Source organism: Escherichia sp. MOD1-EC6842 (genome assembly GCF_002965705.1).
Classification (GTDB): domain Bacteria; phylum Pseudomonadota; class Gammaproteobacteria; order Enterobacterales; family Enterobacteriaceae; genus Escherichia; species Escherichia ruysiae.
Genome location: NZ_PTRF01000005.1, coordinates 172,604 through 229,861, shown reverse-complemented (window position 1 = coordinate 229,861; position 57,258 = coordinate 172,604). Strand labels below are relative to the sequence as shown.

General features: G+C 51.4%; 53 protein-coding genes and 2 pseudogenes (2 of these 55 only partly in view). 26 read left to right on the top strand and 29 right to left on the bottom strand.

Annotation, left to right across the window (positions count from 1 at the left end; all coding sequences use genetic code 11):
• On the top strand, window positions 1–93 hold the end of the coding sequence (rplI, locus tag A7Z29_RS08490) for a 50S ribosomal protein L9 (RefSeq protein ID WP_001196062.1). 357 nt of this gene lie to the left of the window's left edge; the window shows 93 of its 450 coding nt (coding positions 358–450); its start codon lies off the left edge, out of view; the stop codon is at window positions 91–93.
• Between the two features lie 101 nt (window positions 94–194).
• Here rplI and A7Z29_RS08485 read toward each other — a convergent pair whose 3' ends face one another.
• The 6 genes from A7Z29_RS08485 to A7Z29_RS08460 form a co-directional block, all read right to left on the bottom strand.
• Window positions 195–1,472: an MFS transporter gene (locus A7Z29_RS08485; protein ID WP_105286348.1), complete on the bottom strand. Its 1,278-nt coding sequence runs from the start codon at window positions 1,470–1,472 to the stop codon at window positions 195–197.
• Window positions 1,473–1,567: 95 nt separating this feature from the next.
• Window positions 1,568–3,637 (bottom strand): FAD-dependent oxidoreductase, encoded by a 2,070-nt coding sequence (locus A7Z29_RS08480; RefSeq protein ID WP_105290094.1) that lies wholly within the window; start codon window positions 3,635–3,637, stop codon window positions 1,568–1,570.
• Window positions 3,634–5,175 (bottom strand): acyl CoA:acetate/3-ketoacid CoA transferase, encoded by a 1,542-nt coding sequence (locus A7Z29_RS08475; protein ID WP_105290093.1) that lies wholly within the window; start codon window positions 5,173–5,175, stop codon window positions 3,634–3,636. Before A7Z29_RS08475 ends, A7Z29_RS08480 begins: the two co-directional genes overlap by 4 nt.
• Before the next feature lie 9 nt (window positions 5,176–5,184).
• A complete protein-coding gene (locus A7Z29_RS08470; RefSeq protein ID WP_105290092.1) occupies window positions 5,185–5,961 on the bottom strand; it encodes an enoyl-CoA hydratase/isomerase family protein in 777 nt (258 codons plus the stop codon).
• 9 nt (window positions 5,962–5,970) lie between these two features.
• Window positions 5,971–6,813, bottom strand: a complete 843-nt coding sequence (locus tag A7Z29_RS08465; RefSeq protein WP_105290091.1) for a sugar phosphate isomerase/epimerase family protein — start codon at window positions 6,811–6,813, stop codon at window positions 5,971–5,973.
• 9 nt (window positions 6,814–6,822) lie between these two features.
• Entirely contained in the window at window positions 6,823–7,614 is a 792-nt protein-coding gene (locus A7Z29_RS08460; protein ID WP_065228101.1) for a 3-ketoacyl-ACP reductase, read from the bottom strand.
• Between the two features lie 212 nt (window positions 7,615–7,826).
• On the opposite strand from A7Z29_RS08460, the gene A7Z29_RS08455 reads away from it, so the two are divergent.
• Window positions 7,827–8,474, top strand: a complete 648-nt coding sequence (locus A7Z29_RS08455) for a TetR/AcrR family transcriptional regulator (RefSeq protein WP_105290090.1) — start codon at window positions 7,827–7,829, stop codon at window positions 8,472–8,474.
• On the opposite strand, the gene ytfB is transcribed toward A7Z29_RS08455, so the two are convergent.
• Window positions 8,458–9,096 (bottom strand): cell division protein YtfB, encoded by a 639-nt coding sequence (gene ytfB / locus A7Z29_RS08450; RefSeq protein ID WP_065228103.1) that lies wholly within the window; start codon window positions 9,094–9,096, stop codon window positions 8,458–8,460. The two genes, A7Z29_RS08455 and ytfB, sit on opposite strands and share 17 nt — an antisense overlap.
• Before the next feature lie 217 nt (window positions 9,097–9,313).
• Between ytfB and fklB the strand changes: the two genes are divergently transcribed.
• Complete coding sequence (gene fklB / locus A7Z29_RS08445; RefSeq protein WP_000211225.1) at window positions 9,314–9,934, top strand: FKBP-type peptidyl-prolyl cis-trans isomerase; 621 nt, start codon at window positions 9,314–9,316, stop codon at window positions 9,932–9,934.
• A 307-nt stretch (window positions 9,935–10,241) separates the two neighbouring features.
• A complete protein-coding gene (gene cycA / locus A7Z29_RS08440; protein WP_000228346.1) occupies window positions 10,242–11,654 on the top strand; it encodes a D-serine/D-alanine/glycine transporter in 1,413 nt (470 codons plus the stop codon).
• A 44-nt stretch (window positions 11,655–11,698) separates the two neighbouring features.
• Here the strand turns inward: cycA and ytfE are convergent, their stop codons facing one another.
• The 3 genes from ytfE to qorB all read right to left on the bottom strand — a co-directional run bounded on the left by ytfE (window position 11,699) and on the right by qorB (window position 14,403).
• On the bottom strand, window positions 11,699–12,361 hold the full coding sequence (ytfE, locus tag A7Z29_RS08435; RefSeq protein WP_105290089.1) for an iron-sulfur cluster repair protein YtfE: 663 nt from the start codon (window positions 12,359–12,361) through the stop codon (window positions 11,699–11,701).
• A gap of 107 nt (window positions 12,362–12,468) precedes the next feature.
• Window positions 12,469–13,434, bottom strand: a complete 966-nt coding sequence (locus A7Z29_RS08430; RefSeq protein ID WP_105290088.1) for a DMT family transporter — start codon at window positions 13,432–13,434, stop codon at window positions 12,469–12,471.
• Between the two features lie 108 nt (window positions 13,435–13,542).
• Window positions 13,543–14,403, bottom strand: coding sequence for an NAD(P)H:quinone oxidoreductase (gene qorB / locus A7Z29_RS08425; protein ID WP_105290087.1), 861 nt, complete (start codon window positions 14,401–14,403; stop codon window positions 13,543–13,545).
• Window positions 14,404–14,491: 88 nt separating this feature from the next.
• On the opposite strand from qorB, the gene A7Z29_RS08420 reads away from it, so the two are divergent.
• Window positions 14,492–14,872, top strand: coding sequence for a winged helix-turn-helix transcriptional regulator (locus A7Z29_RS08420; RefSeq protein WP_105290086.1), 381 nt, complete (start codon window positions 14,492–14,494; stop codon window positions 14,870–14,872).
• Between the two features lie 128 nt (window positions 14,873–15,000).
• Here the strand turns inward: A7Z29_RS08420 and cpdB are convergent, their stop codons facing one another.
• Entirely contained in the window at window positions 15,001–16,944 is a 1,944-nt protein-coding gene (cpdB, locus tag A7Z29_RS08415) for a 2',3'-cyclic-nucleotide 2'-phosphodiesterase (protein WP_105290085.1), read from the bottom strand.
• A gap of 170 nt (window positions 16,945–17,114) precedes the next feature.
• Here cpdB and cysQ point away from each other — a divergent pair, with 170 nt between their 5' ends.
• Window positions 17,115–17,855, top strand: a complete 741-nt coding sequence (gene cysQ / locus A7Z29_RS08410; protein ID WP_105290084.1) for a 3'(2'),5'-bisphosphate nucleotidase CysQ — start codon at window positions 17,115–17,117, stop codon at window positions 17,853–17,855.
• On the opposite strand, the gene A7Z29_RS08405 is transcribed toward cysQ, so the two are convergent.
• Window positions 17,845–18,402, bottom strand: coding sequence for a YtfJ family protein (locus A7Z29_RS08405; RefSeq protein ID WP_000175265.1), 558 nt, complete (start codon window positions 18,400–18,402; stop codon window positions 17,845–17,847). The genes cysQ and A7Z29_RS08405 overlap by 11 nt on opposite strands.
• 324 nt (window positions 18,403–18,726) lie before the next feature.
• Between A7Z29_RS08405 and A7Z29_RS08400 the strand changes: the two genes are divergently transcribed.
• Entirely contained in the window at window positions 18,727–18,933 is a 207-nt protein-coding gene (locus A7Z29_RS08400) for a DUF1107 domain-containing protein (RefSeq protein WP_000689228.1), read from the top strand.
• 59 nt (window positions 18,934–18,992) lie between these two features.
• On the opposite strand, the gene paeA is transcribed toward A7Z29_RS08400, so the two are convergent.
• Window positions 18,993–20,336, bottom strand: a complete 1,344-nt coding sequence (gene paeA / locus A7Z29_RS08395; protein ID WP_000935031.1) for a polyamine export protein PaeA — start codon at window positions 20,334–20,336, stop codon at window positions 18,993–18,995.
• Window positions 20,337–20,523: 187 nt separating this feature from the next.
• A complete protein-coding gene (msrA, locus tag A7Z29_RS08390) occupies window positions 20,524–21,162 on the bottom strand; it encodes a peptide-methionine (S)-S-oxide reductase MsrA (protein WP_000051459.1) in 639 nt (212 codons plus the stop codon).
• A gap of 204 nt (window positions 21,163–21,366) precedes the next feature.
• Between msrA and tamA the strand changes: the two genes are divergently transcribed.
• The 5 genes from tamA (at window position 21,367) to chpB (ending at window position 28,026) form a co-directional block, all read left to right on the top strand.
• Entirely contained in the window at window positions 21,367–23,100 is a 1,734-nt protein-coding gene (tamA, locus tag A7Z29_RS08380) for an autotransporter assembly complex protein TamA (RefSeq protein WP_032226403.1), read from the top strand.
• Window positions 23,097–26,876, top strand: coding sequence for an autotransporter assembly complex protein TamB (gene tamB, locus A7Z29_RS08375; RefSeq protein WP_105290083.1), 3,780 nt, complete (start codon window positions 23,097–23,099; stop codon window positions 26,874–26,876). Before tamA ends, tamB begins: the two co-directional genes overlap by 4 nt.
• Before the next feature lie 2 nt (window positions 26,877–26,878).
• Window positions 26,879–27,223 carry a gamma-glutamylcyclotransferase family protein gene (locus tag A7Z29_RS08370; protein WP_001219162.1) on the top strand — a complete coding sequence of 115 codons (345 nt, stop codon included), beginning with the start codon at window positions 26,879–26,881 and terminating at the stop codon, window positions 27,221–27,223.
• A 207-nt stretch (window positions 27,224–27,430) separates the two neighbouring features.
• Window positions 27,431–27,682, top strand: coding sequence for a type II toxin-antitoxin system antitoxin ChpS (gene chpS, locus A7Z29_RS08365; protein ID WP_001223205.1), 252 nt, complete (start codon window positions 27,431–27,433; stop codon window positions 27,680–27,682).
• On the top strand, window positions 27,676–28,026 hold the full coding sequence (chpB, locus tag A7Z29_RS08360) for an endoribonuclease toxin ChpB (protein WP_000239583.1): 351 nt from the start codon (window positions 27,676–27,678) through the stop codon (window positions 28,024–28,026). Before chpS ends, chpB begins: the two co-directional genes overlap by 7 nt.
• Before the next feature lie 78 nt (window positions 28,027–28,104).
• Here chpB and ppa read toward each other — a convergent pair whose 3' ends face one another.
• On the bottom strand, window positions 28,105–28,635 hold the full coding sequence (gene ppa / locus A7Z29_RS08355) for an inorganic diphosphatase (RefSeq protein WP_000055074.1): 531 nt from the start codon (window positions 28,633–28,635) through the stop codon (window positions 28,105–28,107).
• Window positions 28,636–28,943: 308 nt separating this feature from the next.
• Here ppa and ytfQ point away from each other — a divergent pair, with 308 nt between their 5' ends.
• The 4 genes from ytfQ (at window position 28,944) to yjfF (ending at window position 33,733) form a co-directional block, all read left to right on the top strand.
• The gene (gene ytfQ, locus A7Z29_RS08345) at window positions 28,944–29,900 is read left to right on the top strand and encodes a galactofuranose ABC transporter substrate-binding protein YtfQ (RefSeq protein ID WP_000265933.1); all 957 of its coding nucleotides are present in this window, start codon (window positions 28,944–28,946) and stop codon (window positions 29,898–29,900) included.
• 312 nt (window positions 29,901–30,212) lie between these two features.
• Window positions 30,213–31,715, top strand: coding sequence for a galactofuranose ABC transporter, ATP-binding protein YtfR (gene ytfR, locus A7Z29_RS08335; RefSeq protein ID WP_000205844.1), 1,503 nt, complete (start codon window positions 30,213–30,215; stop codon window positions 31,713–31,715).
• 13 nt (window positions 31,716–31,728) lie between these two features.
• Complete coding sequence (ytfT, locus tag A7Z29_RS08330) at window positions 31,729–32,751, top strand: galactofuranose ABC transporter, ATP-binding protein YtfT (protein WP_032226398.1); 1,023 nt, start codon at window positions 31,729–31,731, stop codon at window positions 32,749–32,751.
• Window positions 32,738–33,733 carry a galactofuranose ABC transporter, permease protein YjfF gene (gene yjfF / locus A7Z29_RS08325; protein WP_000596004.1) on the top strand — a complete coding sequence of 332 codons (996 nt, stop codon included), beginning with the start codon at window positions 32,738–32,740 and terminating at the stop codon, window positions 33,731–33,733. The genes ytfT and yjfF overlap by 14 nt, the downstream gene beginning before the upstream one ends.
• A 32-nt stretch (window positions 33,734–33,765) precedes the next feature.
• On the opposite strand, the gene fbp is transcribed toward yjfF, so the two are convergent.
• Window positions 33,766–34,764 carry a class 1 fructose-bisphosphatase gene (gene fbp, locus A7Z29_RS08320; RefSeq protein ID WP_000853753.1) on the bottom strand — a complete coding sequence of 333 codons (999 nt, stop codon included), beginning with the start codon at window positions 34,762–34,764 and terminating at the stop codon, window positions 33,766–33,768.
• A 175-nt stretch (window positions 34,765–34,939) separates the two neighbouring features.
• Between fbp and mpl the strand changes: the two genes are divergently transcribed.
• Window positions 34,940–36,313: a UDP-N-acetylmuramate:L-alanyl-gamma-D-glutamyl-meso-diaminopimelate ligase gene (gene mpl, locus A7Z29_RS08315; protein WP_001219777.1), complete on the top strand. Its 1,374-nt coding sequence runs from the start codon at window positions 34,940–34,942 to the stop codon at window positions 36,311–36,313.
• 85 nt (window positions 36,314–36,398) lie between these two features.
• Here the strand turns inward: mpl and yjgA are convergent, their stop codons facing one another.
• On the bottom strand, window positions 36,399–36,950 hold the full coding sequence (yjgA, locus tag A7Z29_RS08310) for a ribosome biogenesis factor YjgA (protein WP_000166265.1): 552 nt from the start codon (window positions 36,948–36,950) through the stop codon (window positions 36,399–36,401).
• Window positions 36,951–37,043: 93 nt separating this feature from the next.
• Here yjgA and pmbA point away from each other — a divergent pair, with 93 nt between their 5' ends.
• From pmbA to A7Z29_RS08285, 4 genes and pseudogenes are all read left to right on the top strand, one after another.
• Window positions 37,044–38,396 (top strand): metalloprotease PmbA, encoded by a 1,353-nt coding sequence (pmbA, locus tag A7Z29_RS08305; RefSeq protein ID WP_001162186.1) that lies wholly within the window; start codon window positions 37,044–37,046, stop codon window positions 38,394–38,396.
• A 181-nt stretch (window positions 38,397–38,577) separates the two neighbouring features.
• Window positions 38,578–38,964 carry a cytochrome b562 gene (gene cybC, locus A7Z29_RS08300; RefSeq protein ID WP_001232258.1) on the top strand — a complete coding sequence of 129 codons (387 nt, stop codon included), beginning with the start codon at window positions 38,578–38,580 and terminating at the stop codon, window positions 38,962–38,964.
• Between the two features lie 191 nt (window positions 38,965–39,155).
• Window positions 39,156–39,398, top strand: coding sequence for a type II toxin-antitoxin system RelB/DinJ family antitoxin (locus A7Z29_RS08290; RefSeq protein ID WP_000212715.1), 243 nt, complete (start codon window positions 39,156–39,158; stop codon window positions 39,396–39,398).
• Window positions 39,388–39,677, top strand: a pseudogene (locus A7Z29_RS08285) (type II toxin-antitoxin system RelE family toxin). The gene A7Z29_RS08290 and the pseudogene A7Z29_RS08285 overlap by 11 nt, the downstream one beginning before the upstream one ends.
• On the opposite strand, the gene nrdG reads toward A7Z29_RS08285, so the two are convergent.
• From nrdG to treR, 5 genes and pseudogenes are all read right to left on the bottom strand, one after another.
• Complete coding sequence (gene nrdG, locus A7Z29_RS08280) at window positions 39,678–40,142, bottom strand: anaerobic ribonucleoside-triphosphate reductase-activating protein (RefSeq protein ID WP_001106233.1); 465 nt, start codon at window positions 40,140–40,142, stop codon at window positions 39,678–39,680.
• 186 nt (window positions 40,143–40,328) lie between these two features.
• Complete coding sequence (gene nrdD / locus A7Z29_RS08275; RefSeq protein ID WP_000187801.1) at window positions 40,329–42,467, bottom strand: anaerobic ribonucleoside-triphosphate reductase; 2,139 nt, start codon at window positions 42,465–42,467, stop codon at window positions 40,329–40,331.
• A gap of 393 nt (window positions 42,468–42,860) precedes the next feature.
• Window positions 42,861–44,516, bottom strand: coding sequence for an alpha,alpha-phosphotrehalase (gene treC / locus A7Z29_RS08270; protein WP_000183360.1), 1,656 nt, complete (start codon window positions 44,514–44,516; stop codon window positions 42,861–42,863).
• Window positions 44,517–44,565: 49 nt separating this feature from the next.
• Window positions 44,566–45,987 carry a PTS trehalose transporter subunit IIBC gene (gene treB, locus A7Z29_RS08265; RefSeq protein WP_077699190.1) on the bottom strand — a complete coding sequence of 474 codons (1,422 nt, stop codon included), beginning with the start codon at window positions 45,985–45,987 and terminating at the stop codon, window positions 44,566–44,568.
• Between the two features lie 118 nt (window positions 45,988–46,105).
• Window positions 46,106–47,056: pseudogene (gene treR, locus A7Z29_RS08260) on the bottom strand (trehalose operon repressor TreR); the annotation flags it as partial.
• A gap of 171 nt (window positions 47,057–47,227) precedes the next feature.
• Between treR and mgtL the strand changes: the two are divergent.
• Both mgtL and mgtA read left to right on the top strand, forming a co-directional pair.
• Window positions 47,228–47,281: a mgtA regulatory leader peptide MgtL gene (gene mgtL, locus A7Z29_RS08255; RefSeq protein WP_001387276.1), complete on the top strand. Its 54-nt coding sequence runs from the start codon at window positions 47,228–47,230 to the stop codon at window positions 47,279–47,281.
• A gap of 140 nt (window positions 47,282–47,421) precedes the next feature.
• The gene (mgtA, locus tag A7Z29_RS08250) at window positions 47,422–50,118 is read left to right on the top strand and encodes a magnesium-translocating P-type ATPase (RefSeq protein ID WP_105279311.1); all 2,697 of its coding nucleotides are present in this window, start codon (window positions 47,422–47,424) and stop codon (window positions 50,116–50,118) included.
• 205 nt (window positions 50,119–50,323) lie between these two features.
• Here the strand turns inward: mgtA and A7Z29_RS08245 are convergent, their stop codons facing one another.
• From A7Z29_RS08245 to pyrL, 4 genes are all read right to left on the bottom strand, one after another.
• Window positions 50,324–50,710, bottom strand: coding sequence for an enamine/imine deaminase (locus tag A7Z29_RS08245; RefSeq protein ID WP_000047542.1), 387 nt, complete (start codon window positions 50,708–50,710; stop codon window positions 50,324–50,326).
• 72 nt (window positions 50,711–50,782) lie between these two features.
• On the bottom strand, window positions 50,783–51,244 hold the full coding sequence (gene pyrI, locus A7Z29_RS08240; RefSeq protein WP_000148581.1) for an aspartate carbamoyltransferase regulatory subunit: 462 nt from the start codon (window positions 51,242–51,244) through the stop codon (window positions 50,783–50,785).
• A 12-nt stretch (window positions 51,245–51,256) separates the two neighbouring features.
• A complete protein-coding gene (gene pyrB, locus A7Z29_RS08235) occupies window positions 51,257–52,192 on the bottom strand; it encodes an aspartate carbamoyltransferase (protein WP_000013052.1) in 936 nt (311 codons plus the stop codon).
• A 2-nt stretch (window positions 52,193–52,194) separates the two neighbouring features.
• A complete protein-coding gene (gene pyrL, locus A7Z29_RS08230; protein ID WP_001296693.1) occupies window positions 52,195–52,329 on the bottom strand; it encodes a pyr operon leader peptide in 135 nt (44 codons plus the stop codon).
• A gap of 261 nt (window positions 52,330–52,590) precedes the next feature.
• Between pyrL and tabA the strand changes: the two genes are divergently transcribed.
• Window positions 52,591–53,043 carry a toxin-antitoxin biofilm protein TabA gene (gene tabA, locus A7Z29_RS08225; RefSeq protein ID WP_000583474.1) on the top strand — a complete coding sequence of 151 codons (453 nt, stop codon included), beginning with the start codon at window positions 52,591–52,593 and terminating at the stop codon, window positions 53,041–53,043.
• Between the two features lie 45 nt (window positions 53,044–53,088).
• On the opposite strand, the gene argF is transcribed toward tabA, so the two are convergent.
• Window positions 53,089–54,093 (bottom strand): ornithine carbamoyltransferase, encoded by a 1,005-nt coding sequence (argF, locus tag A7Z29_RS08220; protein ID WP_085461232.1) that lies wholly within the window; start codon window positions 54,091–54,093, stop codon window positions 53,089–53,091.
• A gap of 161 nt (window positions 54,094–54,254) precedes the next feature.
• Between argF and rraB the strand changes: the two genes are divergently transcribed.
• Window positions 54,255–54,671: a ribonuclease E inhibitor RraB gene (rraB, locus tag A7Z29_RS08215; RefSeq protein WP_000002947.1), complete on the top strand. Its 417-nt coding sequence runs from the start codon at window positions 54,255–54,257 to the stop codon at window positions 54,669–54,671.
• A gap of 45 nt (window positions 54,672–54,716) precedes the next feature.
• Here the strand turns inward: rraB and A7Z29_RS08210 are convergent, their stop codons facing one another.
• Window positions 54,717–55,220 (bottom strand): GNAT family N-acetyltransferase, encoded by a 504-nt coding sequence (locus A7Z29_RS08210; protein WP_010346276.1) that lies wholly within the window; start codon window positions 55,218–55,220, stop codon window positions 54,717–54,719.
• Window positions 55,221–55,412: 192 nt separating this feature from the next.
• On the opposite strand from A7Z29_RS08210, the gene A7Z29_RS08205 reads away from it, so the two are divergent.
• Entirely contained in the window at window positions 55,413–56,600 is a 1,188-nt protein-coding gene (locus A7Z29_RS08205; protein WP_001014713.1) for a YjgN family protein, read from the top strand.
• A 46-nt stretch (window positions 56,601–56,646) separates the two neighbouring features.
• On the opposite strand, the gene valS is transcribed toward A7Z29_RS08205, so the two are convergent.
• On the bottom strand, window positions 56,647–57,258 hold the final stretch of the coding sequence (valS, locus tag A7Z29_RS08200; RefSeq protein ID WP_105290082.1) for a valine--tRNA ligase. Its footprint extends 2,244 nt past the window's final position; 612 of the gene's 2,856 nt are visible here — the last part of the coding sequence; the start codon falls outside the window, past its right edge; it ends in the stop codon at window positions 56,647–56,649.

The following is a 57,258-nucleotide window of genomic DNA, read 5'->3' as shown; positions in this document are numbered from 1 at the left end:
GGCGTTCTGCGTACCACTGGCGAACACGAAGTGAGCTTCCAGGTTCACAGCGAAGTATTCGCGAAAGTGATCGTAAACGTAGTAGCTGAATAATTCGTTATTCAACGAGACGTAAAAACGCCGACCATTGGTCGGCGTTTTGCTTTATAGCGAAAGCGTTACAACTGGCAGTATAACGCTCTGATATCTATTAATTAGCTTGTCGCTAACTGTACTTGCGATTCTTCATCTTTAACTTTGATAAGCGTCCACAACGCAATGGCACCAATAATGTCAAAGAAAGCCAGGGCAATAAAGAACGGCGCGAAGCCGATAATGTGAACGAATGCCCCGATGAACAGGTTGAAAATCAACTGACCGCTCCACGCACAGGCTCCTGCCATACCCACTGCGGTAGCGACTTCGTCTTTTTTGAACAGATCGCCACCCAGAGTTGCTGCTACAGTAGAAAGACATTGATGCGAGAACGCGCCAATACTAATCAGTAATACGGCAATGTAGGGATTTTCGACAATACTCACCAGACCAATCGTCATCATAATGACGGCTGCAATAGTGAAGGTAATTCTTCGTGAGTTAATTAAACTCACGCCGCGATCGTGGAAGAACTTCGCGACAAAACCACTGGCTAAACAGCCGAGATCGCCCAGCAGGAAAGGCAGCCAGACGAACATGGCAATTTCTTTCAGGCTAAAATGCAGCGTTTCGACGAAGAAAATCGGCACCCAGAAGTTAATGGTTCCCCATGCCGGGTCTGCGAGAAAACGCGCGATGCCAATCCCCCAGAAATTACGTTGGCTGAGGATATGCTTGATTGACGTTTTTTCTTTCTTATCTGTTTTAAGATGCTGTTCTTGTCCTGATTCAATATAGTGGCGCTCTTCATCAGAAAGGCGTTTGGCATCTTTCGGATCTTTATAACAAAAGAACCAAAATAAAGCCGCGAGCAAAGCAAGGCTACCTGAGACAATAAACGCAAATTGCCAGCTATGAAACATAATGCACCAGGCAATCAACGGTGGTGCAAGCATCGCGCCGAGTGAGGTGCCCATATTGAAAACACCTGTCGCCACGCCACGCTCTTTTGCCGGGAACCATGTTGATGCGGTTTTTACACCCGCCGGAATGGCCGACGCTTCGCTGAAACCCATCAGGGCGCGCATAAATGCCAGACCTGACCATGTTCCGGTCAGCGCATGGCCCATTGTTGCCAGCCCCCAGACTGCGGCACATATCGCAAAACTTAACTTCAAACCCACGGTATCAATAAAGAAGCCCATTACCGGTTGCCCTAATGTATAGGCCAACTGGAATGCACTGACAATCCATGAATATTGCTCTTTGGTTATTCCGGTTGTCTCCATAATAGTTGGAGCTGCAATACCTAACGCCGTTCTGTCCAGATAATTGATTACAGTGATAAAGCATACGAGGGCAATCATATGCCACCGATAATTCTTTATTTTATTCATGTTTAAACCTTTTAATTATATTAATAAACCCTGGTTGTTGGTAATTCCGTGTAATAGTTAATAAAAATCAGGTACAGAGAACATATTAAAAATTATTATGTGTAAATCTCTCCCTTTAGGAAATCTGGCCAGTTTTTTTCAAAGTAAATACCATTAATACGCGGTAGCACACGTAACGACTTCACTTCGGTAATAAAAGAACCTTGCGAATATTGAATCGTTAATTTGTGATTTTTGTCTTCAGCGAGTTCAGAGCGAAAGCGCCATTCTTCTTTTACGCCGCGACGAGTTTGTGGTAGACATTCGCCTTGTGGATCAATAATCATCCTCGCCCCACGACTGCCTCCGCCTGCATCAATATAATGCGTCAACTGTGTCAATACGGCGGCAGACGTCAGCGCCATATGCCGCCACATAAACAATTCGGCAACTTCGCCCACGTGTTTGATAGCCAAACCATGCCGTTGTACAAATTCATTCAATAGCAGGGCATCGCGAGTGGCGCGCCGGACTTTATCGCCATGGCAAATAAACCCAGCGTAGTCAGACATTCGTGCCTGGATTTTTTCCCTCACCGCAGACAACGGCATCCCGTTTCCATTATCGTGCGCCTGAGTGATGATCTCTCTGATTGAATTTAGTGCCGGAGATGCCAGTTGTGCGACATCATCTTCAACAGATCGCTTTTGTGTGCAGCCAATAAAACGCGCCAGACGCACGGCAAAAACTTGTCCGGCATTCAGCGCCGCGCCGCCAGGTCGGGTAACACCGTGAGTTCCGGCGACTTCTCCCACCGCAAAACAACCGGGCAGAGAAGTTTGCCCCCAGATATCAACCTCAATGCCGCCATTCATATGCTGATTGTTCATGGCAAACTGCAACGGCTGCGTGGTGAGATCGTAACCGTGCATCTTATACAGTGAGATGGACAATGGATTCATCCGTTGCAGACGTTCGATAGGCGATGGCGCCAGAGCGTCGTTATTTTCCAGATATGCGCGAACGTCGTCGTCCAGTCGATCTAATGAGAAGGGCAAATCACCAGGCACCGCTTCAGGATTTCGATTGAAATCCATAAAAACCAGGCGGCCTGATTGCTGCTCTTGCGCTACCGCCATGTCCAACAGGCTTGAGCCGAAATCCATCACTCGCGTAGCGTGGAACGGCCACTGATAGCCTTTACGGAAGATGTTTGAAGCCAGTTCCTGGGTGGTGCGATAGTAATCCGCGAGGAAGTTATACTCGTTGCCCTCGGCATCCACGGAATAGATATACGGGATCACCTGCACATAGGTGCCGGATAAATTCCACGGAAACGTGCTGCGCGGCGTGCCTATACCAAACTGGCTTTCGGTCAGATTGGTTAGCGTCAGACCTTCTTCCAGCGCCAGCCCCAGCGAGCCAAAGCATTTATGCGGATAAACACTGTCGCGATAAAGCTCGCCCGGCCCGCCTGTTGCCAGTACCACATTGGGCGCAGTGACAATTGCCAGCCCCCACGGGTTATGGGCGCGGGAACCGGTTGCGAGGATAGCCCCGGCCACACGATCTTCGCCGTTTTCACCGCGTTGATGCAGCAGTTTAATCACCGTTGCACTGGTCAACAGTGGGATGGCGAGGCGCTGCACTTCTTCGAGCAATACTTTCACCATCAGACGAGAAGTGCGCGGCCCACAGGAGGTTGCGCGTCCGGCTTCGTCATGGTCGGTCTGATAACGGAGAATTGCACCATAGCGATCTTCCGGTAATTCCAGACCGAGATATTGCAGCCCGCCAAGGGTATGCAGGGAACCGACCGCTTCGACATACGCCGTGTCGTGATCCATCGCACCGCCGCTCGCCAGTGCTTCAGCAAGTTTTGCGAAGTTATCGCCGTTGCCCGCCGTTGCGGCGGTAAACAGCGTCTGTTTATCGGAACCGGAGCAGGCCGATGTTCCCATGTATAACCCGGCGGTGGCGATTAGCACATTTTGCTGGCGACGTTTCAGTTCAACCGCCGCACGTAATCCTGCCGCGCCGCTACCAACGACCAGAGCATCAACTTGCCAGAGTGGGTAATCAACACCGTCCACCGTGACAATTGACGTTGGCTCTGCTGACACAAAACCCTTCGGGAAAGTGACGTGCGTCAGCGCATCGAGGATGGCGTCATCAGTCTGGCTCATGCGTCCTCCATTGGCGTAAACAGGCTACTTTCCATCAGGCGCGGCTGGTTGATAATTGGACGGAAAGCCATGAACGGCAGAATGTCGCGGTCAATCTCCACGCCCGGCGCGATTTCAATTAATTCAACGCCTTCTGCCGTTAACTGAAACACCGCGCGTTCAGTGATATACAACACTTCCTGACCGCTGTGCTGTGCGTAGGCGGCGCTAAAAGTGATTTTTTCCACCTGAGTAACCAGTTTAGGGATTTGACCTGACTGGGCGATATGCAAGCCATCTGGCGTTACATCAATCTTGCTGCCTTTGGCGTCGAACGTGCCGCAGAACACCACCTTACGGGCGTTTTGCGCAATTTCGAGAAATCCGCCGGGGCCGATTAAATTGCCGTTCAGGTGTGAGACGTTGACGTTACCATGTTGATCCATCTCGCCCATGCCGAGGAAAGTAATGTCGATGCCGCCGCCGCTGTAGAACTCGAATTGATCCAGCGAAGGGATAATGGCGTCGGCGTTACGGGCGCAGCCGAAAAACGCGTCATCCAGCATCATACCGTTATGCACGCCTTGCTCGACGCTTAGCCATAAACTTTGGTAAGGAACGCCTTCACGCAGCGCAACCCCAGGAATACCGCCGGGGATACCAAAGCCAAAGTTGGTTGAAGCGCCTGCCACCAGCTCGCGCGCTGCCCGACGGGCAATTAAGCGACGTACCGGATGACTAACCAGTTCAATAGCGTCGTTAGAACTCAGACGGCGATGTTGACCGCTGATCGTCAGGTCGTAACCGCCAAGATAGGTTTGCGGTTGTTCGCGGTATTCAACGATGCCATCAACCAGAATCCCCGGTAATTTGACCCGGCGTGGTTCAATGGCACCAGCTTCCAGCACATCGCGTACCTGTACGAACACTTTGCCGCCGCTGTTGTGTGCTGCCAGCGCCATCGAATAGCTATCCATATCAATCGCTTCTTCTTCAAGGCTGACGTTGCCTCGAGGATCGGCATAAGTGCCACGCAAAATCGCGTAATCCACTTTGAAAGGGCGATAACGAAGTTTGGTTTTACCGTCGATTTCAATCAGTTCTACCAGGTCGTCGGTAGTGCATTCATTCGACTTACCGCCGCCATTGCGTGGATCAACAAACGATCCCAGCCCAACGTGGGTAAAAAGCCCCGGACGTCCAGCACCGATCTCCCGTAGCAACGCCTGAATCACGCCACCAGGAAAACAATAGGCTTCAATCGCGTTATTTTTTACCAGCGCCTGCATTTTGGGTGACCAGGTAAAGTGTCCGGCAATAATGCGTTTGAGCATTTCAGCATGAGCGAAGCGGTTCGTGCCTTTGCAGTCGCGATCGCCAATGCCCAGCGAGTGGATTAATGTCAGATCGCGCGGGTGTCCGGTTTGCAGGAAGCGCGCTTCAATGGCTGCCAGAATATGGTCGGCTTCCACTATGCCGCCGCCGTTACCGCTAATGGCAATGGTTGCGCCATCCTGAATTTGCGCCGCCAGTGCCTCGGCGGTTGTTATCTTACGCATACAATTTCCTTAGTGATTATGGAAGCTCACGCTACTTTTTTCGGCAAATGCCTGCGTCGCCTGCTGGCAATCCTGAGTGGCGGACATTAATCCAGCCAGTAACTGGTGTGGGTATTCAGCGTGTTTATTTTCCAGTGCCAGAATCAGCTGCTTAATATGCGCCAGTGCCACCGGACCACATTTTTCCAGCTGCGCTAACTGGTTCGCCATCCAGCTTTCCACCTGTTCTTTTTCTACTACTTCATCAATTAAATTCGCCGCCTGGGCTTCATGCGCCGTCAGACGTTTACCTAGCATCAGCATCTGGCGACCGACCACTGGGCCGACCTGATTAATCACGCGTTCAATGCCCATCCAGCCAGGCACCATGCCGAGCATGACTTCCGGGTTAGAAAGTTTCGCGCTGGGGCGAGCGATTCGAATATCGCAGCACAAGGCAAGTTCAATACCGCCGCCGATGGTATGACCGTTGAGATTCGCAACCGTTAATTGCGGTAAATTGCGCAGGCGATTAAAAACGTCATTGCCGCGTTTAATCCATTTTCTGCCCATATCTAATGGCGAATAGGCCGACCACGATTTAATATCACCGCCCGCACAAAAGAATTTATCGCCGATTGCCGTTAATTCGACTAATCGTAATGTGGTGTCGTTTTCAATTTCATTTAAATAATGGTCGAGAGATTCAATCATCTCTTCGTTAATAGCATGACATTTCTCTTCACGGTTCAACGTCAGGCGGCAGGAAGCCGCCGCTCTGCTGAACAGAACGGGTTGGTCACTCATGATTATTCCTTAGCAATAATTCGCGATGCGATCGACGCTAATATCCAGCGTGTTGTTAATATCTTTCTGCCACCAGTACGGTGAGAATATTTCCAGTTCAATAGCGCCATTAAATCCGGCGTTTTCAACCAGTCGACGAATTGACGGAATATTTATCACGCCATCTCCCGGCATTCCCCGGTCATTGACCAGATCGGTGGTCGGCACTAACCAGTCGGAAACATGAAACGCGAGAATACGTTTTCCGGCGCGCAGGATCTGGCTGGCCAGATCCGGATCCCACCAGACATGGTAAACATCCACAGCCACGCCGAGGCCAAATTCGCCATCGGGATCGAGTTCATCACACCAGTCCAGCGCCTGGCGTAACGTGCACAGGCAAGAGCGATCGGCGGCGGTCATTGGGTGCAGTGGCTCCAGCGCAATCGGCACGCCAACGTCTTTCGAATGTGGCAGTAGCTGGCGTATCCCTTGTTTCACCTGTTCCCGTGCTTCATACAGATCTTTTGTGCCCTGCGGTAACCCGCCAACCACCTGCATATAACAGGCGGCGTTCAGCACCGCTGCGTCGTCCAGCGCCCGGCGGTTATCATCAATTGCCAGTTTGCGTTCCGCCAGCGTCGGCGCGGTGTAGTAGGTGCTACGGCATAAACCGGAAACGCGCATGTTATTGACGGCAAGCTGGCGGGCGATCTGCTGAAGATCTTCACCCTGCAACTCTCTGCGCCAGGGGGCGATCGCACCGATACCGCGTGCGGCACAGGCATCAATAATGGCGGGTAGCGGCGTTTTATAGCCCAGTGTTGCGGTATTGATACTGAATAAATCCGGGCGTTGTAACAGATCTCTCATGATTCAGCCTCAGAAGCGCGGCATACTTAAGCCGCCGTCGATGGCGACCGCCTGACCACAGGTGTAAATCAGTTTACCTTCCGCCATCGCGCGGACGGTGGAAGCAATATCAGCCGGATAACCCCAACGTCCCCACGGCACCAGACCTTTGGCAATCAGTTCGTCGTAATAAGCCGTTGCTGGAATAGTCATATCGGTTTTGATGAGACCAGGGCGCACTTCATAGACGCCAATTTGTTCGTTGCAAAGGCGAGCAGCAAACAGACGAGCAGCGGCAGAAACGGCGGTTTTGGCAATTGTGTATTCGCCGCGATTCATCGCCAGCATGATGGCGTTGATGGAACTGACAAAAATAATTGAGCGGTGCGGGAATTCTGTTTCTGGTTTTGGCTGTGCGAGCAGACGTTTACTGAATGCCTGTGCAAGGAAGAACGGTGCGCGGGTGTTAATGGCAATATTTTGGTCGAAGCTGTCTGGTTCCAGGTCGAGAAGGTCACCGCGTTTTTTCACTGAAATGCCTGCGTTGTTGAGCAGGCAGTCCAGACGTCCCCACTGGTTTTGCGCTGCGTCGAGCATCTCTTCATGCAGGGAGAGATCGCCAACATCGGCAGGGAAGCAAATCACTTCCACGCCTTCCGCCAGACATTCTTGTTGTGTGACATGTAATTTTTCAACGCTATCGGCATCCGGACGATCATTAATCAGCAGATTAAATCCGCCACGCGCAAGCTCCAGCGCACAGCCCTTTCCAATACCACGAGCGGCTCCGGTAATCACGGCAACAGGACGAGTGGATTTCATACAATAGCTCTCTTTTTTTGAATTTTGTTTCCTTAGTGATGATTAGCTTGCGACTGGAGGATAAAAAGATCAACCATCTAGTTGGTTGATATGCGATGACGATCACAGGACATTTGATAACCTGATGAAAGTACAAGTTTTTGCCCTTTTTTCTGAAGCTGAAATCAAATCAGGTTATGATAGTCACCACGAAGAGGTCGTGGGGAAGCGTTATGTATATTGATACCAGCAACGTACAGAGCCTGAAGGAAAAGCTGCTGTTATGCGCGGTTAATGAATTTGCCGAATATGGTTATGAAGGGGCCAGGGTCGATAATATTGTTAAGTCTGCGGGGTGTAGTAAACAGACGGTTTATCACCACTTTGGTAATAAAGAAAATTTATTTATTGAAGTACTGGAATATACCTGGAACGATATTCGACAAAAAGAAAAGGCCCTTGATTTCTCAGATCTTCCGCCACAAAAAGCCATTGAGAAAATTATTGATTTTACATGGGATTATTATATTGCTAATCCCTGGTTTTTAAAAATTGTGCATAGTGAAAATCAAAGTAAAGGTGTGCATTATGCAAAATCACAGCGTCTCTTAGAAATTAACCATGCGCACTTGCAGTTAATGGAATCCTTATTGGAGGAAGGGAAGAAACACAATATTTTTAAGCCAGATATCGACCCATTGCAGGTGAATATTAATATTGCTGCGCTTGGGGGATATTATTTGATCAACCAGCATACGCTTGGCCTGGTTTATCACATCAGTATGGTTTCACCCCAGGCACTGGAAGCCAGACGTAAGGTCATCAAAGAGACGCTCCTTAGCTGGCTTTTGGTTGACCCCTCATCTACCGCGCACGAATAAAACTGCCATCCGGCTGACGGGTAAACAGGACCTGTTGATTATTCCCCGTATCAATGGTTAAGCCCGTCACCACGCCGCTGGCGTTCTGGCGGATTTTCACCATCTGCCCGTTTTGCAAATTACTCAGCGGCTTATCCGCGCCTTCTACCTGCGCCATTGCATAGACATCGGTAGCGGGCAGTCCGTGGTCGCGGAACAGCTGCGCCATCGTTTTACCGGGTTCGACACGGTAAGAGCGCCATTGATTATCAATTCCGCTATCTGGCTGGAATGGTTGCGTTTGGGTGGTTTGCGGCTGCTCTTCTGGCTGGCCTTCCTGTATTGGTTCTGGAGCGACCGGGGCCACCTGATCAGGATCATTTTGTGGCGTAACTAGCTGCGCCCGCAGCTGTTCTTCTGTCGGCAGTTGTGATTGCGACTGAATATCTAACTGCGCTTCACGCGTCACCACCGGCGCGTTGGGCGTATCATCAGATGGAAGCAGAAATCCGACCACCAATACAATGGCGGCAATAATGATCCCCCGACGATGCATCGGCGGCAGCGGGTCCATGAAGCGAAAATTGTCCGGCGCGTGCCAGACTTTCTCCAGGGTTGGTTTTAGTTCAAAGCGCCCGGGCATGGTTTCCTCCTGCTCCGCGTCTTGTTCCTCAATCATAGCCTATGAATAAGCTAACGCTATGATGTCCGTGGTAAACCCGCCTTTATTATATTCATACGGGATATTGCTATTGTTTCTTTTTCCCCGGGATTTGTCATCATTCCCGCGACAAAGTTTTACCCAAAGAAGTGTGGCTGATATGCTGCCCGCTACTTTATACCCTAAGAAAGGAAATACGATGACCACCCCAACTTTTGACACCATCGAAGCGCAAGCAAGCTACGGCATTGGTTTGCAGGTAGGGCAACAACTGAGTGAATCTGGCCTGGAAGGGCTGCTGCCAGAAGCACTGGTTGCAGGCATTGCTGATGCGCTGGAAGGCAAACATCCGGCTGTTCCGGTTGATGTGGTGCACCGCGCGCTGCGTGAAATCCACGAACGCGCCGATGCCGTTCGTCGTCAGCGTTTCCAGGCGATGGCTGCTGAAGGTGTGAAATACCTGGAAGAAAACGCCAAAAAAGAAGGTGTAAATAGCACCGAATCTGGCCTGCAATTCCGCGTGATCAACCAGGGCGAAGGCGCAATTCCGGCACGTACCGACCGCGTTCGTGTTCATTACACCGGAAAACTGATCGACGGCACCGTGTTTGACAGCTCCGTCGCTCGTGGTGAACCCGCTGAATTCCCGGTTAACGGCGTGATCCCTGGCTGGATTGAAGCACTGACTCTGATGCCGGTAGGTTCTAAATGGGAACTGACTATCCCGCAGGAACTGGCATATGGCGAGCGCGGCGCAGGCGCGTCCATCCCTCCGTTCAGTACCCTGGTGTTTGAAGTCGAACTGCTGGAAATCCTCTAAGCAGCGCATTCTGTTCCCCTCGAGCCAGAGGGGAGCAGGCATTCAGCAATAAACCCTTCAGTTTGCCAAACGGCGCTATTTTGTGTTGCAAAGACCCCGTAAGCGTGTATTTTTGTGAGCTGTTTCGCGTTATCACCGTGATATGACACTCACTTTAAACATAAAATTAACATTAGATCTAAATCTTAGTATTCATCCCGCGTATTGTTACCTAATATCGATGAGTCCCGATACAGATTCGTCGTATCATAGACTGACTAAAGGCCGTAGAGCCTGAACAACACAGACAGGTACAGGAAGAAAAAACATGGTAGATCAGGTAAAAGTCGTTGCCGATGATCAGGCTCCGGCTGAACAGTCGCTACGGCGCAATCTCACAAACCGACATATTCAGCTTATTGCCATTGGCGGTGCCATTGGCACAGGGTTGTTTATGGGGTCCGGCAAAACGATTAGCCTTGCCGGGCCGTCGATCATTTTCGTTTATATGATCATTGGTTTTATGCTCTTTTTCGTGATGCGGGCAATGGGGGAATTGCTGCTTTCGAATCTGGAATACAAATCTTTTAGTGACTTCGCTTCCGATTTACTCGGGCCGTGGGCAGGATATTTCACCGGCTGGACTTACTGGTTCTGCTGGGTTGTAACCGGTATGGCAGACGTGGTGGCGATCACGGCTTATGCTCAGTTCTGGTTCCCCGATCTCTCCGACTGGGTCGCCTCGCTGGCGGTGATAGTGCTGCTGCTGACGCTCAACCTCGCCACCGTGAAAATGTTCGGTGAGATGGAGTTCTGGTTTGCGATGATCAAAATCGTCGCCATTGTGTCGCTGATTGTCGTCGGCCTGGTCATGGTGGCGATGCACTTTCAGTCACCGACCGGTGTGGAAGCGTCATTCGCGCATTTGTGGAATGACGGCGGCTGGTTCCCGAAAGGTTTAAGTGGCTTCTTTGCCGGATTCCAGATAGCGGTTTTCGCTTTCGTGGGGATTGAGCTGGTAGGTACAACAGCTGCGGAAACCAAAGATCCAGAGAAATCACTGCCACGCGCGATTAACTCAATTCCGATCCGTATCATTATGTTCTACGTCTTCGCGCTGATTGTGATTATGTCCGTGACGCCGTGGAGTTCGGTAGTCCCGGAGAAAAGCCCGTTTGTTGAACTGTTCGTGTTGGTGGGTCTGCCTGCTGCCGCCAGCGTGATCAACTTTGTGGTGCTGACCTCTGCCGCTTCTTCCGCTAACAGCGGCGTCTTCTCTACCAGTCGTATGCTGTTTGGTCTGGCGCAGGAAGGTGTGGCACCGAAAGCGTTCGCTAAACTCTCTAAGCGCGCAGTACCCGCGAAAGGGCTGACCTTTTCTTGTATCTGTCTGCTCGGCGGCGTGGTGATGCTGTATGTGAATCCCAGCGTGATTGGCGCGTTTACGATGATTACAACCGTTTCCGCGATTCTGTTTATGTTCGTCTGGACGATTATCCTTTGCTCGTACCTGGTGTATCGCAAACAGCGTCCGCACCTGCATGAGAAATCAATCTACAAGATGCCGCTCGGCAAGCTGATGTGCTGGGTATGTATGGCATTCTTTGTGTTCGTGGTCGTGCTGCTGACACTGGAAGATGATACCCGCCAGGCGCTGCTGGTTACCCCGCTGTGGTTTATCGCTCTGGGGCTGGGCTGGTTGTTTATTGGTAAGAAGCGGGCTGCTGAACTGCGGAAATAACCGCATTATCATGCTGGATGGCGCAATGCCATCCAGCTTTTAGATCACTCACCCGCCAGTGCGCGCGGGAACAGCACATTATTTTCCAGACTAATGTGATCCATCAGGTCATCAATCAATTCATTGATACCGTTATACATCGCTTTCCAGGTGGTGCAGGCTTCCGGCGGCGGTGTGACATTATTGGTGGTGTGTTTAATCACTTCCAGCAGTTCGCCCGCTTCATCGTGCTCGCTTTCCATTACGCTGATTGGCCCCATTGCCTGGCTGCCCATGCCTTGTTTGATCATCGGGAAGAGGATCTGCTCTTCTTTCATCATGTGGCTGGAAAGCTCTTCATGCAGCATAGTCAGGTATTTTGTCAGCCCTTTTGGCACGCTCGGTTTGTCGGCGTGAACGCGCTCGACTTTAGTCGCTTGCAGGATCAGCTCCGGCAGTTGCTCGCGGTGACGATCGTGGTAGCGCACGATGATATGGTCGATGATTTCCGCCAGCGGCGCGCTACGCCAGTCTTTCTCAATCGGTTGTTCAGCAAGCTTTGTCAGTTCGGCTTCAATGACGTCAACATCCAGCTCTTTACGTGCCGCCGCGCGCGCCAGCGTCTGCTTACCGCCGCAGCAGTAATCCATATCATATTTACGAAACAGAGCCGAAGCGCGAGGAATAGAGAGCGCCAGTTCACCTAAAGGTTGGTCGCGATAAGCCATAGCTGATACCTCATTCTTAATAAGATAAGGTGCATTTTAAATGCATCTTTAAATTAAAAGCTATAACCCTTACGTAGCAGAGGCTTATTTAACAGACTGGCAAGGTGTCAACTTTCTGAGACAGATTCAATTAAAGGTTTTTCGGGTTTTGCTCTGACTGCAATGACCACGCCAACCACTAACAGCGCGATACCGCTCAGCGTCATCAGCGGCGGCATTTGCTGGCGGAGTAAAAAGGTGTACAGCAAACCTGCCAGCGTTTCGAAAACAATCAACGGCCCGAGAATCACGGTTGGTAATCGCTGGCTGGCGACGTTCCAGCAAAGTGCGCCGACCCATGAGCAAAGCACGGCTATCGCAATCATCAGACTAATAAACACCAGCGGACGGGGGCCAAAAGGTAGGGAGAAGTCCGGCGTTTGCGTATTCAGCCAGTAACAAGCGACAACATAACCGATGAGCGAAACCGGCAGCGTGACCAGCGCCTGCGCTGTCGCCCACATCATTGGATGTTTGTCGGGATTTTCCCGCAGCCAGCGGGCGTTGCGCAGGGCATACCATGCCCAGCAGACCACGGAAACTAACGCCAGCACGATGCCAGAGGTATAACGTGCCCAGTCAAAATCGGGGAGTCCGTGGTTTAACTCAGCAATATTCACGCACGCAAGGCCAATGCCAATACAAACCAGCGCCGGGGCGAGTTTCCCCCATGCGAGTTTGCCGTCACGCTGGCTATAAAGCAGATTGGCGAAGACAGGAATAACCACCGGCAGGGTGCCGATAATCATCGTGGAAACAGGCGCGCCGGTACGTTGAATGGCACTGGCAAGGCAGAAATAATAGATGAGGTTGCCCATCATAGTGAGCATCAGCGCAGTAAGCCAGTCGCGACGCGCCAACTGACGCAGACGCACGCGTCCCAGCCAGGCAATGGGCAGCGCAATTAACCCTAACGCCAGATAACGCCCCATCGACTGCAACATCGCCGGGTATTCCGGCACAATCAACGGCCCGACAAAAATAAGCCCCCACATCAACCCTGCTAACAGGGCGTACAGCACGCCGCTAATCATTACTGGCATCCATTGATCTGTCAGAAGAAACGTTCAGGAAGCAGACATGATTGCTCCCGGCATCCCGTCATTATCAGAGAGGATGCGGGAGGATGCCACTTTAATTAACTAGTTATTAACATTAAACAGATTGCTTACGCTTTCGGCTAACGTTGTCGTTGGGCGACCAATCAATTTGCTCAGCGTTTTGCTGTCATCAAACAGACCCCCTTTCGATGCGCCAACGTCAGAATCAGCCAGCATATCCGCCAGTCCGTCGGGCAGCCCGACGCTTTTCAGCGCAGCGGCGAAATCGGCTTCTCTCAGATTTTGATAGGTAACCTGTTTGCCGCTCTGTTTGGTCAGCTCTGCCGCTAACTGTGTCAACGTCCAGGCACTATCGCCCGCCAGTTCGTAAACCTTGCCTTCGTGACCGGCTTCGCTAATCACGCGCGCGGCAGCGGCCGCATAATCTGCCCGCGTTGCTGAGGCAATTTTGCCATTGCCCGCCGCACCGATAAATACGCCGTGTTCCACTGCTGCCGGGGCGCTGGCGAGGTAGTTTTCGGTGTACCAGCCGTTGCGCAGAAGGGTGTAAACGATGCCAGAATCAGCCAGCATTTTCTCCGTCTCGATGTGCTCATCGGCGAGGCCGAGCGGGGAGGTATCTGCATGTAGCAGGCTGGTATAAGCGATAAATTTCACGCCAGCCGTCTTTGCGGCATTAATAACATTACGATGCTGCGGGGCACGTTGACCCACTTCGCTGGAAGAGATCAGCAGTAGTTTTTCCACGCCCTGTAGCGCAGATGTCAGTGCGGCTTCATCGCCGTAGTCAGCCTGACGCACGGTAATGCCTTGTGCTGCCAGGGCCTGGGCTTTTGCCGGATTACGAACGATAGCCACTATTTGGCTGGCAGGAACAGTTTTCATCAAGGATTCAATAACATAGTGACCAAGTTGGCCAGTGGCACCAGTAATAGCGATCATGGGAAGTCTCCATCGTTTTGTCTTGTGTTTAAATACGCTAACACCTAAACTTACTTTTAGTAAGTACGTACAAAAAGGTAAGTATGAAATGAGTCAGGTTAGCCTGTCGCAACAACTGAAAGAGGGCAATCTCTTTGCGGAACAGTGCCCGTCGCGCGAGGTGTTGAAACACGTCACCAGCCGTTGGGGGGTGTTGATTCTGGTGGCGCTACGCGAAGGGACTCATCGCTTTAGCGACCTGCGGCGCAAAATCGGTGGGGTGAGTGAAAAGATGCTTGCGCAGTCGCTACAGGCGTTAGAACAGGATGGTTTTGTTAACCGTATCTCGTATCCGGTGGTGCCGCCGCATGTGGAATATAGCCTCACGCCGCTGGGCGAGCAGGTGAGTGAAAAGGTTGCTGCGCTGGCGGACTGGATTGAGTTGAATTTGCCCGAGGTGCTGGCGGTGCGGGATGAACGTGTGGCATAACTGCCGGATGCGCTGCGCTTATCCGGCCTACGGTGCATGGCTTGTAGGGCGGATAAGATACGGTAGCATCGCATCCGCCAATAAATGCCGGATGCGGTTGATGATTTGTAGGCCGAAAAAGATGTCTATTACTGACTCAAATCCACCTGATAAATCGCAAACCCGATATCATCGGTCGCGACTTTATTCATCGGATACTGCCCCTTCTCTTTAATAAACGCTGCGGCTTTATCTGACGGGGATGTTTCAAAACGGATATCCAGTTTCTTATCGCCGGGGATCGGTGCCAAACGCCAGTTGTTATCTGCTGCCGGGTGAATTTCCCCCGCACGCTTCGATTCTTCTGCAATCCACGCTGCCAGCACCGAGCGGTTCTCATCAGGTGAAGCAAAAGCAATATGGCTATCGCCGGTTCCGGCAAATTTGCCGCCGTAAGCGCGATAGTTATTGGTGGCAACGAGGAACATGGCGTTCGGATCAATGGGTTTACCGTTAAAGGTCAGGTTCTTAATCCGCTCTGCATTGGCATTAACCACCTGACATTCACCGTCATAACGGGCGGGTTGGGTAACATCAATCTGATAATTCACACCATCAATAACATCAAAGTTATAAGTGCGGAAACCATCCCAGTTGATGAGTGACTGTGGTTTCGTGCTGTTAGGATCAATCTGGTTAAACTGTCCGGCGGAGCACTCCAGCCACTCTTTCACCTCTTTACCGCTGGCTTTCACCACAATCAGCGTATTGGGGTAGAGATAAAGATCGGCGGCATTACGGAAGGTCAACTGGCCTTTTTCCACCTCCACATAGCTTGCCGGGTCATTTTTGCGACCACCAACTTTAAACGGTGCGGCAGCTGAAAGCACCGGCAGTTTTGCCAGATCCGGATCGCCCTGAATGTAATGTTCGACATACGCTTTTTGCGCGTTGTTCACTACTTGCACGGTCGGATCGTCCTGCACCAGCGCCAGATAGCTATACATATTGTCGGCAGATTTACCGATTGGCTTGCTGACAAACTGGCGTGTGGCATCGTGATCGGCTTTCAGCGTTTCGACCAGCTTGCTGTCTTCCGCAGCCAGTGATTTTTTGTTGGCGATGTCGTAAATCGGTCGTGCTTCCGCTTTTGCCTGCGTCACCTGCCATTTACCGCTGTCATTACTGAGTTGCAGATCGACCACACCGAGATGATCGCCCCACATGCCAGGCATTACTGCCGGAACACCGTTCAGCGTACCTTTGGCGATATCAGCCCCTTTGATATCAGCAAAATCTTTACTCGGGAAAACGGCGTGAGCATGGCCAAACATAATGGCGTTAACGCCCGGAATTTCACTGAGATAATAAACTGAGTTTTCCGCCATTACTTTATACGGATCGGCAGACAGCCCGGAATGCGCCAGAACGACAACGACATCGGCACCTTTCTCGCGCATTTCAGGCACGTATTTGCGCACGGTTTCGGTAATATCATTCACCGTCACTTTTCCGGATAAATTAGCTTTATCCCAGCCCATGATTTGCGGCGGCACGACGCCAATATAGCCAATCTTCAGCGTCTGTTTTTTTCCGTCTTTATCGACTACTTCGGTGTCTTTAATTAAATACGGTGTGAACATCGGCTGTTTGGTTTTAGTGTCGATGACGTTGGCATTCACATAGGGGAAATTCGCTCCCGCCAGCGCATTTTTCAGGTAATCCAGACCGTAGTTAAATTCATGATTGCCGAGTGTACCGACCGTATAATCCAGCGTATTCAGCGCCTTATAGACCGGATGAACATCACCCGCTTTTAATCCTTTCGCCGACATGTAATCCGCCAGCGGGCTACCCTGGATCAGGTCACCGTTATCGACCAGTACGCTATTTTTCACTTCATTGCGCGCGTCATTAATCAGGCTCGCAGTGCGTACCAGTCCAAATTTTTCTGTGGATGTATCTTTGTAATAATCGAAATCCATCATGTTGCTATGCAAATCAGAGGTTTCCATTATGCGGAGATCGACTGTTGCCGCATTCACACTGGCGGCAATCAGCGTAGCAAGAAGCGTTGCACTAAACTTAACCATCTGGGCATCCTTTTATGAACGAGAAGATGAGACGTCTTTCATACGGAGCGTGAAGGATGCCATAAATAATAAATCAGGAAACGATGACGCCATCACAGTTGGCGGATTCTTTAACGATAGGGTATAAGTAAAACAACAAGTTAACACCACTGAAACAAAAGAGGTGGAGAATGTTAGAACAAGTATGTCAACTCGCACGGAATGCGGGCGATGCCATTATGCAGGTCTACGACGGGACAAAACCGATGGACGTCGTCAGCAAAGCGGATAACTCACCGGTGACGGCGGCGGACATTGCCGCGCACACCGTAATCATGGACGGTTTACGTACACTAACGCCGGATATTCCGGTTCTTTCCGAAGAAGATCCTCCCGATTGGGAAGTCCGCCAGCACTGGCAACGTTACTGGCTGGTAGATCCGCTGGACGGCACCAAAGAGTTTATTAAACGAAATGGTGAATTTACCGTTAACATTGCGCTGATTGACAAAGGCAAACCGGTATTAGGTGTGGTGTATGCGCCGGTAATGAACGTCATGTACAGCGCGGCGGAAGGCAAAGCCTGGAAAGAAGAGTGCGGCGTGCGCAAGCAGATTCAGGTACGCGACGCCCGTCCGCCGCTGGTGGTCATTAGCCGTTCCCATGCGGATGCCGAGCTGAAAGAGTATCTGCAACAGCTTGGTGAACACCAGACGACATCTATCGGCTCTTCACTGAAATTCTGCCTGGTGGCGGAAGGTCAGGCACAGCTCTACCCGCGTTTCGGGCCGACAAATATTTGGGATACCGCTGCCGGTCATGCCGTGGCCGCCGCCGCCGGAGCACATGTTCACGACTGGCAGGGCAAACCGCTGGATTACACTCCGCGCGAATCCTTCCTGAATCCTGGATTCCGGGTTTCTATTTATTAAGCAATTTTTGCAGCAAGTCCATGACTTGCTGCACTTCTTGCTGGGTTAACGCCCCGTCCTTCGCCCATTGCACGCGACCGTCTTTATCCAGCACTGCAATGGAAGAACTCTCTTCATCCAGTTGCCAGGCTCCGCGCGCGACGCCATTGCTGTCGACAATAAACTGCGACCACGGATAGAGCTTTTTATTACTCTCCAAGCTGCTGCGCACAAACATACCTGAGCCGGGAATAGCGTCGTCGGTGTTGACAATGGTGGTGGTCTGGTAGCGGTCGTGCGGCAATTTCGCCGATTTAATTGCTTCAATCAGCGTCGCATTTTTCTCTTTTGCGGAGGTGCGACCGGCAATATGTTGCAGTACTCGCACTTTTCCCGCTAACTGCGCACTGTTCCAGGTTTTGTAGCTAAACTGATCTTTATCAAACACCAACTCGCCACGATCGGTAATACCAATCGGCGGTACGCGCTGACCAGTTTCGAATTTATGCGCGGAGGCCATCATCGGCAGTAGCAAGCAAGTCAGCGCGAGGATCTTGCGTAGGGTCATAGTGTTTCCTTCTTATCGTATGCAGGTGATCCGACCACTTGGGTCTGGCTTTTAATCATATGTGCTATTTATCGAATTTCCCGCAAGTGCGGTGCCAGTTTGCGGACAAGCGCACAAATCATATGAAAAATGAATGTTTATACTGAAGATTGTGGTTAGGTGAAGAGATAATTCTGAATAATTGTAACAGTAGGGTAAAAAAATTTATACACGCTGGAAACATTACCCCGATAGTCTATAGTCATTAGGCATTAAAATTTGCGCCTCATAATAGTTGGGCCGATTGTGGCACCGCAAAGGCGTAATACTCAGCAGGAGACAACAATGAAAATTTTCCAACGGTACAACCCACTTCAGGTGGCGAAGTACGTGAAGATCCTGTTCCGTGGACGGTTATACATCAAGGACGTTGGCGCTTTTGAATTTGATAAGGGTAAGATTCTTATCCCAAAAGTGAAGGATAAACTGCATTTGTCAGTGATGTCCGAAGTTAACCGTCAGGTTATGCGTCTGCAAACAGAGATGGCTTAACCAAGTGCTATGCAGTAATAAGACGGCTCCTGATTCAGGAGCCGTTGATGTTTCTGGGGTTATGCGACGCTTTCTTCTTTATCTTTGGCGTCAGGCAGTTTTGGCGAAAGGGCGGTGGCTTTACTGTCGATTCGCGTAACCAGTAGCTGGTCGATGCGGTAGTTATCAATATCCACCACTTCAAATTTGTAACCGGAGAACTTCACCGAATCAGTGCGTTTCGGGATCTTACGCAACATAAACATCATAAAGCCGCCGATGGTTTCGTAGTTGCCCGACTGCGGGAACTCGTCGATATCCAGCACGCGCATCACGTCGTCAATCGGCGTACCGCCATCGATTAGCCATGAATTCTCATCACGCGCCACAATCTGTTCTTCCAGCCCCTGACCGACCAGATCGCCCATCAACGTGGTCATCACGTCGTTGAGGGTGATGATCCCCACCACCAGTGCGTACTCGTTCATGATTACCGCAAAGTCTTCACCCGCAGCTTTAAAACTTTCCAGCGCCTCAGAGAGGGTCAGCGTATCAGGCACGATCAGCGTATTGCGAATTTGCACGCCGCTGTTCAGTGCCAGGCTTTGATTGGCCAGCACGCGGTTCAGCAGATCTTTTGAATCGACATAACCGATAATGTGATCGATATCTTCATTACAGACGAGGAATTTCGAGTGCGGATGCTCCGCCACTTTATTCTTCAGGCTTTGCTCATCTTCATGGAGATCGAACCAAATCACGTTTTCACGCGGCGTCATGGAAGACGGCACGGTACGGGATTCCAGTTCAAACACGTTTTCGATCAGTTCGTGTTCCTGTTTACGCAATACCCCAGCCAGCGCACCGGCCTCCACGACTGCGTAGATGTCATCAGATGTGATGTCATCTTTACGTACCATTGGCAATTTAAAGATACGGAAGATCATGTTCGCCAGGCCGTTGAAAAACCACACCAGAGGGGTGCAGACGAACAGGCAGAAGCGCATCGGGTTGATGATACGCAAAGCCACAGCTTCTGGCGCAATCATACCGATGCGTTTCGGGGTTAAATCCGCAAACAGAATAAACATGCCAGTCACTAACGAGAAAGAGAGAATAAAGCTCAGTTGCTCAGAGAGTTCCGCCGATATATAGCGGGAGAACAGGCTATTAAAAGCCGGAGAGAACGCCGCATCACCGACGATACCGCCGAGTATTGCCACCGCGTTCAGACCAATTTGCACCACGGTAAAGAACATGCCGGGATTTTCCTGCATATCCAGAACGCGCTGGGCGTTTATATTGCCTTCATCAGCCAGCAGTTTAAGTTTGATTTTGCGTGAGGCGGCAAGCGAGATCTCGGATATCGAGAAGAACGCACTCACAGCGATCAAGCAGAGTATGACTAAAATACTGTTTAACATATCTTATCCGACCGTTCAGGTCAGATCCTCGGAAGGGGAAGTTGATTAATTTGTGTGAAATACACATTGAAAGCCGGTTCGAAGAGAGTGAACCGACATTTTCAGTGGCTAGTATAGCGTAAGGTACTGTAAAGTCGCCAGAGGGTTAAATTTTTGCTTCATTTCGCTTTAGTTCGGCCTTTTATTGCTACGCTTCAGGCGGCAGGCAAACGCCGATCCCACCAATTCCGCAATAACCATACGGGTTTTTATGCAGATATTGCTGGTGGTCATCTTCGGCATAATAAAACGGTGTCGCGTTAGCGATTTCCGTGGTGATGTGACGATCGTCATCGGCGGCAAGCATCGCGGCCTGGAAACGTTCCAGACTGGCGCGGGCGGCAGCATCCTGTTCTGGTGTTAGCGGATAAATCGCGGAACGATACTGCGTGCCATGGTCATTGCCCTGACGCATCCCTTGTGCGGGATCGTGATTCTCCCAGAATACTTGTAACAGTTGTTCGTAGCTGATCACTGACGGATCGTAAACCACGCGTACCGCTTCGGCGTGGCCGGTATCACCAGAACACACTTCCCGATAAGTCGGGTTTGGCGTGTAGCCGCCGGTATAACCTGCGGCGGTGCTGTAAACACCGGGAAGTTGCCAGAAAAGGCGTTCCACGCCCCAGAAACAGCCCATAGCAAAAATGGCGATTTCCATTCCGTCAGGCACATTTGTCATTGAGTGACCGTTGACTGCATTCAACGTGGCTACGGGCATCGGGGTATTACGTCCAGGAAGGGCATCGGCGGGGGAAACCAGATGCTTTTTATCAAATAAACTCATGGTATCGCTCTCCCGAAATCGGTCTTTGGGGTTTAGGTTGTAACAAGAGACGTATTTGCACACAATAACTCTCGTGAATGTGTATAAAGTAAAACATAAGAAATATTTTGGATTTAGTCTGCTTTTAAATCCATATTGCTGGTTTTTTGTTAAGCCGTTTAACGGGGTTCCAGGGGCAGGAACAAAGGATATTCAGGAGAAAATGTGCGCTATATCCGACAGTTATGTTGTGTAAGCTTACTCTGCTTTGGTGGTTCTGCTATCGCCGCGAACGTCCGTCTACAGGTCGAAGGGTTATCAGGACAGCTGGAAAAAAATGTTCGTGCACAGCTTTCTACGATTGAAAGTGATGAAGTGACGCCAGACCGGCGATTTCGCGCGCGTGTCGATGATGCCATCCGCGAAGGCCTGAAGGCGCTGGGCTATTACCAGCCGACCATTGAATTTGATCTCCGACCACCGCCAAAGAAAGGGCGACAGGTTTTGATCGCCAAAGTCACGCCCGGCGTACCCATTTTGATTGGCGGCACCGATGTTGTGCTGCGCGGTGGTGCACGGACCGATAAAGACTATTTGAAGTTGCTCGATACTCGCCCGGCTATAGGCACGGTGCTGAATCAGGGTGACTACGAAAATTTCAAAAAGTCCTTAACCAGCATCGCGTTGCGCAAAGGCTATTTCGATAGTGAATTTACCAAAGCCCAGTTGGGTATTGCACTTGGCTTGCATAAAGCCTATTGGGATATTGATTACAACAGTGGCGAACGCTACCGCTTTGGGCATGTGACCTTCGAAGGCTCACAGATCCGCGATGAGTATCTGCAAAACCTTGTTCCGTTTAAAGAAGGTGATGAATACGAGTCAAAAGACCTGGCAGAGCTGAACCGCCGTCTCTCCGCCACTGGTTGGTTTAACTCGGTGGTGGTCGCACCGCAGTTTGATAAAGCGCGAGAAACAAAAGTATTGCCGCTTACCGGCGTCGTTTCGCCGCGCACGGAAAACACGATTGAAACCGGGGTAGGGTACTCAACGGACGTAGGTCCACGTGTTAAAGCAACGTGGAAAAAGCCGTGGATGAACTCTTACGGTCACAGCCTGACCACCAGCACAAGTATCTCTGCACCGGAACAGACTCTCGACTTTAGCTATAAAATGCCGCTGCTTAAGAACCCGCTGGAACAATATTATCTGGTACAGGGTGGTTTTAAGCGCACCGATCTGAACGATACGGAATCCGACTCTACAACTCTGGTGGCCTCTCGTTATTGGGATCTCTCCAGCGGCTGGCAGCGCGCCATTAACTTACGCTGGAGTCTTGACCACTTTACCCAGGGTGAAATTACCAACACCACGATGCTGTTTTATCCAGGCGTGATGATTAGCCGCACGCGTTCACGCGGCGGCCTGATGCCGACCTGGGGCGACTCGCAACGCTACTCAATCGACTATTCAAACACGGCCTGGGGCTCGGACGTCGATTTCTCTGTGTTTCAGGCGCAAAACGTCTGGATACGCACACTCTACGATCGCCATCGTTTTGTCACGCGCGGCACGTTGGGCTGGATTGAAACGGGTGACTTCGACAAAGTGCCGCCTGATCTGCGTTTCTTTGCCGGGGGTGACCGTAGCATTCGCGGCTATAAATACAAATCTATTGCGCCGAAATACGCCAATGGTGACCTGAAAGGGGCATCAAAACTGATAACCGGATCGCTGGAGTATCAGTACAACGTGACCGGAAAATGGTGGGGCGCGGTGTTTGTCGATAGCGGCGAAGCGGTAAGCGATATTCGCCGCAGTGACTTTAAAACTGGCACCGGGGTTGGCGTGCGCTGGGAATCGCCAGTCGGGCCGATCAAGCTCGATTTCGCCGTTCCGGTCGCTGACAAAGACGAGCATGGTTTACAGTTTTACATCGGTCTGGGGCCAGAATTATGAGTTTATGGAAAAAAATCAGCCTCGGCGCGGTTGTCGCCCTCTTACTGTTGCTGGGATCGGTGGCATTTCTGGTGGGCACCACCAGTGGTTTGCATCTGGTATTTAAAGCGGCAGATCGCTGGGTGCCAGGGCTGGATATCGGTAAGGTGACCGGCGGCTGGCGCGACCTTACTCTGTCTGACGTTCGTTATGAGCAGCCAGGTGTGGCGGTTAAAGCGGGTAATCTGCATCTGGCGGTTGGGCTGGAGTGCCTGTGGGACAGCAGCGTTTGTATTAATGACCTGGCGCTGAAAGACATTCAGGTCAATATAGACAGCAAAAAAATGCCCCCTTCAGAGCAGGTTGAAGAAGAGGAAGACAGCGGCCCGCTGGATCTCTCCACGCCGTATCCCATCACCCTGACGCGGGTGGCGCTGGATAACGTCAATATCAAAATTGATGACACCACGGTGTCGGTGATGGACTTCACCTCCGGTCTGAACTGGCAGGAGAAAACCCTGACCCTGAAACCGACATCGCTGAAAGGCCTGCTGATTGCCCTGCCGAAAGTGGCGGAAGTGGCGCAGGAAGAAGTCGTCGAACCGAAAATTGAAAATCCGCAGCCGGATGAAAAACCGCTCGGCGAAACGCTGAAAGATCTCTTTTCTCGCCCGGTATTGCCGGAAATGACCGACGTGCATTTGCCGCTCAACCTGAATATTGAAGAGTTTAAGGGCGAGCAGCTGCGCGTGACGGGCGACACGGACATCACCGTGCGCACCATGTTGCTGAAAGTGAGCAGCATCGACGGCAATACCAAACTGGACGCGCTGGATATCGACTCTAACCAGGGGAGCGTTAACGCCAGCGGTACGGCGCAGCTGTCCGGTAACTGGCCGGTAGATATCACCCTCAACAGCACACTGAACGTGGAGCCGTTGAAGGGTGAAAAAGTGAAGCTGAAAGTGGGCGGTGCGCTGCGCGAACAACTGGAGATTGGCGTTAACCTTTCTGGTCAGGTGGATATGGATCTGCGTGCTCAGACGCGGCTGGCGGAGGCTGGACTGCCGCTTAACGTCGAAGTGAACAGCAAACAGCTTTACTGGCCGTTTACCGGCGAGAAGCAGTATCAGGCGGACGATCTGAAACTGAAACTCACCGGCAAAATGACCGATTACACGCTCTCTATGCGCACGGCAGTGAAGGGACAGGAGATCCCGCCAGCCACCATTACCCTCGATGCGAAAGGTAATGAACAGCAGGTGAATCTCGACAAACTCACCGTCGCGGCGCTGGAAGGGAAAACTGAGTTGAAAGCGTTGCTCGACTGGCAGCAGGCGATTAGTTGGCGTGGTGAGTTAACGCTTAACGGCATTAACACCGCGAAAGAGTTTCCGGACTGGCCGTCGAAACTCAATGGTTTGATCAAAACGCGCGGCAGCCTGTACGGCGGCACCTGGCAGATGGACGTGCCGGAGTTGAAGCTGACTGGTAACGTTAAACAGAACAAAGTGAACGTTGACGGTACGCTGAAAGGCAACAGTTATATGCAGTGGATGATCCCTGGTCTGCATCTGGAACTGGGATCTAACAGTGCCGAAGTGAAAGGTGAACTGGGAGTAAAAGATCTCAATCTTGATGCCACGATCAACGCGCCGGGTCTGGATAACGCGCTGCCAGGGCTGGGCGGTACAGCGAAAGGGTTGGTGAAGGTTCGCGGTACGGTGGACGCGCCGCAGTTGCTGGCGGATATCACCGCGCGCAGCCTGCGCTGGCAGGAACTCTCCGTGGCGCAGGTTCGCGTGGAAGGCGATATAAAATCCACCGATCAGATTGCGGGTAAACTCGATGTGCGCGTTGAGCAAATTTCGCAGCCGGATGTGAATATCAACCTCGTCACCCTGAATGCGAAAGGCAGCGAAAAGCAGCACGAGCTACAACTGCGGATTCAGGGCGAGCCGGTTTCCGGACAGCTCAATCTGGCGGGCAGTTTTGATCGCAAAGAAGAACGCTGGAAGGGAACGCTGAGTAATACCCGCTTCCAGACGCCAGTCGGCCCGTGGTCGCTGACCCGCGATATTGCGCTGGATTACCGCAATCAGGAGCAAAAAGTCAGCATCGGGCCGCACTGCTGGGTAAACCCGAACGCGGAACTGTGCGTGCCGCAAACCATTGATGCCGGTGCAGAAGGGCGTGCGGTGGTGAATCTCAATCGTTTCGACCTGGCAATGCTGAAACCGTTTATGCCGGAAACCACTCAGGCAAGCGGCATCTTTACAGGTAAAGCAGACGTTGCCTGGGACACCACCAAAGAAGGGCTGCCGCAGGGTAGCATCACCCTTTCCGGGCGTAACGTGCAGGTGACGCAAACCGTCAACGACGCGGCGCTGCCGGTGGCGTTTCAGACACTGAATCTGACGGCGGAACTGCGCAACAACCGCGCTGAACTGGGCTGGACCATCCGCCTGGCTAATAATGGTCAGTTCGATGGTCAGGTGCAGGTGACCGATCCACAAGGCCGCCGCAATCTCGGTGGCAACGTCAACATCCGCAACTTTAACCTCGCGATGGTAAACCCCATCTTTACGCGTGGGGAAAAAGCGGCGGGGATGGTGAGTGCTAATTTACGTCTGGGCGGTGATGTACAAAGTCCGCAGCTTTTTGGTCAGCTCCAGGTTACGGGTGTGGATATCGATGGCAACTTTATGCCGTTTGATATGCAGCCGAGCCAGCTTGCGGTCAACTTTAACGGTATGCGCTCGACGCTTGCAGGCACCGTGCGAACCCAGCAGGGTGACATTTACCTGAACGGGGATGCAGACTGGAGTCAGATTGAAAACTGGCGCGCGCGGGTGACGGCAAAAGGCAGTAAGGTGCGGATCACCGTACCGCCGATGGTGCGTATGGATGTGTCGCCAGATGTCGTATTCGAAGCCACACCAAGCCTGTTTACCCTTGATGGTCGCGTTGACGTACCGTGGGCGCGCATTGTGGTGCATGATTTGCCAGAAAGTGCGGTGGGCGTCTCCAGCGATGTCGTGATGCTCAACGATAACCTACAACCGGAGGAGGCGAAAACTGCGTCGATTCCGATTAACAGCAACCTGATTGTCCACGTCGGCAACAATGTGCGCATTGATGCCTTTGGCCTGAAAGCGCGGCTGACGGGCGATCTCAATGTCGTACAGGACAAACAGGGACTGGGGCTGAACGGACAGATCAACATTCCGGAAGGTCGCTTCCATGCCTATGGTCAGGATCTGATCGTTCGCAAAGGCGAGTTGCTGTTCTCTGGTCCACCGGATCAACCGTATCTTAATATCGAAGCAATTCGTAACCCGGATGCTACAGAAGACGACGTAATCGCCGGTGTTCGCGTCACCGGACTGGCGGATGAACCGAAAGCGGAGATCTTCTCTGACCCGGCGATGTCGCAACAGGCTGCGTTGTCTTACTTGTTGCGTGGACAAGGGCTGGAAAGCGATCAGAGCGACAGCGCGGCGATGACCTCGATGCTGATTGGTCTGGGGGTTGCACAAAGTGGTCAGATTGTGGGTAAAATCGGCGAGACATTTGGCGTAAGTAATTTAGCTCTCGACACCGAGGGAGTAGGCGACTCCTCCCAGGTGGTGGTCAGCGGCTATGTATTACCAGGTCTACAAGTGAAATACGGCGTGGGGATATTTGACTCTATAGCAACACTCACGTTACGTTATCGCCTGATGCCAAAGCTATATCTGGAAGCCGTGTCTGGTGTAGATCAGGCACTGGATTTGCTCTATCAGTTCGAGTTTTAGCGATGCGAATATTTGTCTACGGCAGTTTACGTCACAAACAAGGCAACAGCCACTGGATGACCAATGCCCAGTTGCTGGGCGATTTCAGTATCGATAACTATCAACTGTACAGCCTGGGCCACTATCCAGGCGCAGTTCCGGGCAACGGAACGGTACACGGTGAAGTTTATCGTATTGACAACGCCACGCTGGCCGAACTTGATGCCTTGCGCACCAGGGGCGGTGAATACGCGCGCCAGTTGATTCAGACGCCGTACGGGAGTGCATGGATGTACGTTTATCAACGACCCGTCGATGGATTAACGCTGATTGAAAGCGGCGACTGGTTAGACAGGGATAAGTCATAATATAAACACGCCACCTTCGGGTGGCGTTGTTTTTTCGAGGTATCTCGCATTCTTTTTTGTAACTTCCCCGCCTGTTTCTTTTCCTTCCGAGCCGCTTTCCATATCTGTTAACGCATAAAAAACTCTGCTGGTGTTCACAAATGCGCAGGGGTAAAACGTTTCTTGTCGCACCGTGAGTTATACTTTGTATAACCTAAGGAGGTGCGGATGCGTATAACCATAAAAAAATGGGGGAACAGTGCAGGTATGGTCATTCCCAATATTGTGATGAAAGAGCTTAACTTGCAGCCGGGGCAGAGCGTTGAGGCACAGGTGAGCAACAATCAACTGATTCTGACCCCCATCTCCAGGCGCTACTCGCTTGATGAACTGCTGATGCAGTGCGACATGAACGCCCCGGAACTTAGCGAGCAGGATGTCTGGGGTAAATCCACCCCTGCGGGTGACGAAATATGGTAAAGAAAAGTGAATTTGAACGGGGAGACATTGTGCTGGTCGGCTTTGATCCAGCAAGCGGCCATGAACAGCAAGGTGCTGGTCGGCCTGCGCTTGTGCTCTCCGTTCAAGCCTTTAATCAACTGGGAATGACGTTGGTTGCTCCCATTACTCAGGGCGGAAATTTTGCCCGTTATGCCGGATTTAGCGTTCCGTTACATTGCGAAGAAGGCGATGTGTATGGCGTGGTATTGGTGAATCAGGTACGAATGATGGATTTACGCGCCCGTCAGGCAAAACGTATTGGTCTGGCTGCGGACGAGGTGGTGGAAGACGTGTTATTACGTTTGCAGGCGGTGGTGGAATAAGATGTGTTTATTTATCGCGGACATAAAAAACCCTTACTAACCGAAGCCCGGCGTTCAGGGTTATTGCGCTAGAAGAACTTATTTATTCTTTGCGCGCTCGAAGGAAGCAACGATTTCAGCTTTAGCGGCTTCGGCGTTATCCCAGCCGTCAACTTTAACCCATTTGCCTTTTTCGAGGTCTTTGTAGTGCTCGAAGAAGTGAGCGATCTGAGCCTTCAGCAGTTCCGGCAGATCGTTAACGTCTTTGATGTGATCGTATTCTTTGCTCAGCTTGCTGTGCGGAACAGCAACCAATTTCGCATCTTCACCGGCTTCGTCGGTCATTTTCAGAACGCCAACCGGACGGCAACGGATCACAGAACCCGGCTGCAGCGGGTACGGAGTCGGAACCAGTACGTCAACCGGGTCACCGTCCAGAGACAGGGTGTGGTTGATGTAACCGTAGTTGCACGGATAGAACATCGCGGTGGACATGAAGCGGTCAACGAACAGTGCGCCGCTCTCTTTGTCGATTTCGTATTTGATCGGATCTGCGTTAGCCGGGATTTCGATAACAACGTAGATGTCTTCCGGCAGATCTTTACCCGCAGGGACGTTGAGTAAGCTCATGTCTGTTTCCTTTAAAATATGTGGCAAACAAGTGCCGAGTATTATAGCCAACTCGCGCCGAATGTCTTCGCTTGTTTTCGTCCTCATATTCCTTTTTCGCCAGTTTTAAGACGGCTTGTGGAGCAGGAAAATCCATAACCGTAGCCGCATTTTTCATAGTGATATGAAAGCGATTACAAACTTGTGATTAACGTTTTATTTACTTTTTTGAAGTGTGATGTAACGCAATCCGTTACATAACGAATTGTCTATAGTTTTTTCGCGAACATCTTTTCACCAATAATAACTATCCCGACGAGGACAACCCTATGTGGAAACGCTTACTTGTAGTCTCTGCAGTCTCGGCAGCCATGTCGTCTATGGCGTTGGCCGCTCCATTAACCGTAGGATTTTCGCAGGTCGGATCAGAATCCGGCTGGCGCGCCGCAGAAACCAACGTGGCGAAAAGTGAGGCCGAAAAACGCGGTATCACGCTGAAAATTGCCGATGGTCAGCAAAAGCAGGAAAACCAGATTAAAGCGGTACGTTCCTTTGTTGCACAAGGGGTAGATGCAATCTTTATTGCTCCAGTGGTGGCGACGGGTTGGGAACCGGTATTAAAAGAGGCGAAAGATGCCGAAATTCCGGTCTTTTTGCTCGACCGTTCCATCGACGTGAAAGACAAATCTCTCTATATGACCACCGTTACTGCCGACAACATTCTGGAAGGCAAGTTGATTGGTGACTGGCTGGTGAAAGAGGTCAACGGTAAACCATGTAACGTGGTTGAGTTGCAGGGTACTGTTGGGGCAAGTGTTGCCATCGACCGTAAAAAAGGCTTTGCCGAAGCTATTAAGAATGCGCCAAACATCAAAATCATCCGCTCACAGTCCGGTGACTTCACCCGCAGTAAAGGCAAAGAAGTTATGGAGAGCTTTATCAAAGCGGAAAACAACGGCAAAAATATCTGCATGGTTTACGCCCATAACGACGACATGGTGATTGGTGCAATTCAGGCAATTAAAGAAGCGGGCCTGAAACCGGGTAAAGATATCCTCACGGGTTCCATTGACGGCGTACCGGATATCTACAAAGCGATGATTGATGGCGAAGCGAACGCCAGCGTTGAACTGACGCCGAATATGGCAGGCCCCGCTTTTGATGCGCTGGAGAAATACAAAAAAGACGGCACTATGCCTGAAAAGTTGACCCTGACCAAATCCACCCTTTACCTGCCTGATACTGCAAAAGAAGAGTTAGAGAAGAAGAAAAATATGGGGTATTGAGGGACATCAATACCTGATGCCGACTTGTACGCCGCCGGATAAGGCGTTTAGGCCGCATCCGGCGGTTGTGCGCGGATGCCTGATGCGACGCTGGCGCGTCTTATCAGGCCTACGAGTTCGGTGCTCTGTGTAGGCCGGATAAGGCGTTCACGCCGCATCCGGCAGTTGTGCAGTACCGGACTTAACACCATGCACAATCTGTCCCCTCGCCCCTTCGGGGAGAGGGTTAGGGTGAGGGGGACAAACGGCGCAGCTCTTAACATCAGGCACGATCTATTCCCAGACTTTTAGAGCGTGGCTAAGGGGGAAACCATGACGACCGACCAACACCAGGAAATCCTCCGTACCGAAGGATTAAGTAAATTTTTCCCCGGCGTCAAAGCGTTAGACAGCGTCGACTTCAGCCTACGGCGCGGTGAAATTATGGCGCTGCTCGGTGAAAACGGAGCCGGTAAATCGACGCTGATCAAAGCACTTACCGGTGTCTACCACGCTGATCGCGGTACTATCTGGTTGGATGGTCAGACTATTTCACCAAAAAACACCGCCCACGCACAACAACTTGGCATCGGCACCGTCTATCAGGAAGTCAACCTGTTACCCAACATGTCGGTAGCCGACAATCTATTCATAGGCCGCGAACCCAGGCGTTTTGGCCTGCTACGCCGTAAAGAGATGGAAAAGCGCGCTACAGAACTGATGGCATCGTATGGCTTCTCCCTCGACGTGCGTGAACCGCTCAACCGTTTTTCGGTGGCGATGCAGCAAATCGTCGCCATTTGTCGGGCTATCGATCTCTCCGCCAAAGTGCTGATCCTTGATGAACCTACCGCCAGCCTCGACACTCAGGAAGTAGAGTTGCTGTTTGGCCTGATGCGCCAGTTGCGCGATCGCGGCGTCAGCCTGATCTTTGTTACGCACTTTCTCGATCAGGTTTATCAAGTCAGCGATCGGATCACCGTCTTACGCAACGGCAACTTCGTTGGCTGTCGGGAAACCCGCGAGCTACCGCAGATCGAACTGGTCAAAATGATGCTTGGGCGCGAACTCGACACCCACGCGCTACAACGTGCCGGGCGGACATTACTTAGCGACAAACCCGTTGCCGCGTTCAAAAATTACGGTAAAAAAGGCACGATCGCACCGTTTGATCTCGAAGTACGCCCCGGCGAGATCGTCGGTCTGGCAGGATTGCTGGGATCAGGGCGTACCGAAACCGCTGAAGTTATCTTCGGTATCAAACCCGCTGACAGCGGTACTGCGCTGATCAAAGGCCAACCACAAACCCTGCGATCGCCACATCAGGCTTCGGTACTGGGCATTGGTTTTTGTCCGGAAGACAGAAAAACCGATGGCATCATTGCCGCCGCCTCGGTGCGGGAAAATATCATCCTTGCCTTACAAGCCCAGCGCGGCTGGCTACGGCCGATCTCTCGCAAAGAACAGCAAGAGATTGCCGAACGTTTTATCCGCCAGCTTGGCATTCGCACACCTTCAACTGAACAACCGATAGAGTTTCTCTCTGGTGGCAATCAGCAAAAAGTGTTGCTCTCACGCTGGCTGCTGACTCGTCCGCAATTTCTGATCCTCGACGAGCCAACGCGCGGCATTGACGTTGGCGCCCATGCTGAGATCATCCGCCTGATTGAAACGCTGTGTGCCGATGGCCTGGCGCTGCTGGTGATCTCCTCAGAACTGGAAGAGCTGGTGGGCTATGCCGATCGGGTGATCATCATGCGCGATCGCAAACAGGTGGCGGAGATCCCACTGGCAGAGCTTTCCGTTCCGGCGATCATGAATGCCATTGCGGCGTAAGGAGAACAGTGTGATGCCTCAATCTCTCCCTGACACCGCGTCGTCGAAAAGGCGTTTTCGCTGGCCGACGGGAATGCCGCAACTGGCGGCGCTGTTGCTGGTGTTGCTGGTCGATAGTCTGGTCGCCCCACATTTCTGGCAGGTGGTACTTCAGGATGGGCGTTTGTTCGGTAGCCCCATCGACATTCTTAACCGTGCAGCACCCGTTGCGCTGTTGGCGATTGGCATGACGCTGGTGATCGCCACTGGCGGTATCGATCTTTCAGTAGGCGCGGTGATGGCTATCGCAGGAGCCACAACTGCCGCGATGACGGTGGCGGGATTCAGCCTGCCGATTGTTTTGTTAAGCGCCCTGGGCACCGGCATCCTGGCGGGATTGTGGAACGGCATACTGGTAGCGATCCTCAAAATTCAGCCGTTTGTCGCCACTCTGATCCTGATGGTCGCCGGGCGCGGCGTGGCGCAACTGATCACCTCCGGGCAGATCGTCACGTTTAACTCGCCGGATCTCTCGTGGTTCGGCAGTGGATCGCTGCTGTTCCTGCCAACTCCAGTCATTATCGCCGTGCTGACGCTTCTCCTGTTCTGGCTGTTGGCCCGCAAAACGGCGCTGGGGATGTTTATCGAAGCCGTTGGTATCAACATTCGGGCGGCAAAAAATGCCGGAGTAAACACGCGGATCATCGTCATGCTTACCTACGTGTTGAGCGGGCTGTGTGCGGCAATCGCGGGCATTATTGTGGCGGCGGATATTCGCGGTGCCGATGCCAACAACGCCGGATTATGGCTGGAACTGGACGCTATACTCGCGGTGGTGATCGGCGGTGGATCGCTGATGGGCGGGCGTTTTAACCTGCTGCTTTCGGTAGTGGGGGCGCTGATCATTCAGGGAATGAACACCGGGATTTTACTTTCGGGCTTTCCGCCAGAGATGAACCAGGTGGTGAAAGCGGTGGTGGTGCTTTGCGTACTGATTGTTCAGTCGCAACGCTTTATCAGTCTGATTAAAGGAGTGCGTAGCCGTGATAAAACGTAACTTGCCACTGATGATCACCATCGGCGTTTTTGTGCTGGGCTATCTCTACTGCTTGACGCAGTTTCCCGGTTTTGCTTCCACGCGAGTGATATGCAATATCCTGACCGATAACGCCTTTTTGGGGATTATTGCTGTCGGTATGACCTTTGTGATCCTCTCCGGCGGGATCGATCTTTCCGTCGGTTCGGTGATCGCTTTTACCGGCGTGTTTCTGGCAAAAGTGATTGGCGACTTTGGGATTTCACCACTATTGGCCTTCCCGCTGGTGCTGCTGATGGGGTGTGCATTCGGCGCATTTATGGGGCTTCTGATCGACGCGCTGAAGATCCCGGCATTCATTATTACCCTTGCGGGAATGTTCTTTTTGCGTGGCGTCAGCTATCTCGTTTCGGAAGAGTCGATCCCGATTAACCATCCGATTTACGACACACTCTCAAGCCTTGCGTGGAAAATTCCCGGCGGTGGGCGTTTAAGCGCGATGGGATTACTGATGCTGGCGGTCGTGGTTATCGGTATTTTCCTCGCGCATCGCACCCGCTTTGGTAATCAGGTGTATGCCATTGGCGGCAACGCGACGTCGGCAAACCTGATGGGGATTTCTACCCGCAGCACCACGATTCGCATTTATATGCTTTCCACCGGACTGGCAACGCTGGCGGGGATTGTCTTCTCGATTTACACCCAGGCCGGATACGCGCTGGCAGGCGTAGGTGTGGAACTGGACGCTATCGCGTCGGTGGTGATTGGCGGCACGTTGTTAAGTGGTGGGGTAGGGACGGTATTGGGGACGCTTTTTGGCGTGGCGATTCAGGGACTCATTCAGACTTACATAAACTTTGACGGTACGCTGAGTTCATGGTGGACGAAAATCGCCATCGGCATTTTGTTGTTTATTTTTATTGCCTTACAGCGTGGGCTAACGGTGCTGTGGGAGAATCGTCAGAGTTCACCAGTGACAAGAGTCAACATTGCGCAGCGATAAAAACGCCTCTCCGTGTGGAGAGGCGCAGGAGATTACGCGTCCGGGAACTCACGGATAAAGCGTTCGACATCTTCAACCATATGGTCATTGCCGACGAAGAACGAACGGCGCTGGTGCAGGGTTTCCGGGATGATATCCAGAATACGCTCTTTGCCATCGCTCGCTTTACCGCCCGCTTGTTCCGCCAGGAATGCCATCGGGTTGCACTCATACAGCAAACGCAGTTTGCCGTCCGGGTGGCTGGCGGTGCTTGGGTAGAGATAAATTCCACCTTTCAGCAGGTTACGGTGGAAATCCGCAACCAGTGAGCCGATATAACGTGAGGTATACGGGCGGTTGGTGGATTTATCTTCTTCCTGGCAGAATTTAATGTACTTCTTCACCCCGTTCGGAAACTTAATGTAGTTTCCTTCGTTGATGGAGTAGGTTTTGCCTTTCTCCGGGAAGCGCATCCGTTCCTGGCACAGACAGAAAACGCCGAGCGAAGGATCGTAAGTAAAGGCGTGAACACCGCATCCGGTGGTGTAAACCAGCATGGTAGAGGAGCCGTATACCACGTAACCTGCGGCAACCTGTTTGTTACCAGGCTGGAGGAAATCTTCTTCCGTTACCGGCGTACCGACAGGTGTAACGCGGCGGTAGATGGAGAAAATCGTACCGACAGAGACGTTAACATCGATGTTGGACGAGCCATCCAGTGGATCCATCAGCACAACGTATTTTGCGTGTTCACAGCCTTCAAAGACGACAATCTCATCTTCTTCTTCAGATGCAATGCCCGCAACGATATCGCGCGCTTTCAATGCGGCTTTCAGTTTTTCATTAGCGAACAGATCGAGTTTCTGCTGAACCTCGCCCTGCACGTTCTCAGCACCGCTGGCACCCAGGATATCAACCAGTCCTGCTTTGTTGATATCGCGATGGATAATCTTGGCGCCCAGTTTTATTGCCGACAGCAAAGCAGTGAGTTCACCGGTAGCATGAGAAAACTCGTGCTGCTTTTCGACAATAAATTCACCTAACGTTTTCATAAAACTTTCCCTGCAATGTTTATGGAGTAAAGCGACCGCAACAATCTTAACAAATAATCTGAATGTTGCGCTCAGGTGAATCGCGCCAGCAAATTACGGATTATCCTGAAATGCGTTTCTCACTTGCCCGACATATGCGTAAAATGAGCGGTAGATTAAAAAAGGATAATGACGTATGCGCATTCATATTTTAGGAATTTGTGGCACGTTTATGGGTGGTCTGGCGATTCTGGCACGCCAGTTAGGCCATGAAGTAACGGGTTCGGACGCCAATGTGTATCCGCCGATGAGCACCTTACTTGAGAAGCAAGGCATTGAGCTGATTCAGGGTTACGATGCCAGCCAACTCGATCCGCAGCCGGATCTGGTGATTATTGGTAATGCCATGACCCGTGGAAATCCGTGTGTGGAAGCGGTACTGGAAAAAAACATTCCGTATATGTCGGGGCCGCAGTGGTTGCACGATTTCGTGCTGCGCGACCGCTGGGTGCTGGCCGTTGCCGGTACACACGGCAAAACCACCACGGCGGGAATGGCGACCTGGATTCTGGAACAGTGCGGCTATAAACCGGGTTTTGTTATTGGCGGTGTGCCTGGAAACTTTGAGGTTTCGGCGCGTCTGGGCGAAAGCGACTTCTTTGTTATCGAAGCGGACGAGTATGACTGCGCCTTCTTCGACAAACGCTCCAAATTTGTCCATTACTGCCCGCGCACGCTGATCCTCAACAACCTTGAGTTCGATCATGCCGATATCTTTGACGACCTGAAAGCGATCCAGAAACAATTCCATCATCTGGTGCGTATTGTTCCTGGGCAGGGGCGTATTATCTGGCCGGAAAACGACATCAACCTGAAACAGACCATGGCGATGGGCTGCTGGAGCGATCAGGAACAGGTGGGCGAGCAGGGGCGCTGGCAGGCGAAAAAGCTGACCACCGATGCTTCCGAATGGGAAGTATTGCTGGACGGCGAAAAAGTGGGTGAGGTGAAATGGTCACTGGTTGGCGAACATAACATGCACAACGGCCTGATGGCGATTGCTGCGGCTCGCCATGTTGGTGTTGCGCCGGCAGATGCTGCTAATGCGCTGGGGTCGTTTATCAACGCTCGTCGTCGTCTGGAGTTACGCGGTGAAGCGAATGGCGTGACGGTGTATGACGATTTTGCCCATCATCCGACGGCGATTCTGGCAACGCTGGCGGCGCTGCGCGGTAAAGTCGGTGGTACGGCGCGTATTATTGCCGTGCTGGAACCGCGCTCAAACACCATGAAGATGGGCGTCTGCAAAGACGATTTGGCACCGTCATTAGGTCGTGCCGATGAAGTCTTCCTGCTGCAACCGGCGCATATTCCGTGGCAGGTAGCTGAAGTGGCAGAAGCCTGTATTCAGCCTGCGCACTGGAGTGGTGATGTCGATGCGTTGGCAGATATGGTGGTGAAAACCGCCCAGCCTGGCGACCATATTCTGGTGATGAGCAACGGCGGTTTTGGTGGGATTCATCAGAAACTGCTGGATGGTCTGGCGAAGAAGGCGGAAGCTGCGCAGTAATTCTGAAGCTTCAGCCTGGAGTAGCATTGCCGGATAAAGCGTTTACGCCGCATCCGGCAAACCATACTCATATCAACAACAAAACTTACCCTTCGTTCTCTGCCAGCTCGCGCAGATACTGGAAAATCTGGCGTGCAGATTTCGGCGGCTTATTCCCTTCTTTCTCTTTCTTCGCGTTGCGGATCAGAGTACGCAACTGCTGACGATCGGCATCAGGCCACAGATTCAATACATCAGCGATGGCATCATCACCGTGATCGATCAAACGATCGCGCAGGTTTTCCAGTTTATGGAACAGCACCACCTGCTGGTTGTGGCGGTTTTTTAGCTTATCCAGCGCCTGACGAATAGGCTCTACGTCGCGCTGGCGTAGCATTTTACCGATGAGCTGCAACTGGCGGCGGCGACCTTCCATTTTAATACGCTGGGCTAACTCGATAGCCGCACGCAGATCCGCATCTAACGGGATCTTATCCAGCGCGTTTTTCCCCAGATCAACAATTTCCGCGCCCAGGCGTTTTAGCTCCTCGGCATCACGTTTAATTTCACTTTTACTGACCCAGATAATTTCATCGTCTTCGTCTTCGATATCATCACCGGGAACGTCGTCGAGCCAGTCTTCGGGCTGCTTAGTCATGTCAGGCTCCTTAAAAAAAGAGGCTAATGTTACCAGTTAAGATGCGCACTGAAAAACGGTTCTCTGTTAGACTTCAGAGAAACTCTCTACATTATGGCACTTGCAATGAAAGTAATCTCTCAAGTTGAAGCGCAGCGCAAGATTCTGGAAGAAGCAGTTTCGACTGCGCTGGAGTTGGCCTCAGGCAAATCGGACGGTGCGGAAGTTGCCGTCAGCAAGACCACCGGCATTAGCGTAAGCACGCGCTATGGTGAAGTGGAGAATGTCGAATTCAATAGCGATGGCGCGCTGGGGATCACCGTTTATCACCAAAACCGCAAAGGTAGCGCATCATCCACCGATTTAAGCCCGCAGGCTATTGCCCGCACCGTACAGGCGGCGCTGGATATTGCCCGTTATACCTCGCCAGATCCTTACGCAGGCGTGGCAGATAAAGAGCTGCTGGCCTTTGACGCGCCGGATCTCGACTTGTTCCACCCTGCGGACGTTTCCCCGGATGAAGCCATTGAACTGGCGGCTCGTGCTGAACAGGCGGCATTGCAGGCGGACAAACGCATCACCAATACCGAAGGCGGCAGCTTTAACAGCCACTACGGCGTCAAAGTATTTGGCAACAGCCACGGTATGTTGCAGGGCTATTGTTCAACGCGTCATTCACTTTCCAGCTGTGTGATTGCCGAAGAAAATGGCGATATGGAACGTGATTACGCCTACACCATTGGCCGTGCGATGAGCGATCTACAAACGCCGGAGTGGGTTGGGGCAGACTGCGCTCGCCGCACTTTATCGCGCCTGTCGCCGCGTAAACTTTCCACCATGAAAGCGCCGGTGATTTTTGCCAATGAAGTCGCAACCGGATTGTTTGGTCATTTGGTTGGCGCAATTGCCGGTGGTGCTGTCTACCGTAAATCCACCTTCCTGCTCGACTCGCTGGGTAAACAAATTCTGCCGGACTGGCTGACCATTGAAGAACATCCGCATCTGCTGAAAGGGCTGGCATCTACTCCATTCGACAGCGAAGGGGTGCGTACCGAGCGTCGCGATATTATTAAAGATGGCATCCTGACTCAGTGGTTGCTGACCAGCTATTCCGCGCGCAAACTGGGGCTGAAAAGTACCGGTCATGCGGGCGGCATCCACAACTGGCGTATTGCCGGGCAAGGACTCAGCTTTGAGCAGATGCTCAAAGAAATGGGCACCGGCCTGGTGGTGACGGAACTGATGGGCCAGGGCGTGAGTGCAATTACCGGTGATTATTCCCGTGGTGCAGCGGGCTTCTGGGTAGAGAATGGCGAAATTCAATATCCGGTTAGCGAAATCACCATCGCAGGTAATTTGAAAGATATGTGGCGCAATATCGTCACTGTTGGTAACGATATTGAAACACGCAGTAATATACAGTGTGGTTCTGTGCTGTTGCCGGAGATGAAAATCGCCGGACAGTAAAAAACTGGCGCGACCTGCCGCGCTTAAACTAAAAAATTACACAAAATCATTCGCACTGCATCGAGACGGAAAGTGAATGAGAGCCGGGGAGCGTACTCGTAGTACGTGACTCGGGCGAATGAGCGTAGCCGTCGATGAGGTAGTGTGAAGGATGAAGTGTAAATAAAAAAGGAAGTGAGCAATGCGTAAAAGCCTGTTAGCTATTCTTGCAGTCTCCTCGTTGGTATTCAGTTCGGCGTCGTTTGCCGCTGAGCTGGAAGACAATATGGAAACCCTCAACGACAATTTAAAAGTGGTCGAAAAAGCCGATAACGCGGCGCAAGTCAAAGACGCGTTAACCAAAATGCGTGCTGCGGCGCTGGATGCGCAAAAAGCGACGCCACCGAAGCTGGAAGGCAAATCACCGGACAGCCCGGAGATGAAAGACTTCCGCCACGGTTTCGACATTCTGGTCGGTCAGATTGACGACGCGCTGAAGCTGGCTAATGAAGGTAAAGTCAAAGAAGCACAGGCCGCCGCAGAGCAACTGAAAACGACCCGCAACGCCTATCACCAGAAGTATCGTTAATTCCTTATTGGGCGGTGAAACGTTACCGCCCAACGCTTTCTTCTCCCTTCGTAAAATCACCGCAATATCTATCTTCACCACGGCATATTCCTGCGTGTCGTCCTCATTTTTGCGAGGCGTTTTCCAGAAATGAATGTAATGCATATGTAATGCTATAATGCATTACACTTTTCATAATTACCGGAGGCATAATGGCCACACTTAACGTCCGCCTGGATGACAAACTGAAAAATGAGGCTTATGCGGTGCTGGAAAAATTAAATATCACGCCTACTGAAGCAGTGCGGCTGCTGTTTCAGTACGTTGCGGAAAATGGACGAATGCCGGTAAAAACGCTCACTGTCAGTGATAGTGAAGAAGCCTTGTTACGCACTGTCAGGGAACGACTGGCCAACCCACAAGAGGCCATTAAGGTCCGACTGGATGAACTATGAGCTGGCTTTTGATCTGCGGGCGCTGAAAGAGTGGCAAAAACTGGGCGTGACAGTCCTGGAACAATTTAAAAAAAGCTTGAGGATGTGCTGAAAAGGCCGCGCAATCCATCGGCTAAACTGCGGGATTTACCGGACTGCTACAAAATTAAGCTGCACACACTGGGATATCGCCTGGTTTATCAGGTTAACGATAAAGAGTTGCTCGTGTTGGTGATAGCTATTGGTAAGAGAGAGAACTCAGCCGTTTATGAAGACGCGACTAAACGGCTGGATGAGTGATTAACGCAAATGATGCACCACCTGATTGCTGCTGCCGCGCCAGATCAAGGAAGGGTCTTTTAAATCCTGCACAAATTTGCCGTCGACCAGCACGTTAATCAAATCAACAACCTGCATTTGCGCAGCGTTGAGTTCGTCGAGTTTATAGCCTGTCCACACCCAGATGTCTTTACCCGGACACTCGGCGCGGATGCGTTGTACCAGTTTCAGAATATCCGGCACGTTTTGCGGATGCAGCGGATCGCCGCCGGAGAGGGAAATACCCTGGCGTTTGATACGAGTGTCATTCAGATCGTTAATGATCTGGTCTTCCATTGCTTTGGTAAATGGCTGACCGGAATTTACCCGCCAGGTGCTTTTGTTATAGCAACCGGGGCATTCATGAACACACCCGGAGACAAACAGAGTGCAGCGAGTGCCGGGGCCGTTGACGATGTCGACAGGATAGTACTGATGATAATTCATTTTCGCTTCTCAATTGACGCCATGACTGCTCTGGTGCGTACGGGGCGAAGTCCTCTGAGGCTTACGCATTTGCCACCTTGCGACGACACCAACTGGCTAGAGGCAACTCATTATGTCGGGAGTCAAGAAGGGGCACGGAACGGTCCCCTCTCCCTGAGGGAGAGGGTTAGGGTGAGGGGGGAAGGCTTAACCTATCTGCCCATTTCCCAAATGTTTAACGCGGCGCTTAACTTCTTCCTGCTTACCGGCGTTAAACGGACGCGCATCCGGGCTACCTAAATATCCGCACACGCGGCGAGTCACCGACACACGGGAGGTGTCATGGTTACCACATTTCGGGCAGGTGAAGCCTTTGCTGGTGCACTCAAACTCACCGGTAAAGCCACACTCGTAGCACTCATCAATTGGTGTATTGGTGCCGTAATACGGTACATGCTGATAGCTGTAATCCCAGACATCTTCCAGCGCCTTCAGGTTGTGCTGAATGTTTGGATACTCGCCGTAGCAAATGAAACCACCGTTAGCCAGCGGCGGGTAAGGTGCTTCAAAGTCGATCTTGTCGTACGGGTTCACCTTTTTCTCCACATCAAGGTGGAAACTATTGGTGTAGTAACCTTTATCGGTCACGCCCGGCACCACGCCAAACTCAGCGGTATCGAGACGGCAGAAGCGGTCGCACAGGTTTTCACTTGGCGTGCTGTAAAGGCTGAAACCGTAGCCAGTCTCTTCTTTCCACTGATCCACCGCCTGACGCAGACGTTCAACAATCGCAATACCTTTCGCGCGAAGCTGCTCGTTGTCATAAACATGCTCGCCGCCGAACAGCGCGTTAATGGTTTCGTGGATACCGATGTAACCCAGCGAAATAGACGCACGACCGTTTTTGAAGATTTCAGAAACATCATCGTCGGCATTCAGACGCACGCCACAAGCACCTTCCATATAGAGGATAGGAGCCACGCGCGCTTTCACGCCTTCGAGACGAGCGATACGGGTCATCAGCGCCTTACGTGCCAGCAGCAGACGTTCATCCAGCAACTTCCAGAAGGTGGCTTCATCGCCTTTCGCTTCCAGCGCAATACGTGGCAGGTTCAGGCTGATCACGCCGAGGTTGTTGCGACCATCGTGGATCTGCTCGCCGTTTTCGTTTTCCCATACGCCGAGGAAGCTGCGGCAACCCATCGGGGTTTTAAACGAACCGGTTACTTTCACTACCTGATCGTAGTTCAGGATATCCGGATACATGCGCTTGCTTGCGCACTCCAGCGCCAGCTGTTTGATGTCGTAGTTCGGATCGCCTTTTTTATGGTTCAGGCCATCGCGAATCGCAAACACCAGTTTCGGGAACACCGCAGTTTTACGGTTTTTACCGAGGCCAGCGATACGGTTACGCAGGATGGATTCCTGAATCAGGCGCGACTCCCAGCTAGTGCCCAGACCAAAGCCAAAGGTTACAAACGGTGTTTGACCGTTGGCGGTGTGCAGGGTATTTACTTCGTACTCCAGCGACTGGAAGGCGTCGTAGCACTCTTTAATGGTACGAGAGTTGGCGTAGCCTTCAGCATCCGGAATGCTCCACTCTTCCGCTGTTTTACGGTGCTTGTTGTAGCTGGCAGTGACGAACGGAGCCAGAACTTCGTCGATACGGTTAATGGTGGTGCCGCCATAAATATGGCTGGCGACCTGGGCGATAATCTGCGCAGTTACTGCGGTGGCAGTGGAGATCGACTTCGGTGGTTCGATCTCGGCGTTCCCCATCTTAAAGCCCTGAGTTAGCATACCTTTCAGGTCGATCAACATGCAGTTGAACATCGGGAAGAACGGCGAGTAATCGAGGTCGTGGTAGTGAATATCGCCACGCTCATGCGCCTGCACCACGTCACGCGGCAGCAGGTGCTGGCGTGCATAGTGTTTAGCAACAATACCGGCCAGCAGGTCGCGCTGGGTTGGAATTACCTTGCTGTCTTTGTTGGCGTTTTCATTGAGTAACGAAGAGTTGGTCTGCTCGACCAGGCCACGGATCTCCTGGTTCAGGCGACCGCGTTTTTCACGTTCGATGTCGCGATCGTGACGGTACTCGATGTAAGCACGAGCCAGTTGTTTGTACGGGCCTGACATCAGCTGGTTTTCAACTGCGGTCTGGATTTCGTTGATATCGACCTGGTTGCGGCCTTGCATTTGCTCGCTGACGACAGCGGCAACAGTGGCACAATAATCTGCATCATCGACTTCCGCTGCTTTAGCTGCACGCAGAATGGCTTCTTTGATGCGCTCTGATTTAAACGGCACTTTGCAGCCGTCTCGTTTCATCACATGCGGTGTCATGATCGCTCCATATTTTTAAGAACAGGTTATACACAGAAAGTTGGGAAGTGCGCCCCGCTTTATTTAGCTCTTTTTACGGGGAGTTACTGCAATCCCAATCCGCTTTATCCACAATTTTGTCGGCTTTGTTGGCGTGTGTCTTGGTGCAAGTATAGTCGACGGATACAACATATTGGGTTGAGAGGCATTTTAAAGTCTATATATAGTGCTTTGCATTAAGGATGTTTAAGGTTTTTTTGATTTAGCTCAAAGTAAAAAGCAGAGTGTACGGATGACGGGCGCTACAGCGATGTGTAAATTTTTTAATAATTTTCTGTTCAAAAAACCAACAAAAACAATGCGCTGACAGATAAGGCCCCGGAAATACTCGCTTTACCGGGGCCTGGAGAAGAATTATCTCTGCAACCACCAGACAGCCTCAAATGGCCGCAATGTCATGGCTCCCGGTTGAGAGGAGGCTTCTTCATAGTTATGCATTAACAGTTGCCAGTCGCCGCTGATTTGCGTTGGTTGCCAGGGCTGTACGTCACGGCTAAGGTTGGCAATCACCAATAAAGTTTGCCCCAGCCATTCGCGGCGATAGCACCACAATACAGGACTGTTTGGCAGGAGATCCTGGTAATTGCCCCATGTCAGAATGGGTTCTTGTTTACGCAACGTGATTAACTTCTGGTAGGTGTAAAACACTGAAGATTCATCGGCCAGCGCAGATTCTACGTTGATTTCGCGATAGTTATCACACAGACCAATCCACGGCTTGCCGGTAGTAAACCCTGCGTTATCGCCGTTGCTCCATTGCATTGGCGTGCGGCTGTTGTCACGGGATTTACTGGCGAGGATTGCCAATAGCTCTTCGGCGTCACGCCCATCGTTGCGCAGCTCGGCAAACATATTGAGGCTCTCCACGTCGCGATAGTCAGTAATGCGCGTGAAATGTGGGTTGGTCATACCAATCTCTTCGCCCTGGTAGATATACGGCGTTCCCTGCATACCATGCAGCACCATCGCCAGCATTTTTGCCGCAGGCACGCGGTATTCACCTTCATCACCAAAGCGAGAAACAATGCGCGGCTGATCGTGGTTACACCAGAACAAAGCATTCCACGCAACGTTGTGCATTCCCTGTTGCCAGTGGCGGAACAATGTTTTTAACGCCACAAAGTCAGGTTTAGCCAGCGTCCATTTTTCACCGCCGGGATAATCGACCTTCAGGTGATGAAAATTAAAGGTCATCGACAATTCACTGCCTGTCAGTGCCGCGTATCGCTGACAATGTTCAAGGCTGGTGGAGGACATTTCACCCACAGTCATTAATCCGCGTGGCGTAAAGACATCGCGGTTCATTTCGTGCAAAAACTCGTGTGCTCGTGGTCCGTCGGTGTAGAAGCGACGCCCGTCGCCATCCAGATCGTTGGGGAAGTTCTGGTCTTTGGAAATCAGATTCACCACATCCAGGCGCAGCCCGTCTACCCCGCGATCGGCCCAGAACTCACAGACTTTTTTCAGTTCTGTGCGTACTGCTGGGTTTTCCCAGTTGAGATCGGCCTGTTCTGGTGCAAACAGATGCAAGTAATACTGTTCGCTTTCTGCGTGCCAGCGCCAGGCATTGCCACCGAATTTAGAACGCCAGTTATTTGGTGGTATTCCTGGTTCGCCGTCACGCCAGATATAAAACTGACGATAAGGACTTTCTTTGTTCTGCGCCTCGCGAAACCAGGCGTGTTGGGTAGAAGTATGGTTAAACACCATATCAAGGATAATGCGAATACCGCGCGATTTCGCCTGCGCCACCAGTTCATCAAAGTCGTCCAGCGTACCGTAGGTGGGATCAATCGCCGTATAGTTCGCTACGTCGTATCCGTTATCGATCTGTGGGGAGACATAAAAAGGTGTCAACCAGATAGCATTAACGCCCAGTTTTTGTAGATAGTCGAGGCGCAGGGTGACTCCTCGCAGATCGCCGGTGCCGCTGCCCGTGGTGTCCTGAAAACTCTTTGGATAAATCTGGTAGATAACGCCGTTTTGCCACCAGTGGGGAAGATTAGTCATTACGTCATTCCTGCAAATGCGAGGGGGCGCAAGTGCGCCCCGAAGAAAATTAAACAATGTTCAGCGTGCCCAGGCGGTGTTTTCGCTGGTAGATAAACGAGGTGAGCACAATCGGGATGATGATGGCGATAGCCATTGCCAGCGCAAATACCTGCCAGTAGCTCGGCTGAATGGAGAGAATACCAGGCAGACCACCGACGCCGATGCCATTCGCCATAACGCCGTTCAGGCCGCAGAGCAATCCCGCCAGACCGGAACCAATCATCGCGCACAGCATCGGGAAGCGATATTTCAGGTTGATGCCGTACATTGCCGGCTCAGTAACCCCAAGATAAGCGGAGATCGCCGCTGGAACCGAAATTTCCCGCTCGTTCTGTTTACGGCTGGCGATAATAATTCCTACCACTGCCGACGCCTGAGCAATATTCGAAAGGGCAATCAGCGGCCAGACTGGCGTACCGCCCATGCTTTGAATCATCTGCATATCAATGGCAAGCGTGGTCTGGTGTACGCCGGTAATGACCAGCGGCGCATAGAGGAAGCCAAACAATGCCGCGCCAATAGGGGCAAAGCTGCCAGTCATCAGATGACGAACCGCAAAGGCAACGCCATCGCCAATCATGCGACCAAACGGACCAATCAGCGCATGGGCGAGGAACACCGCGAGGATCAGCGAGCAGACCGGTACAACCACCAGATAGAGATAATCCGGCACGATGCGCTTAAGGCGAGTTTCAATAAAGCCCAGCGCCAGCCCGGCTAACAGCGCCGGGATCACCTGCGCCTGATAGCCTACTTTCGCAATACTGAACATGCCAAAGTCCCACACTTCCGGCACCTGCTGCCCGAGTAGATAGGCGTTCATCAGTTGTGGAGAAACCAGCGTTACGCCAAGCACGATACCGAGGATCGGCGTGCCGCCCATCTTTTTCACCGCCGACCAGCAAATCCCGACCGGCAGATAGAAGAAGATCGCCTCACCGATCAACCACAGAAAATCGTAGATCGTTTGCAGGGAAGGGTACATTTGCGCCAATGTCTGACCGTTGCTCATGGGCAGATCGCCGATCACATTACGAAAACCGAGGATCAAACCGCCGCTAATCAGCGCGGGCAGTAACGGGAAGAAGATCTCTGCGAAATGGGAGATCAACTGCTCATGCCATTTCATATTCTGCCTGGCGGCTTTTTTCACCTGCTCTTTATCGACCTGCGCCTGTCCGGTGGTCGCTATCAGTGCTTGATAGTAATCGCCAACGTTGGTGCCAATCACCACCTGAAATTGTCCGGCATTGGTGAAACAGCCTTTCACCATGGGGAGTTGCTCAATTTCTTTCGGTCTGGCATTGGCCGGTTGGTTGAGGACAAAGCGCAGGCGAGTAATACAGTGGCTCACCGTCGCAATATTGCCGCGCCCACCGACCAGTTCAATCAACCGATCGATATCCGTTTGGTTCACTTTGCTCATCATAAGGCCCCGTGGCAGATGACATATTAGGTTGACGGCAGAATATAGTGGGAAGGAAAAATTAAAAATGGGAACGTTCCCGAAACACGGCAAAGATCACAATTTATCGTTCAGGAAACGATCAGGACAGGGTGGCTGGGATGATGATTTGTTGCGGTTCGCTACGCCCGGTTATCTGTTTGATTAACTGGCAGGCCGCCTGGCGCCCGGCTTCTGCGTAGCCTGGATCAACGGTGACGATCTCCGGATGGAGGAACTTCATCAACGGTGTATTACCAACGCTCGCCAGCTGTAAGGTATCGATGCGTTGCTCTTGCAGGTATTTACTTGCGCCAAGTGCCAGCGTGTCAGTTGCGCACAGCAACGCGGTGGTTTCAGGGGTAATGACTTTTGCTACATTATCGTAACCTTGCTTCATGGCGAGGCCAGGCAGAGCGGCGACGGGATGCAGTTTATGCGCTTTGCAGAACACCAGATAGGCTTCGTGACGTCGCTTACCGGTCGTCACGTCACTGTGCGGGACGCCGAGATAACTGATATTGCGATGCCCCTGGTCATACAGCCGTTGCATCAGGATTTTGATCGCCCCTTCGTCGTCATAACAGACTGAAGCAAAGCCCTTTGCGTCGCGTGCCAGCAGCACCAGCGATGACTGCCAGTGGGCTAACATCTCTTCGGTTATACCGGTAAAACCAAACAGCACTACGCCGTCGATATTACGACGTTTCAAAACGCCCAGATGTTCGGCAACTAATTGTGGTGAAAACTGGCTTTCCATCATGATGGGGTCGTAACCCTGTTCATAGAACGCCGGCAGCATGGTCTGAACCGCGAGATTTTCTGACAGCGAATCCAGACGTGTCACGATGATGGCGACCACTTTATCGCTTTGCCCACGCATGGCGCGCGCAGAGCGGGAAGGGGAAAATCCATGCTGATTCATCACTGCTTCAACACGTTCACGTGTGCGCTGGCTTACGCCGCTCTCGTTATTCAGCACCCGGGAAACAGTGGATTTTCCCACGCCGCTCAAGCGCGCGATGTCTTTGATGGTCAGCCGATTTTGCATCCTGTTATCCCGTAACGTGTTGTTTAATTATTAGAGACTAACTTTACCCGCGCATTCAGCAATGGGCAAAGTCTGGTTTATCGTTGGTTTAGTTGCCGACAGGTATTATATCGGCATAAATGCTACGAATATTATTGGATTCGCGGCGCTATTTATTCACTTACCGGAGGTTATATGGAACCTGATCCCACGCCTCTCCCTCGACGGAGATTAAAACTTTTCCGGTAAGCCCGTCTTTTCACGGCGTTACCGGATGCGTAAGGCCGTGACGTTTTAACGTCCCTGCTCATATTTATTACCTTCAGGTAAGGCTTCGCCACGCCTGAAGATATTTCTGCACTGTTCCAGACAGTGCGGAGGGACACCCTATGTTTAAAGAAATTTTTACCCGACTCATTCGCCATTTACCTTCCCGTCTGATCCGTCGCGATCCGCTACCGGGTGCGCAGCAGACAGCGAATGCACCAATCCCGCCTTCCTTAAGCGCGCATTGCCTGAAAATGGCGGTGATGCCCGAAGAAGAATTATGGAACACGTTCGACACCCACCCGGAAGGGTTGAATCAGGCGGAAGTGGAAGTTGCCCGTGAAAAACATGGCGAAAATAAATTACCTGCGCAACAACCATCGCCGTGGTGGGTACATTTGTGGGTCTGCTATCGCAACCCCTTTAATATTTTGCTCACGATCCTTGGCGGCATTTCTTACGCCACGGAAGATTTATTTGCCGCAGGCGTTATCGCGTTAATGGTGGCTATTTCCACGCTGCTGAACTTTATTCAGGAAGCGCGTTCCACCAAAGCGGCAGATGCCCTGAAAGCGATGGTCAGCAATACCGCGACGGTGCTGCGCGTTATTAACAGCAAAGGCGAAAATGGCTGGCTGGAGATCCCGATCGACCAGCTGGTGCCCGGCGATATTATTAAACTGGCGGCGGGGGATATGATCCCGGCAGATTTGCGTATCTTGCAGGCGCGGGATCTGTTCGTCGCTCAGGCGTCGTTAACCGGTGAGTCTCTGCCCGTAGAAAAAGCTGCAACCACTCGCCAGCCGGAGCACAGCAATCCGCTGGAGTGTGACACCCTGTGTTTTATGGGCACCACCGTGGTGAGCGGCACGGCACAAGCGATGGTGATTGCCACAGGTGCCAACACCTGGTTTGGTCAACTGGCGGGGCGTGTTAGTGAGCAGGAAAGTGAGCCGAATGCCTTTCAGCAAGGGATCAGCCGCGTCAGTATGCTGCTGATTCGCTTTATGCTGGTGATGGCACCGGTGGTGCTGTTGATCAACGGTTACACCAAAGGCGACTGGTGGGAAGCGGCGCTGTTTGCGCTTTCGGTAGCGGTGGGTTTAACGCCGGAAATGTTGCCGATGATTGTCACCTCAACGCTGGCGCGTGGCGCAGTAAAGCTGTCGAAACAGAAGGTGATCGTCAAACATCTGGATGCCATTCAGAACTTTGGCGCTATGGATATTCTGTGCACCGATAAAACCGGCACCCTGACGCAGGATAAAATTGTGCTGGAGAATCATACCGATATCTCCGGTAAAACCAGCGAACGCGTGCTGCATAGCGCGTGGTTGAACAGTCATTACCAGACTGGACTTAAAAACCTGCTTGATACAGCAGTGCTCGAAGGTACGGATGAAGAGTCGGCGCGTTCGCTGGCCAGCCGTTGGCAGAAAATTGATGAGATTCCGTTTGATTTTGAGCGTCGCCGGATGTCGGTGGTAGTGGCAGAAAATACCGAACATCATCAGCTGGTGTGCAAAGGCGCATTGCAGGAGATCCTTAATGTGTGTTCACAGGTGCGCCACAATGACGAGATTGTGCCGCTCGATGACACTATGCTGCGTAAGATTAAGCGGGTTACTGATACGCTGAATCGTCAGGGGCTGCGCGTGGTTGCGGTGGCGACGAAATATCTGCCCGCGCGTGAAGGAGATTACCAGCGGGCGGATGAATCCGACCTGATCCTCGAAGGATATATCGCTTTTCTTGATCCACCAAAAGAGACAACGGCTCCGGCACTGAAGGCATTAAAAGCGAGTGGAATTACCGTGAAAATCCTCACTGGTGACAGTGAATTAGTGGCGGCGAAAGTGTGCCATGAAGTGGGGCTGGACGCGGGAGCGGTGGTAATTGGTAGTGATATTGAAACGCTATCTGACGACGAACTGGCAAATCTCGCGCAGCGTACCACGCTGTTTGCTCGCCTGACGCCGATGCATAAGGAACGCATCGTAACGTTGCTAAAGCGCGAAGGGCATGTGGTTGGCTTTATGGGCGATGGTATTAATGATGCGCCCGCCTTACGCGCTGCGGATATCGGCATTTCTGTGGACGGCGCGGTAGATATTGCCCGTGAAGCGGCTGATATCATCCTGCTGGAAAAAAGCCTGATGGTGCTGGAAGAGGGGGTTATTGAAGGGCGCCGGACTTTCTCTAACATGCTGAAATACATCAAAATGACGGCGAGTTCTAACTTCGGTAATGTGTTCAGCGTGCTGGTGGCGAGTGCTTTCTTGCCCTTCCTGCCGATGCTGCCGTTACACTTACTGATCCAGAACCTGCTGTACGATGTGTCACAGGTGGCGATCCCGTTTGATAACGTTGATGACGAGCAAATTCAAAAGCCGCAGCGTTGGAATCCGGCGGATCTGGGGCGTTTTATGATCTTCTTCGGACCGATCAGTTCGATCTTCGATATTCTGACGTTTTGCCTGATGTGGTGGGTATTCCATGCCAACACGCCGGAAACGCAAACACTGTTCCAGTCGGGCTGGTTCGTGGTGGGATTACTGTCGCAAACGCTGATTGTGCATATGATCCGTACCCGTCGTGTACCGTTTATTCAGAGTCGTGCATCGTGGCCGTTAATGATCATGACCGTAATCGTGATGATTGTCGGGATCGCGTTGCCGTTTTCGCCGCTGGCCAGTTATCTGCAATTGCAGGCGCTACCGTTAAGTTACTTCCCGTGGCTGATTGCGATTCTGGCAGGGTATATGACGTTAACGCAGTTGGTGAAAGGGTTCTATAGCCGTCGTTATGGTTGGCAGTAAAGAATAAGCTGGGCATGGTGGCCCGGATTCAGATTGCAGATAAAGTGAGCTTTGTTCATGCCGGATGCGGCGTAAACGCCTTATCCAGCCTACAAATTCAATAAATTGCAGGAATCACCCAGGCCTGATAAGCGTAGCGCATCAGGCGATTTTGCTTTTGTCATCAGACTTAATCCGGGCACGATAGCCCGGATTTCCATCAAGATTAGCGACGAACAGCGATCGCTTCGATCTCAATCTTCACGTCTTTCGGCAGACGGGCAACTTCAACGCAAGAACGTGCCGGGAAGGTGGCGTTGTGTTCGGTGAAGAAGGCTTCGTAAGTGGCATTTACGGTTGCGAAGTCGTTCAGATCTTTCACAAACACGGTGGTTTTAACGATGTCGCCCACTTTCAGGCCAGCCGCTTCCACGATCGCTTTCACGTTATCCAAAGACTGACGCGCTTGTGCCGCGACGTCTGCCGGTACTTCGCCAGTTTTCGGGTTTACCGGGATCTGACCAGAGGTGATGATCATACTGCCCAGATCAACGCCCTGAACATAAGGTCCGATAGCTGCCGGTGCATTTTCCGTCGCGATAGTTTTGCTCATGATTTCTCCTTTATTACAGCGGTAAAAAGTCTGGCTCATTATAGGGAGCCAGACTTTTATTACCAACCGCAATTAATTGGCCAGCACCACATTATGGGAAAACTCTTTTTCACAGTATTTACATTTGAGCGCGATGTCATTGGCGCGTTTTCGCACTGCAAAGCTGGAAGAAACCGGTTCGGCATGGCTGATACAGTTGCTGTTCGGGCAAACCAGCACATTGTCGATGCGCTCCGGCAGGCTGGGGCGCGATTTACCAACCACTTCATAGTTGTCGATACGATTTACCGTGGCTTGCGGTGCGTACAGCGCCAGTTGGTCTACCTGATCTTCACTCAAAAAGGTATTTTCGATCTTGATCAGATCCTTGCGCCCCATCTCGCCAGAAGGCAGGTTCAGACCGATGGTGATACGCTGATCCGTTTCGGTCAGCTTGAACAGACTCAATAGCTTAAAACCGATCTGGGCGGGGATATGGTCAATTACCGTGCCGCGTTTAATAGCTTCAACCTGCAATTTATTATCGTGTGTCATCTCAATTTCCCCTTACAGTACCAGATCGCGATTCAGAACCAGTGCCAGTAACGCCTGGCGAGCGAAAATCCCATTGCCTGCTTGCTGGAAGTACCAGGCGTGCGGCGTTTTATCGACATCCGTCGCAATTTCATCAATACGCGGCAGCGGATGCAGCACTTTCATATTGGCTTTGGCGTTGTGAAGATCGCTGGCGCGCAGGACAAACTGCGCTTTTACGTTGGCGTATTCGGACGGGTCCAGGCGCTCTTTTTGCACGCGGGTCATATACAAAATGTCCACTTCCGCCATCACTTCTTCAATGGAACTATGCAGGCTCCAGGCGATACCTTTTTCATCAAGCATGTCCAGAATGTACTGCGGCATTGCCAGCGCATCCGGGGCGATGAAGTAGAAACGGTTGCCGTCGAATTTCGCCAGCGCCTGGGTCAGGGAGTGAACGGTGCGACCATATTTCAGGTCGCCGACCATTGCGACACGAAGATTGTCCAGACGTCCCTGGGTTTCCTGAATGGTGAACAGATCCAGCAAGGTTTGCGTCGGATGTTGGTTGGAACCATCACCGGCGTTCAGCACCGGCACATTGCCGGAAAACTCGGTTGCCAGGCGCGCCGCACCTTCCTGCGGATGGCGCATCACAATTGCATCGACGTAAGTGCTGATAACCGAGATGGTATCAGCCAGCGTTTCACCTTTTTTTCCCAGTGAGGTGTTTGCGCTGTCAGAGAATCCCACCACGCTGGCACCCAGGCGGTGCATCGAGGTTTCGAAAGAGAGGCGGGTGCGGGTTGATGCTTCGAAGAAGCAACTGGCAATCACTTTATGTTTCAACAACTCTGGTTGCGGGTTTGCTTTCAGTTTCGCCGCTGTCGCCAGCACCAGATTAAGGTCATCGCGACTAAGGTCATTTATGGAAATGATGTGTTTTTGATATAGCGGATTAGCCATGTTTATCTCCTGACGCCTGGGCAAAAAAAAGCCCCTCGATTGAGGGGCTGGGAATGGGTGATCAACGGGAAGAAAAACGGCAGGCCAGCGTCTTTTTTCAGACGCGGTAAGACAAAATGTCGAACACACTGAACCATACATCCTCCCGGCAAATTGTCCGGCATTATACTCAGCCAGAAAGTGGGATCAAGCGATTAATGCAAGAAACTTCCAAGGTAAACGATTGTTGTGAATTTATATGCTTCAAATTTGAATTTATAACGAAATGAATTTAGGGGGGGAATGTGGGGGGAAAATATGCGCTGGCGCAATCAGGCGGCAAAAAATGCTGGTATGGCAGTAAGGAATTACGTATAACAAGAGAAATGAAACGATGTTTTAATTGAGGGAATGAAAAAATGATCATCGGAAATATTCATAATCTCCAGCAATGGTTGCCGGAAGAATTACGTCAGGCGATTGAGTATATTAAAGCGCACGTTACGGCAGAAACGCCAAAAGGTAAGCACGACATCGAAGGCAACCGTCTGTTTTATCTTATCTCTGAAGATATGACTGAGCCTTATGAAGCACGCCGCGCCGAGTACCATGCCCGCTATCTCGATATTCAGATTGTGCTAAAAGGGCAGGAAGGCATGACCTTCAGCACACAACCTGCGGGCACGCCGGATACCGATTGGTTAGCCGATAAAGACATCGCCTTTTTGCCAGAAGGTGTTGAGGAGAAAACAGTTATCCTCAATGAAGGCGACTTTGTCGTGTTCTATCCGGGTGAAGTACACAAGCCACTGTGCGCAGTGGGCGAGCCAGCCCAGGTTCGCAAAGCGGTTGTGAAAATGCTGATGGCGTAAGTGGATTATGCCGGAGGCGACGTTACGCCGCCTCCGGTACTGGCGTTATTGGGCGAGCGTCGCAACCATTACCGCTTTGATGGTATGCATGCGGTTTTCCGCCTGATCAAAAACAATACTGGCGGCAGATTCAAAGACCTCATCCGTCACTTCCATCCCACCGTGCAGGCCAAACTCTTCTGCCATCTTTTTACCTAGCGTCGTTTGGTCGTCATGAAACGCGGGCAGGCAGTGCAGGAATTTGACGTCTGGATTACCGGTTAACTGCATCATTTTGCTATTCACCTGATAATCACGCAGTAATGCAATACGTTCTGCCCATTTCTCTTTCGCTTCCCCCATCGACACCCACACATCGGTGTAAATAAAGTCGGCACCTTTAACGCCTGCTGCGATATCTTCTGTCAGCGTTATATTCCCGCCATTTTGCTGTGCCAGGGCGCGGCATTCCGTAACCAGCGAAGCTTCCGGCCAGCACGCTTGTGGCGCTACCAGGCGTAAATCCAGACCGGTCAACGCCGCAGCTTCCAGCATTGAGTTACCCATGTTGTTGCGTGCATCTCCGGCATAAACCAGCGTCATCTCATTGAACGCTTTACCTGGTAAATGCTCCTGCATGGTCAGCAAATCCGCCAGAAGCTGTGTAGGATGAAACTCATTAGTCAGGCCGTTCCATACCGGCACACCTGCATATTCCGCCAGCGTTTCGACAATCTCCTGACCATAGCCGCGATACTGAATACCGTCATACATGCGACCAAGCACGCGGGCGGTATCTTTAATCGACTCTTTATGGCCAATCTGGCTGCCGCTGGGGCCGAGATAAGTGACGCGAGCACCCTGGTCATATGCGGCAACTTCGAAAGAGCATCGGGTACGGGTCGAGTCTTTTTCGAAGATGAGCGCGATATTTTTACCTGTGAGTCTGGCTTCTTCTTTGCCGTTTTTCTTATCGGCTTTCAGCTTCGCAGCTAACTGCAGCAGGCTGTTGAGTTCAGCTGGCGTGAAATCGAGTAATTTCAGGAAATGTTTATGATAAAACCCGGACATAGATCCCTCCTGTGGCTAACGCCGTAATGAATTAAAATTCAATTTATATGGATGATTATTCATTTGCAAGCCTAAAACATAAATCTTTGTCACAAAGGTGGAGGCAATGTCAGTGGTGTGTGACAATAAGAGTATCGGCAGGACATTAAGAGGAATGAGCCATGGCAAACCCGGAACAACTGGAAGAACAGCGTGAAGAAACGCGTTTGATTATTGAAGAATTACTGGAAGATGGCAGCGATCCGGACGCGCTGTACACCATCGAACATCACCTTTCCGCAGACGATCTGGAAACCCTGGAAAAAGCAGCGGTTGAAGCGTTTAAACTCGGTTACGAAGTGACCGATCCGGAAGAGTTGGAAGTGGAAGATGGCGATATCGTAATTTGCTGTGACATCCTCAGCGAATGCGCGTTGAATGCCGATCTGATCGACGCCCAGGTTGAGCAATTGATGAACCTGGCAGAGAAATTCGACGTTGAATACGACGGTTGGGGTACTTACTTTGAAGATCCTAACGGCGAAGATGGCGACGATGAAGATTATGTCGACGAAGACGATGACGGTGTTCGTCACTAATTAATTGATTAAAATGCCCGCTAGTACACACTAGCGGGCATTTTTTTAGAGTTTACGCAGCATCCGCACTTCACAATCGACATGGCCCGTGCAACCAAGTGCGTAATCGATATGTTGAAAACCTAAATGTTCATACAAACCAATCGCTTCTTTTAAAAAAGCGGTCGTTTCCAGATAGCAGCGTTTGAAGCCCATTTCTCGCGCCTGCTCCATCGCCATTAAGGCCAGTTTTTTCGCCAGTCCTTTACCGCGAATAGCAGGAAGAAAATACATCTTTTGCAGTTCGCAAATGTCCGATTCACTACCTGCTAATGGCGCAATCCCGCCGCCACCCACCACTTCGCCATTGTATTCAACTACCCAATACGCATGACTGGGCTGACTATACACTTGATACAATTCGTCGAGATTGGGATCGGCGACGGTGTAGCCTTTATCAGCGGTAAGACCGTATTCTGCGGATACCTGGCGGATGACGCTGGCGATGGCGGGATTATCGGCGGCAGTAAGTTTGCGCAAACGGAGCGCGGGAGAAGTGACAACATTCATAGCATAGCTCAATTTCAAATGTATGATTTATAGCTCACTTTAATACCACCCTCGCTTATGCGGTGCAAGAAGAAGATAAATCAGAAAATATTAAGCATATATCTCTTTGAGAAAGCGTATTCTAGGCGTACCAGTATTAATTTACTGGGATTATTATCTATATGAATGGAATTTATTTTAGGGATATGATTCATGAATGGTGTAAACGTCGGGAAAGATAATTCTCGTCACGCGTTTGTTTTTACAGGCAAAGGTGGTGAGTATTTTCTTATTTGTCTTGTGAATTTTTTACTGACAATTATTACTCTGGGAATATATGGGCCGTGGGCATTGGTGAAATGCCGTCGTTATATTTATCAACATGTGACACTCAATGGGCAACCATTTAGTTATAAGGGAACTGGTGGTGCCATTTTCGTTAGCATGTTCCTTATTATTGTCGTTTATCTTCTCAGTATTTCTTGTTTTTCAGGCCAGCACTTTGTTCTTGGTTTTCTCCTGTTTGCTCTCTTGAGCTGCGGGATTCCTTGCATGGCAGTGAAGAGTCTACAATATCAGGCGAACATGACCTCACTGAATGGCATTCGCTTTGGCTTTAACTGCTCGATGCTCCGTGCATGGTGGGTTATGTTAGGTCTGCCTGTTTTGTTGGCGTTAGCGTTTTGGTTCGCACTGTATCTTATTGCGCAATTGACGACATCGATAGGAGGATTATTCTTTAACTTAGTTGCGTTAAGTTTGCTTTCTGCCATCGGGCTGGGTGTCGTCAATGGTATAACCTACAGTAAATGGATGCCATTGCTGGGTAACAATGCAACTTTTGGCATTCATAAGTTTTCTGTTCAGGTAAACGTAAAAGAATGCATTAAAGGTTGTATGCTCGCAATATTAACCATGGTTCCTTTCATCATTGTGATTGGTATTATGATTGCGCCAGTATTTCAGCAGGTAATGATGATGACCATGTTGGGTAGGTCTGATGCTGGTGGTGAGCTTGTATTGCAATATTACCCACAGATTATGGCTTCTTATTTCCTTTATTTTGTTGCGATTTTTGTTTTTGCCAGTTATCTCTATGTCACGTTACGTAGTTTGTTTCTGAATAACCTGACACTGGCAAATGGAACAATTCGTTTTCATTCGTCCGTTACCACGTTCGGTGTGCTTTTACGCATGTTTGCGGTATTAATGGGTTCTTCAATTACCTGTGGACTGGCTTATCCTTGGCTGAAAATGTGGATGATTAGCTGGATTGCCAATAATACCCATGTGCAGGGTGACCTTGATTCACTGGCGTTAGCGAATGATGAAAAACCGCAGGATAGCGGTCCGTTAATGTGGATATCTCGCGGTATTATGCCGTATGTTCCGTTTATCTAAATAAAAAGGCCGGAGCATTCTCCGGCCTTCGTTTTCACTGTGCGTATTACAGCGCGGCAATAACCGCCTGTTGTTCAATCAGCTTCGCTTTCGCTTCCGCATAACCTTCCAGCTTCTCACGCTCTTTCGCGATGACCGCTTCCGGTGCACGTGCGACAAAGCCTTCGTTCGCCAGCTTGTTCTCGATACGGCTGATTTCACCTTCGATCTTCGCCACTTCTTTTGCCAGACGCGCCAGCTCATCTTCTTTGTTGATGAGTCCAGCCATCGGGATCAGCAGCTCAGCGCCGTCGACGATCTTAGTAACGGAAACCGGACCTTTGTCATCGGCAGGCAGCACGGTGATGCTTTCCAGACGTGCCAGCGTTTGCAGGAAGCCACGGTTTTCATTTACGCGACGTTCTGCATCCGCGCTGCAACCACGCAGCAGCAGCTCCAGCGGTTTGCCCGGCGCGATGTTCATTTCTGCACGGATGTTACGTACAGCAACGATCGCCTGTTTCAGCCACTCGGTGTCGGCCAGCGCCGCTTCATCAACCTGAGATGCATCGTACTGCGGGAACGGCTGCAGCATGATGGTGTCAGCGGTGATGCCGCAAAGCACTTTCACACGCTGCCAGATAGTTTCGGTGATGAACGGAATGATCGGATGCGCGAG

Excerpts from the sequence above, each read along its gene's own strand:
- A7Z29_RS08485 (WP_105286348.1), bottom strand. The coding sequence starts at position 1,472 with ATGAATAAAATAAAGAATTATCGGTGGCATATGATTGCCCTCGTATGC.
- A7Z29_RS08480 (WP_105290094.1), bottom strand. The coding sequence starts at position 3,637 with ATGAGCCAGACTGATGACGCCATCCTCGATGCGCTGACGCACGTCACT.
- A7Z29_RS08475 (WP_105290093.1), bottom strand. The coding sequence starts at position 5,175 with ATGCGTAAGATAACAACCGCCGAGGCACTGGCGGCGCAAATTCAGGAT.
- A7Z29_RS08470 (WP_105290092.1), bottom strand. The coding sequence starts at position 5,961 with ATGAGTGACCAACCCGTTCTGTTCAGCAGAGCGGCGGCTTCCTGCCGC.
- A7Z29_RS08465 (WP_105290091.1), bottom strand. The coding sequence starts at position 6,813 with ATGAGAGATCTGTTACAACGCCCGGATTTATTCAGTATCAATACCGCA.
- A7Z29_RS08460 (WP_065228101.1), bottom strand. The coding sequence starts at position 7,614 with ATGAAATCCACTCGTCCTGTTGCCGTGATTACCGGAGCCGCTCGTGGT.
- A7Z29_RS08455 (WP_105290090.1), top strand. The coding sequence starts at position 7,827 with ATGTATATTGATACCAGCAACGTACAGAGCCTGAAGGAAAAGCTGCTG.
- ytfB (WP_065228103.1), bottom strand. The coding sequence starts at position 9,096 with ATGCCCGGGCGCTTTGAACTAAAACCAACCCTGGAGAAAGTCTGGCAC.
- fklB (WP_000211225.1), top strand. The coding sequence starts at position 9,314 with ATGACCACCCCAACTTTTGACACCATCGAAGCGCAAGCAAGCTACGGC.
- cycA (WP_000228346.1), top strand. The coding sequence starts at position 10,242 with ATGGTAGATCAGGTAAAAGTCGTTGCCGATGATCAGGCTCCGGCTGAA.
- ytfE (WP_105290089.1), bottom strand. The coding sequence starts at position 12,361 with ATGGCTTATCGCGACCAACCTTTAGGTGAACTGGCGCTCTCTATTCCT.
- A7Z29_RS08430 (WP_105290088.1), bottom strand. The coding sequence starts at position 13,434 with ATGATTAGCGGCGTGCTGTACGCCCTGTTAGCAGGGTTGATGTGGGGG.
- qorB (WP_105290087.1), bottom strand. The coding sequence starts at position 14,403 with ATGATCGCTATTACTGGTGCCACTGGCCAACTTGGTCACTATGTTATT.
- A7Z29_RS08420 (WP_105290086.1), top strand. The coding sequence starts at position 14,492 with ATGAGTCAGGTTAGCCTGTCGCAACAACTGAAAGAGGGCAATCTCTTT.
- cpdB (WP_105290085.1), bottom strand. The coding sequence starts at position 16,944 with ATGGTTAAGTTTAGTGCAACGCTTCTTGCTACGCTGATTGCCGCCAGT.
- cysQ (WP_105290084.1), top strand. The coding sequence starts at position 17,115 with ATGTTAGAACAAGTATGTCAACTCGCACGGAATGCGGGCGATGCCATT.
- A7Z29_RS08405 (WP_000175265.1), bottom strand. The coding sequence starts at position 18,402 with ATGACCCTACGCAAGATCCTCGCGCTGACTTGCTTGCTACTGCCGATG.
- A7Z29_RS08400 (WP_000689228.1), top strand. The coding sequence starts at position 18,727 with ATGAAAATTTTCCAACGGTACAACCCACTTCAGGTGGCGAAGTACGTG.
- paeA (WP_000935031.1), bottom strand. The coding sequence starts at position 20,336 with ATGTTAAACAGTATTTTAGTCATACTCTGCTTGATCGCTGTGAGTGCG.
- msrA (WP_000051459.1), bottom strand. The coding sequence starts at position 21,162 with ATGAGTTTATTTGATAAAAAGCATCTGGTTTCCCCCGCCGATGCCCTT.
- tamB (WP_105290083.1), top strand. The coding sequence starts at position 23,097 with ATGAGTTTATGGAAAAAAATCAGCCTCGGCGCGGTTGTCGCCCTCTTA.
- A7Z29_RS08370 (WP_001219162.1), top strand. The coding sequence starts at position 26,879 with ATGCGAATATTTGTCTACGGCAGTTTACGTCACAAACAAGGCAACAGC.
- chpS (WP_001223205.1), top strand. The coding sequence starts at position 27,431 with ATGCGTATAACCATAAAAAAATGGGGGAACAGTGCAGGTATGGTCATT.
- chpB (WP_000239583.1), top strand. The coding sequence starts at position 27,676 with ATGGTAAAGAAAAGTGAATTTGAACGGGGAGACATTGTGCTGGTCGGC.
- ppa (WP_000055074.1), bottom strand. The coding sequence starts at position 28,635 with ATGAGCTTACTCAACGTCCCTGCGGGTAAAGATCTGCCGGAAGACATC.
- ytfQ (WP_000265933.1), top strand. The coding sequence starts at position 28,944 with ATGTGGAAACGCTTACTTGTAGTCTCTGCAGTCTCGGCAGCCATGTCG.
- ytfR (WP_000205844.1), top strand. The coding sequence starts at position 30,213 with ATGACGACCGACCAACACCAGGAAATCCTCCGTACCGAAGGATTAAGT.
- ytfT (WP_032226398.1), top strand. The coding sequence starts at position 31,729 with ATGCCTCAATCTCTCCCTGACACCGCGTCGTCGAAAAGGCGTTTTCGC.
- fbp (WP_000853753.1), bottom strand. The coding sequence starts at position 34,764 with ATGAAAACGTTAGGTGAATTTATTGTCGAAAAGCAGCACGAGTTTTCT.
- mpl (WP_001219777.1), top strand. The coding sequence starts at position 34,940 with ATGCGCATTCATATTTTAGGAATTTGTGGCACGTTTATGGGTGGTCTG.
- yjgA (WP_000166265.1), bottom strand. The coding sequence starts at position 36,950 with ATGACTAAGCAGCCCGAAGACTGGCTCGACGACGTTCCCGGTGATGAT.
- pmbA (WP_001162186.1), top strand. The coding sequence starts at position 37,044 with ATGGCACTTGCAATGAAAGTAATCTCTCAAGTTGAAGCGCAGCGCAAG.
- cybC (WP_001232258.1), top strand. The coding sequence starts at position 38,578 with ATGCGTAAAAGCCTGTTAGCTATTCTTGCAGTCTCCTCGTTGGTATTC.
- A7Z29_RS08290 (WP_000212715.1), top strand. The coding sequence starts at position 39,156 with ATGGCCACACTTAACGTCCGCCTGGATGACAAACTGAAAAATGAGGCT.
- nrdG (WP_001106233.1), bottom strand. The coding sequence starts at position 40,142 with ATGAATTATCATCAGTACTATCCTGTCGACATCGTCAACGGCCCCGGC.
- nrdD (WP_000187801.1), bottom strand. The coding sequence starts at position 42,467 with ATGACACCGCATGTGATGAAACGAGACGGCTGCAAAGTGCCGTTTAAA.
- treC (WP_000183360.1), bottom strand. The coding sequence starts at position 44,516 with ATGACTAATCTTCCCCACTGGTGGCAAAACGGCGTTATCTACCAGATT.
- treB (WP_077699190.1), bottom strand. The coding sequence starts at position 45,987 with ATGATGAGCAAAGTGAACCAAACGGATATCGATCGGTTGATTGAACTG.
- mgtA (WP_105279311.1), top strand. The coding sequence starts at position 47,422 with ATGTTTAAAGAAATTTTTACCCGACTCATTCGCCATTTACCTTCCCGT.
- A7Z29_RS08245 (WP_000047542.1), bottom strand. The coding sequence starts at position 50,710 with ATGAGCAAAACTATCGCGACGGAAAATGCACCGGCAGCTATCGGACCT.
- pyrI (WP_000148581.1), bottom strand. The coding sequence starts at position 51,244 with ATGACACACGATAATAAATTGCAGGTTGAAGCTATTAAACGCGGCACG.
- pyrB (WP_000013052.1), bottom strand. The coding sequence starts at position 52,192 with ATGGCTAATCCGCTATATCAAAAACACATCATTTCCATAAATGACCTT.
- pyrL (WP_001296693.1), bottom strand. The coding sequence starts at position 52,329 with ATGGTTCAGTGTGTTCGACATTTTGTCTTACCGCGTCTGAAAAAAGAC.
- tabA (WP_000583474.1), top strand. The coding sequence starts at position 52,591 with ATGATCATCGGAAATATTCATAATCTCCAGCAATGGTTGCCGGAAGAA.
- argF (WP_085461232.1), bottom strand. The coding sequence starts at position 54,093 with ATGTCCGGGTTTTATCATAAACATTTCCTGAAATTACTCGATTTCACG.
- rraB (WP_000002947.1), top strand. The coding sequence starts at position 54,255 with ATGGCAAACCCGGAACAACTGGAAGAACAGCGTGAAGAAACGCGTTTG.
- A7Z29_RS08210 (WP_010346276.1), bottom strand. The coding sequence starts at position 55,220 with ATGAATGTTGTCACTTCTCCCGCGCTCCGTTTGCGCAAACTTACTGCC.
- A7Z29_RS08205 (WP_001014713.1), top strand. The coding sequence starts at position 55,413 with ATGAATGGTGTAAACGTCGGGAAAGATAATTCTCGTCACGCGTTTGTT.